The following is a 54,898-nucleotide window of genomic DNA, read 5'->3' as shown; positions in this document are numbered from 1 at the left end:
ATCACTTATGCAACGCTTCAACTTTTCAAACATTTCGGAGTGAATTTTACTACGCACACCCAGGATGAGCGCTTCGACAACGAAATCATTATAATTGGCGGCGGGGGAAACCTCGTAGAGGGAAAATACGAAGACGTTGCTACGTTGATTTGGGAGCATCGAAAAACGAACAATGTATATTTATTTCCACATACCATCGTGGGGTATAATGACATTCTGAAGGAAACCTTTTCTAATTTAACTGTTTTTTGTAGAGACCCCATTTCTTATGATCACTGTATAAAATCTGGAGCTAACCCAGACCGAGTTTCACTGGTTCACGACGTCACTTTTTACCTAAGCGACGATCATTTCAATCAGTCAGGCCGGAAGGGCGCAGGGACATTGAACGCTTTTAGACAGGATGGAGAGTCCGTCGGCAACAGTCCACCGATCGGTAATATTGATGTTTCATTGGCTTGGAATGGCGACATCTGGCAAGCTGTCCCGTTCGTTGAATCCGCAACTGCTTCGCTGGCCGACTTTTTGGCACAATATGACGAAATCAATACTGATCGACTGCATATTACTATCTTATCCGCCTTTTTAGGCCGAAAAGTTAATATGTTCCCAAACAATTACTTTAAAAATGAAGCCATTTTTCAACACTCGATCGCAAAGCGTTTCCCGAATGTGTCGTTCGCATCGCAAATTGACACTGAGCGACATGAAAAATTTTATCCAGTAGCAGTGCCGCTTACTGGCGATGCACTCATATGGAAACGTCGCTTTGAGCGCGAACAAGACTTACACAGGGAAGCTAAACGAGAACTCAGACTAGTTGCCGACATGGAGGCGAGTCGAGTTTCAGAGAATTCACGGATGACGCAGTCGCTTGCAAACGCTGAAAGTACCATAGAAGCATTGCTGAACTCTACCAGTTGGAAGGTAACGAGCCCACTTCGTAAGATTAGAACCGCGCTCAAACGCAAATCGGGGCGGAATCGAAATGCTTGACAATGCGATCGCCCGGTTAAAGCAACTCACTTTCTTCGATCCTGATTGGTATAAACATGTAAACTCAGATATTGGTTTGCATAATCCCTACGCGCACGCGATTAATTTTGGGGCAAGGGAAGGTCGCATCATATTTAACAGTCAAGAGATATCTCGACTGCTCAGCTGTATACCTGTGATTGCACCCTGCGATATCGAACTCACTCCTTCTCCTGCTTCTGTGGATATTTATGTATCGTCCATGGGTAACGTATTCATGGATCAAATAGCCGATGATATATTGCGCACCTTCAATGAACATGGAATAATGGCGAGCAAAAAGACGGACGCCGATCCAAATAAAGAGAATTCTGTAACTAAGATCGTTGTTGCGCCGCACGAATTTTTCTTGCTCGGAGACGGGCCTCAATTCTTTAATTCGTCGTTTATGAAAAATTGTTTCGTTTACAATACCGAACAATTACAGACGCGATGGTTCGCCTCTGCTTTACCTCATATACTTTCAAGCGCGGGAATTATCGATATTTGCTATCAAAGCGCGCGATTGCTCAGCCAATCTGGTATCCCCACAATACACTGGGAGCCATCTCCCAGACAAAGTTTGAGTTATTCAGAAACAATCAAAGATCACCCCCTATCTAAGTCTATCCCTCAACCCCTTCGGGGGACCAGATGGGAAGAACGGACCTTCGACTTGTCGTTTTTTGGCTCAGATAGCCCTCGACGGGAGAAGTTATTTTCTAGGCTGTCTCCACAAATGGCCGAATGGGAAACGTTCATTTATTACCGCAAAAGACCTACCCCGCTCTCTGAAAATGCCGACCGAACCCTTGCCGATCTCGCATCATACGTAGCTGGAATGTCAAAAATTTATCTCAATGTGCACAGAGATGTCCTTCCGTACTTCGAGTGGCACAGAATTGTAAGGCAAGGTATCCAGTCAGGCGCGGTCGTGGTTACAGACAACTGCCTGTCTCATCCTTTGTACAAGCCAGGCGTACATTTCATCGAGACAAACACGAGGTATATCGCTTCTACTATAGAGTGGGCGCTTAACGATCCCCAAGGCATTCAGTGCTGTAACGCAATACTGAACACTAACAATCTGCTCATGAATAACGTGATCCATCATAGGAATAATGCCAATGTTTTATTCAATTTCCTTGGCAGGACCACAAGATGATTAGTCGAATTTTTCGCGCTCCTTATGAAATATATTACGACGACGTGGCAGGCAGTCGAGATGATGCAACTATTACGGTCGCGGTGAGTCTTTTCAACTATGAGCACTTCATAATCGAATGCTTGGATTCTATTGCTGCTCAGACCTATCAAAATTTGGATCTGATTATTGTAGATGATTGTTCATCTCGCGATAATTCTGCCTCTGTTGCTAAGGAATGGGCAGTAAAAAACACAACTCGTTTCCGGCGAATAACTGTACTGAAGCACATCAATAATCAGGGCCTTGCTCAAGCGAGAAATACTGCTTTTTCGTTCAGCCTAAATAAGGCAGTCTTTGTAATTGATGCTGATAACTCTATCTATCCTACGGCAATCGAGAAGCTTGCTCCTTTCGTTTTAGAACAAGATTACGGCGCCGCATATACGCAATTAGAATTCTTTGGTGAGCAGTCCGGACTTGGGTACGCCGACTATTGGTCAAAGAGCTTTTTTGTTCACGGCAACTACGTTGATGCGATGGCATTAATCTCTAAGAAAGCTTGGGAGGATGTACGTGGATATACTCATCTTGAAGGTGGCTTAGAGGACTATGATTTCTGGTGTAAATTCATCGATCACGGTATAGACGCCGTGTTTGTTCCGCAAGTTTTGTGTAGGTATCGTGTCCATGGCACATCGATGCTACGAACGGATACTGTAGCAAACACACCAGATTTGTTTACAACCTTGACTATGCGTCATCCGTGGCTTCGATTAGGCTAGTGTTAACGTGAAATATTGGTGCCTTTCAGGTATTCTTATCCCCATCGGAAGGGCGACGTATTGGAAGTGGATTGATCTCAAGACTAGGGCCATTCCATTGTCGGCAACTCAGCTAAAAAGCCCTCAATAGTCGGCTGCGAGCGCGCACCAGATTGCACCTTATCCAGCTCAGTCAGTGCATGCAGCCAGACAGCATCACGCCAAGCGACGAACGCTTGGGCCTCAGCGGCCCATTGCGGAATTGTTGAGCTTACATAACTGGCAAGCGTTGCGCCGCTATCGTAGTCTTTCTCTTGTGCTTTGGTGTCGATGAGGTTTTGGATTTCACGGCGATAATCATCGGCGGTGGGCATCGGAAGCGGCGGAGTGTATTCAACAACCTTCTCGCCATCCCAGCGTCGCATACCTGAGTTGTTAATAAACTCAAGCCAGTCATTATGTGAGATTTCTACAGCTCCAGTTGGTATGTTCTCACCGTGAATATCCCCGGAGTAGAATGCAACGGGGAGGCCATTTGAGTCAAAACTTGCAAATTTCGCCATATCACCACCCTACCGCAATATAATGGACGGCAGTCAGACCGGCTGCGAACCCTGTGAATCCATTCTTATCTGCGGGAGCACCCCACCCGACATTTGCTAAGGCTCCTCCATTAGCGCAGCCCACTATGGTTCTAAATGCGGCATTAGGAAACCCTACGGGATAGGGGACCCATACACCTGCGGCATTTAGCGTTCCCGCCCCCCATTGAACGATCAGACCATTGGGTAATTTGAAATACCCATTAAGCGCAACGCCCTGAGTGCCGCCCAGAGTACCCCACATAGCTGCGCCATTCGCATCATCCAAAATAGAGCGCGCAAAAGCCGTCAGCGGTGTTAGACCCGCCTCATTAGCCCCGGTAAAGTACGGCAACTGATCAGCAGAGGCCCCACCAGCAAGCTTAAGCAGCACACGCGCTGCAGCGGTAATGTCGGACTGCGTTAATTTACCGTTATCGTTTGTTGTCAGTACTTTATTCGCATCTAGAATCTGTTCAGCCAGCTCGGACAAGTTTTCTACGCTGTCCAGATCAGCCAACTCACCGAGCGTCCCATTCGGGTCATCGATATAGTCCCTTAACTCATACTGACCAGCAGCATTGCCGACCGGTGTTTTGCCCTCTTCTACGCCGAGTTTGGCAAGGCCGGACAATATACCATTCCCCAGCAGCTCAATAAGCGTCGTAGACTGTGCCGTAACCCGAGCGCCATCGGGCAGATAACGAGCCCGGTATGGAGCATCTGTCAGGGTGGTTCCTGTCCATGGCTCCGTGAGCGTCAATTGAGTATTACTATCAACTCTCGCAATAACGGCCGTCAGGTTCTGGATTTGAAGCGTGTCGCCTTCACGAAACTTTGCCACGTCAAACAGCGTGCCTGTGCCGGTCACGGTGGTTGAGCCATTGGCAAGCGATATCGTGCCGGAAGTGTAATCCGACAATGTAGCCATAATAATCTCCGGTATGTAGGTTAAATCGTTGCAGCGCCGAGAATGTAGTAGCGGACACCTAGAGGATCTGGGAGCGACGCGCCTGGACCCGAATAATTACCGGGACTGAGATGGATAACGATGTGATCGCTACGAACCACGGTCGCCATTGAAAAACGCGCCACCTCTTGCCCTCCGCCTAAATGAACTCTCAGTTCATGCTGACCTTGGCGGATCGCGGTCTGGAAATGTCCTGCCACTTTGGGGAAGATGAACAAGCCGCTTGGGTTAAAGTTGACCCTCGCTGCGACTTTGCCATATCGCCAGCTAACGATATTAGCAGACGAAAACGAACTCAGCGGAATCCAGCCTTCATCAATCACTGTCAGAGCAGGAAAGCGCGTATCCAGTAAAATGTCATTATAGCCAGGAGCTGTATCGCTCGACCCCGGCCTTTTGATTTGGATGTGACCATTATCTAGCTTGCGCATAGTCTGACTACCGCCGGTGGTGCGACCTGCGATCCCGGTAGCGTAAAGCATAAAGCGCACCTTGACCGGATACTTGCCTTCCACCCAAAATCGAATGCCTCCAGCCTCGACGCGGTAGCGGGCAATATCGTGTGTCGTACGATATGAAGGGTCAAGATCAACAACTGGAATGGAATAGTCCCAGCCATTCATACTGCAAATCGTGTCGCACACCATTGTGGTTTCGAGATCGAAGTCGACAGTCTTTGGGTGGAAGTATGAAGTGCCCGGGCTTATAAGCGGCGTTTCTCCCATCATGACACATTTGACGGGCGATCTATCACTATCCAGGATGCGCTGCCGGCCGCTTGATCCATCAACCGAAAAACCTGGGCGCGCCATAACAACGCGTGAAGGCTCGATTGCGAGAGCCAGTTGGCCAGCTATTGGAGTGCCGGTTGGTTTTGGGATGGCAGTATTATCTGCGGGCAAGTCCCAGATCATAGATGTGAGAAAAGCTTGATCACCCACAATATCAGCCGAATATCCCGAGGCACCATTGTTAGCCTTTACACACCACCCTTCATGCCCAAACGCAGGATCCAGTCGTTGAAAATCAAACCCCGTTGACGTGGTCGGGTACACATAACAAGCAATCGCATTGTTGGAGATTGATGTGACCCAGCTATTATCTGTCCACGTTGGATAATTATGCATTATTTCGACTCTGCCGTCGGCACCCCCTACTCTGGTCTCCACGAGCGGCATCATGTTCAAGCCGGGGTCGCGAGTATGGAAGTAGACAAGGTCTCGCCGAATTGAGCTGGAAGTCCCTCTCATATATGTACTCAGACCCCACTTCGTCGTCGAAAGACCACCGCCCGATAATGCGTAGTTCCCAATCGGATATGTGCTATCATTCAGATTGTTCACCTGAAAATGATCCCACGCATATGACAAATGGGACGTTTCTGAATTGAAGTAGAAGCGATCATATGCCGTATTTGCCACCGTCATCGGATCGTCGCTATCGTACTTCATAACCTTCATTACGGGTCCGACACCCGGCTTCCAGCCAGCAATCCAATTCACCATCAGACAAACAACCGTATATATGCGTTATTGCCATCGCCACGAATGTCGAGCTTGTTATTGTTCGACTGCAGACGATCGAACTTCAACGTGCCAAGACGCACGCTCTCCATGTAAATTGATCCGCCCTGGGATACAAAAGGATAGGTAGTATTGTCAGGATCAGATGTGTCGGCAATCGCCACTTGGTCCGCCATTAAAACCAATTGGCTGTGCGTCGGACTGACATTGACGAACCAACCCGCTTGTTTCCAGGCATCCCCGTTTCCGACGCGGGCAAAAGCGGAGATGCGGCTGGTATATCCGCCGCTCCCCGCGCTCGCCGTCATGCGCCATGCAGCATTTGCTACGGTGCCATCGACCGAGGCGTTGACTTCGGTCAAAGCGTTAGAAACCGCATTGATTTCTTCTTCGAAGCCATCCACACGGCTTTGTAAAAGCGTGACCGTATTTGCATCAGCCTTATTCCCAAGGCTGGCATCAAGCTGGACCAGTTGCTGTGCTATTGCGCTATCAGGGCCTGTAGCAACATAGATATCTTCACGCCATGTCGCGCGGGCTGTGCCGAATGTGCTGGAAAGTTCACGTCGGATTGCCTGTCTGTCGGCATAAGCCCCAAGCGCCGCATCGGCGGTAAGCGTCGCCTGCTCCTGAGCTTGCCGAATGAGTTCGCGCCGATCATCTGTAATCCAGTTGACCAATTCCGCTAAATCATTATCGAGCTGCCCATAATCGACAGGGCTTTCTTCGCTACGTGCGTCAAGCGTGACGACCGATACCGCATCAGACCAAGCAACAGGCCGCGTACCAGAAGCCACCCTGAGCCTTGTTCTAACCCACCATTCTGAAAGGCTGGTCAAGCCATTGACGATCTGCTTGACCGTTACATCTTTTGTGACGAAGTCCGAGAACACCTGTGACGGGTCATTGTCGGGCCAATATTGTATATCTACACCTTCGACAGTTATGTCGTCTATTGCATCCCAAAAAAGTCGAATACCCGGGTGCTCCTGACCACTGTCGTCGCTAATAACGAGGTTAGGAATAGCAGCGAAGCCTTGAACCTCAGCAAGATAATCTGGTTCACCATTCGGTGTTGGGACCGGTGGATTTGTCTCATATGCCGTAGGGTCAAAGATGCCCTCACCCACCTCTTGCCAAGAGATAGAGACATCGCGAACGCCGTCGCTGCCCATTGCGCCGAGCGATTTCGAATGAACCTGAAATTTGATCGTGCGATTATAACGAGCCGACACCCATTGAGCCCATTGGCCAACCTGCAGACCGAGGAACTTTGGATGAACCGTAAAACTGCCGCTCGCCTGATAGCGGGAGGCGCGGATTGCGATATCAGCGAGACGGTCACCGACACGCGGATCCGTGACGGCTGTGTAATCGACCTTTGAAGCCAACCGCTCGCGATCCTGGGCTAATGCTGCAGCATCAACGCGTGTCGTCAGCGAGGTCGTCTCATAAAACAAGTCGGGGCTTACATAGGAAGCTGCGACCGTATTCACGAGCTCACTGCGTGTTCGCGACAATGATAGCTGAAATGATTTTTCCCATGCGATATCGTCGTCAGTGATTGTTGCAACGATTGCCTGATTAGCCCCAGCAATCGGATATTCTCCCGCAACCGCTTCGATCCAAGAGCCGGCACAAGCCTCACGCAACGGCGTCATATTGGTTTCATGCGTTACGCTATCGCCAGAAGACGCAATGAGAGCCGCCCTATAACGCTTACCGCCATCGGGCATGATTTCATCGCAGATGTTCATCGCGGTAAACCATTCCGACAAAGGCAGTCGGCTAGCGGCCACCCCGCGCCCCACGATCTTCTCTGAACCGCTATAAAGACCGCGCTCCAGATTATACATCATCACAGCAGGGTTATCAGAAAACTCCCATGTGTCCTGATCATTCCATCGATGTGAGCCGGATCCGCCAACAGTGCTATCTTTACGCGGGTCATATAATGGAGCACCTTTGACCTCAAACATCAGGCTTGGCGGCGATGTTAGATTATCAGCTTCCATTCGTGACGTGACCACGACATAGCAGATCCCTGCCCCACGGTGATCAGAGGTCCATCGCCCAGCAGGATTGGAGTTTACAATCAGTTGTGTGTCTGCGGCCTGATCCAGCGTACCTTGATAAAACCGAACCCAAACTTCACCGCCCTTGTGTACGCCAAGGAGTTTACGGCCATAGGTTTCTTCAATTGAGTTAAGGTTTTTCCATTCGCCATCCATTTGAACGCGCAAAAGCTCGACACAACGAAAGTCAGAAAGCTTAAACACGTCCTGCACCATCCGGTTGCCTTTACCGAAGGCATTTCGATAGACGTGATGGCCCATCGTGCCAAAGACACCAAGTCCGACCTCGCGGACGAGATTTTCTCCATATTTGGTGTCTGTCGCAGAGGCTGATGATTTCGGTGTTTTCTGGAAGATCGAGGTCAGCGCGTATTTCGCCGCAACCAGAAGCCCGACTGAAACAATGTTCGCCAGAACCGTACCGCCAAACAGCCACGAGCCTATGCCGACAATACCTGTGACAATAGAAACAGGATCCGCCGCTGCAGGCCCTGCCAGCAGCGCGAATAAAACCGCCAGAAAATATTTCATCAGGAAACCCTAAAAGCCCGCTCGGCCATGGTGCGTGGAAGGAAGCGCAAACCGTCCTCGCCCTTCACGGCGAAACCATATTCGCAAAAATAACCAACCGTGTTTTGAAAAATACCCACATCACCACGCTGCGCCATTGCAGTTGGGATTTCCTCAAATCTGTCAGTGAGAACGGCACCCAGATTATCAAAACCGTGCTGCTTGATCAGTCGATACGCGCCGGTCTTGCTTTTATACTTGCCGCGCACTCCTGACGCTGGATCATCACCCAACACCGCCTCAATGGCGTCTGATGCGGTCAAAAGGCAGTCAGACTTTCCCCATACCAAAGGCGTGTTTATATGCGCCTCCGTGACAGCCACGAGGCGTTTTTCCCAATCTGGATGTCGCATGGTAATCCTTACGGTGCTGTGATGTGGAAATTCTCGCGCTTCACTATGGAGGCGTATTCAAAGAACTTGTCACCCGGCGAGATAAGCTGCTGATCTTCATGCGATGCGGTGCGATAACCATCGCGGTGGTTTTCCAGCGCGGATGTTTCGATATTGGCTTTCAGAACCATCTCGCCGCCATCAATCACATGATCGATCGTATCGATATAACCGCGATACATCGGTTCGACGTGCAATAACTCGCGCGTGTCCGGGTCGAAATAGGCGTCATACAAAATGACCGTCCGGCCTTTATAATCAACGCTTTCAATCTGGGCGAGCGTATCAGGCGTTATGCCGTAATCCGCAGCGGTCGGCATTGTAATGGTGATCGGTAACGCTTCGTCGCCCATCTGATACGGAGGCTCTTCAATCTCAATAAGCTGGTTGGGAATGTAGGTGTTGCCGTTCCAGACCAGATTTGATGAGCCGTTCCAAATGTACCAGGTGCCAGTTCCGAACTGGAAATCGCCAAGCGAGCGCACAACAATGCGCCCCTCGGCCAGCAAGGTTTGCAAGCGCGTGGGGAAAGCCATGTGGTCTCCTAATTAATGGGAGTTATCGACTCTTGGTTGAATTTGAGATTTGATGCTCGCGTTAACAAAAACGGGAGGCATGGGATGATTGACACCAGAGCATTAGCCAACGGCGACGTGCGGATACATATCGACGGCAAAACTGAAACGATTGCATCAGCCACAGTTGCAGCATTCATATCGCATATTCTGTGGCAGACGTCCAAACAAGCCCAACAGAGTGGCGATGCAATACCAGAAGGAGGCGCTATTCTTCACCCCACGGGTGTGTCAGTGGAATTTGACCGAGAAAGCAATGAGCCTCGCATTCAACTTATGTTTGGTAAAACGCTATTCTCCATAGCGATGCCTGCTGGTGAAATAAATAGAATTGCCAACACCATCAACGAGATGATTGCGAAACCCTCTTAACAAAGGCGGCGTAATCTTCCTTGCGGGGATCATAAACAGGGATCCTGGATATTACGGCACCATAAACCGTTACAACTGGCGGAGCCATCTCCGCCTTTTCTTTCTTATTCATAACGATGTCTTTATTCATTTCGGCACCTCAATCAATTGAAACGAAGCAACAGGACGCGGCCCTTTACCCATCTGGAAACTGTCTTTGACAAGCCGTGTGTTCATTTCAGGCTGCCTAAGCCGAACAGTCGCGCCAAGCGCAATATAGGAAGCAATCGGCTGATCAACCGTGACAGTCAGAGTGGTGCTGACAGCCGTCGCACCCGTCACGACCTGCAGCATTTGCCGATAGTCCCCGCTTTTGAGCGAGAACAAGTCACCGGCCATCAGTTGCAGACCAGGCACGACGCCCGTTAACTGGACCGTATATCCATTGGTCACCGTTCCGCGTGACGGCGAACCCGACAGATGCGAATTGTTGGCATCGCCCCAATATGCACGCGGGATACAAATATGAGTGGGACAATAGATAATGGTCCCCATACCACCACGCGCCGCGGCGATGAAAGCTTGAAGCTGTACCGCCTCACTGGCCTTCATTGGCAGCGTTTCCATATCCACAGTGCGATAAGGATCTGCGAACTCCACCGTCGAAATTGCGCGGTTGCCATATTTGGTCTGACTGACCGGCACGACAAGCTGCGGATAGGAAGGAACGAAGCGGATATTAGATGGAAGTTCGATCATCGCACCAAACCCCTTCTCGCTGCCTGCTTACTGTCTCGCGCAAATCGCATGGCCCCGGACTTGTCATACTGGCGCAGGCCTTGGTTCACCCCGTCACTCACGACAGCGCGGATATAATCGTCACCGCTTGCGCTCGCGATATTGATGTTGATCTGTGGAGCGGATTCAACCGTTGTCTGTCGCTGAATACCGCTCAATACAGGCATGGTCGGCGCTCGCAGCGCAGCCATTCCGCCACCAGCAAGCGCCATACCGCCCGAATTGATACGATCTAAAAGCGGCTTGAACTGCTTGGTTGCAGCAGCATTGACCACATATTCCCCATTGGAAAGCATGGCAGGAATGCTGTCAGTGCGCGGGCCGCCGGGGCCGCGGATATATCCGCCAGAAGCTGCCTTTACGACACCGCCGTCCCTTAGACCTAAGATTCCGCCAAATAAACTGCCTGACTTGCCGAAAGCCCCGTCAAACAAGTCGGTCAACGCCATATCCAAAAGTTTATCAATGAGTTTCTGGACCGCATCAGTTAGGGCTTCGACCGCGCTCTTGCCCGCTGCCAAATCACTAACCAGACCCTTGAACGCACCCTGCTCGGTATCCCGCCATTCTTCCGCCTTCTGGCGCAATTCATCATGAGCCTCTGCAAGCTGGTTGGCCTCCATCGTTGCCAAAGCCCATTGTTCTGCGGTCCTAGCAACTTCAGCTCGCAACGCTGGATTGATTTCAATGCCTGCTTTTTCAGCCGCGTTCAGTAGCTCTTGCGTGGCTCTCGCCTTCTCAATCGCGTAATCATAATCCTCAATCAAAGGATTGAGCTGTCGCTGCGCTTCAGTCTCTGCGATCATTGCCGCAGTTCGGTCGGCAATGGATCGGGTTAAGCGCTCGTATTCATCAACTCGTTCGCGCTTCGGTTTTGCCGGGGCCCTGCCCTCAGCAGAACGGGCGGCATCACCTGCAAGCTCTGCTTGGGCTATTTCCTTAATCTGCGCGTCAGTAAGTTTGCGTCCATCCTTTTCAGATCGTGATCGAACCTGAGCTATCTTATTCTCTAGATCATATTGCGCCTTACTAAGAGCTGCTCGCTGTTTAGCGTTGGCAACATATTCTGCGTCTTTACGCTGCCGTTCCAGTCGCTCTTGGCGGGCTACGGTACTGCCACCGCGGCTAAATGAAGACGAACCCAGCCGGCTAGTCTGGCCCAAGGCCTTAGCTGCCAAATCCGCCTGAGTAAACAAAGTGGATACTCGTCCGATAAGACTATCAAGGCCAACAAGAGTTGTGCTGAAACTTATACCGTCAATCGACGCTAACGCCTTACGGGCCTCGTCGGCACCTTCACCTGTGTCACGCAGCTTTACGAGTGCGCTTTCGAGATTTTTACGTTGCTCAGAGGTGATTATTTCTCTTTTTTCAAGACGATCTAAATCATTGATGACCGCGTTAATATCGTCTTGCGCCTGCTGCATCCCCGGCATGACACCGAGCTGATATGACTGAGTCTGGAGCGCTTCAATTTTTCGCGTCGTATAATCCAGCGTGTCAGCCATTTCTTTAACTGCATCGCTGATAGGTGTTGTTCGGATAAGGTCAAGGCGCCGCCTTACTTCATCCGTAGCGATCTGCATGCTCTGCAGCTCGTTGATCATTTCGATGATGGAAGCGCGAGCCTTACGGTCCGCATCATCATCAAACAGCCGCTTCAGCCCGCCTGAGCGCGCCGAAGATGCGATAGAGGATAATTCATCTCCAGCCCCCCCAAAGCTGTCGCCAGTTTGCAATCTTCGCAATTCATCTGCGATAGAGCGAATCTTCTGCGCCGTATTTGCCTTACCAAGGTTTTCTATTGCATTGGCGGCGTCATCAATTCCTTTTGCTGTCTTCGGGGCCAGAAGACCCAGAGAGATTAGCTCCTTCTCAAACTTCTGTGATTGAGTAGAAGCAGCGGCAGCATTCGAAGAATACAGCGCAAGAGAGCCAGCAACCGCTCCACCGATCAACAGCCCCACTGGGCCAGCCGCGGCGGATAGTCCTGTGAAGGAGGTTGCAAGGCCAGCCATCGTGCGAGCGGCGGCGAGTGCGCTCATAAATCTTTTTAGAGCTGAGCCAGCCAACCCCAAAGTTGAAATCATTTTCAACAATGAGCGCCCGATGAGCGCTCCGGCGATGACACCCGCGAGCTGCAACACCACGTCAGCTGTTTTATCAAAATTATCAGCCAGTATCGTTAGGCCACCGACCAGCTGCTTTGTAACGCCATAACCTGCATCCGCCGTGCCGACATATTCGATCATGGCGTTATTCACCATTGTGAAGCCTTCGGCGATAGTGGAATTTGTCGCCTTGAAAGCGCCCTCTACCCTACCTTGAGCTGCAAGAATGGCTTGGAAAATCTTATCGGAGGTTAGCTGCCCTTCTGAGCCAAGTTCTTTCAAACCTGCAATTGTGGTGCCAAAATAATCTGCAATGGCTTGCGCCAGCAACGGCGCGTTCTCACGAACCGAACGCAGTTCGTCACCTTGCAACATGCCCGAACCAAGACCTTGCGCAAGCTGCAAAATACCAGCCGCCTGCTCACTGGCGGCAGCGCCACCGGCTTTAAAAGCCTTGTTGACAATCTCAGTGGCCTTAGCGACTTCAAGCTCTGACTTTGCAACATCAGCGGTTGAACGTAAAAGCTTCGCATAAAGATCGGCAGTTTCCGAAAGACCAGAACGGGTTGCACGCGCTATTTCATTCAGCTCAGACAACGTGCGAGCCTGCCGCCCAGCAACAACGCTGGCAGCAGCGATCTTATTGCCTGCAACGGTCCACTCGTCGGCAAATTTTGCTATTTCTCGTGTGCCAAGTACCGCACCAATGCCAGCCATGGGCGCGACAAGACTGCGCGCCATGTTCTTACCGATACTATCAAGCCGCTTATTGGCAGCACGCCACGTGCCTTCAACCTGCCTCGCTGCTTTTGCGCTAACGCCGTTCATTTGCTGTAAATCGCGCATAAAAGGCTTCATCTCCATGCGCAACGTAGCACGGAGTTCTTCAACGGTGACGGCCATAGAAAATCCTGATAAGAAAAAAGCCCGCGTTAGCGAGCTTGGAGATGGGGGGATGATGAAAAAAATAGCGATTTTGGCGACGTTCGCGCTACTCTCGACAGGAGCTGTGGCCGCAGATGATAAAAGGCTAGAGCGCGCAATGGATGCAATTCGAGCCGCAGATGAAGCTGCAATCGTTATGATATATGGCTTGACTGACTGTGAGAAAGCACAATCGCCAATGAGCAGCGATCTTTGGTCGATCTATCGCGATCAGACTATTTCAGCGATTCAGAAAATATATAAAGATAAAAGTAAGGCCATTGTTCGTTTCGATGACATATATCAAAATGCCAGTAAGTCACCGAATGACGCATCAAATGGCGAAGCGTGCATATATATGCTCGATAAGTTCAAATACGAACTTGATGTCGCCATTGCACGGATGCAGGAATCGTTTAAATAGCCACCACAACATCTATGGCCGGGACAATCGGCGTCCGGCCTCAAGCGGTCATATCCAACGAACGCGCCGCCCTGACCATCGCCAAATGCTCCTCATAGGATGGCGCAGCAACCTCTTCTTCTGCTCCATTGGCCTTTGCCCAGCCTCTGGCTGCGACGGACAATTCCCACAGCGTCATGGTATCAACTTCTCGCGGGCTAAATCCCATCGCTGCTCCTAGCCCATAATATGTGGAGAAAACTAAACGTCCGTCTCCTTCGTCGTCTCCACTTTCTGCTCCCCCGGCGTGTCACCTTCATCTGAAGAGAGTGACTTTAAGATTATCGCTGCGGCAAGTCCGATATTTTCAGGCAAAGGCCGACTGTCGACGTGCGCCAGAACGGTCAGGCTGGCATCGGTAGGAGTTGCCCCCCCTCCAATTAGCCCTAAACGAATGGGCTCGCGAATATCATCAACCCGCCAATCGCCACCGAAAGACCTCAATAAGCTATATAGATTGAAATCCGCACGATAATCCGGGTCGTCAGCGCCAAGCTCATAGTCTTGTGCATTGGGCCGCTTCTGGCCAAAAGCTTGCGGCTGAATAGACATTAGTCGGCCCAAAATAGTTGCGGGGCCAGCATCGCATTTTTCTTGCAACTGGCGAAGCTCGCCAATGCCGAGGCGGAAACGTCGTTCCACCCCGCCGAGTTCTTCAGTAAGTGTCTGTGTCATTATGTGGCTGGTACCCACTTAATTTCACCGTCGCTCTGCAGCGCGACTGTTGAAGTCACGTATCCCTTACCTTCTTTAGCAAGCCCTAAGCTTGTCATCACATAGCGACCAGCAAAGTGCCCGCCACCGTTGACAGCTGTTAGGCCATCAAGCGTCACGCGAACGTTGAAAGGCTCGCCGGAAAGCATATGGGTTCGCAGCACGCCAAACGAAACAGGATCCATAGTACCGGCACCATTGATATTTGCCGAAAGCGTATCGACCGAGCGCAGTACCCAAGCTGGCAAATCAGGGTTTTCACAGTTAGGTTCGGTTGCGTCTGTGGTTGTTGCCTCGATCGTGAAATCCTGCGAGGTGTTAATGGTGCAGGAATGAACGAACTCTTCGGGTGTTTCAGCATCGCCGAATTGAATCAACAGGCGTTTAGTGGTTGCCATTGCGGCCTCCATTTTTTTACCGCGCAGTGCGGTTTGTACATTCTGGGGAGAGCCGTTTAAGACGGCTGTGTTTCTATGCTAATTGACATGCGGGCACGAAATAGCGGCGGATCGTCGGTATAAACGATGCTTTCGACACGGACACGATCAACAACATGCCCGTTGATCGCTAAATTCTGCTCATGCAATGCATTGCGGATAGCGCCTGAAATTTCTTTTGTCTTGATGTAATTTCCCAGGTCGGCCCACACATCTATTTGCATGGTGCTTTCGGTGCGATCCCAGCATTCCTCATCAATCGGCGTTTCAAATCCCGGCCACACCTGCACATAAGGATAAGTCGGGCTGTCTGGTATATAACTGTAAACGCGCTGACCAGCTGGCGTATTTAGAGCTCGAATAGTGCTCACGAGCGCTGCTTGCAATGGGAGGTTAGGACTAACCATTTTTTACTGCCTCTCGCAACGCCCTGCGGATACCTGCTCTAGCTCGGGTCATGGCTTTTCGCTTACCGAGTTTATAACCGGGCCAGAAGAACGCGTTAGGAGGCATGTCTTTAGTGCCGTATTCTTGCGCCAATGCGTAATCGTAATTCGGAGAATTCCCCTTTTCACTCTTTCGAACTGGCTTAGTTGTCGTGGGCCCACCCGCAGCAATTGAAACCCCAATCGTGCCATCTTGAAGCGGTTCTGTACGAATAGATGCTCGCAAGGTTCCATCATCAATAGGTGCAAAGGCCCGTTGGCGCATATTGATTTCGCGGCCAGCGAGCATCAGGTCTGTCTGCGCTCGCTTTTTCACCGCATCTGGGATGCGGGCTAGTTTACGCTTGAGGCGCTCCATGTTAAGGATTTTCACGTCACAACCTCTTCGCACAACACTTCAAGCCAAGCGTTCTTACCGTCAGGATCTGAAATTGCCTTGATGTCGAACACACGTTTCGGCTCGCCTTGATCGTTGTTACCAGCCCTTGCATCTATAAGGCGCCATGCTGGCGTGATCTGACGCGTAAGGGCGGAGCTACGGATGGCAACCACATAAGGCTGCTTTCCAGCCAGCCGGGAAGCCATAACAGCCTCACTGCCTCGCAGCGGCAGAAAGCTCGCAGCTACCGTAGCTCTTGTTTCCCATCCCATTAGCGTGCCGCCGTAGCCGTCATCGCCTTCGATGTATTGTTGGATGTGGACAAGCCCGCGCATCGCGCCAGCGCTACGGGTTGTCATGACTGGCCTCGCTCTTCGACGGCGTTTTCAGCCGTTCGGCCTTGCCAGCTTTTATAGCGGCTTCACCGCAACGACGCGTGACGCTGCCGGACCAACCCGGCGGGTATGCTATCGTCACACCATATTTCGGAGACCAATCAAAATTAGATGTAAAGGTTACATGCATCTTGCGCCCTCCGACGTGCGCCAAACACGATATGGTGCAAGCAACGACCGCACGACGCGTGGAAGAACCGCGTCACCATGAAGTTTTTGGTCGGGTTCGCGCTGTTCGTATAAATGGGAACATAGCAAAAGGATTGCAGCAATAATGGCTGCGGTAACTTCGATTCCGTCGTCGGTCGTAGGGCTTTGACCGAGCTCAACAACCTCGCGATCAAGATATTCTTTTATTACGACTTCTGCCGCGTCGCGATAAAGTTCGATTTGCGTATCTTCATCAGTATGGAAGACGCGCAGATGTTCCTTGACGCGTTCCAAACTGACTAGCGCCATTATTCTTCATCCGGTTCTGGATCTTGGGTCGGATCAGGCTCTGGTGTTGGATTTGGATTTACCACGCCGGCGCCGATGTAACTCGCTACGCGCCGCTTTCTTGTCTTTGTGCTCGTCATCAACGGCCTCCGTAAACTCTTCGACATAGCCAAGCGCGATCAGCGGCATGGCTTGCCACCGTGGCAAATCGGCGACCTGATCGATCTCAAGCTGCCCATAATTACCAACGAGCCGATATTTGGATTTAATCAGCATGAAAAGAACGGGGCGCCGAAGCGCCCCACTCAATTAAGGCGTAGGAATAAGGCTACCGGTTACAAAAGCCTCCGGACGGTAAACCGCCAGCGCAAGACGCTCTTCGATACGGATAGTCATCATGTTCTTGACGAAATCGTCTTCGTTCTCGGTGGACAGAAGAACTTCGACGCCCATACGGTCGAAGATCTGAGCGCCAAGGTTGAAAGCGCCGGTCAGGAACTCGCCAGCGTCGATCGCCTGCGTCTGGACGACAGGCAATCCCCACAGCGTCGGGCCAATCGGCGACTGAGCGTTACCAACAATGTAGTTACCGCCAAGATCCTTCGTGAGCTCAATACGTGCCCAGTCCGTCGGATGAAGCACAAAGCCCGACGCCGGATATTCAGCAAGAATGACCTGCAGGATTGCCAAACGGAGGCGGTCAATGGCCGTTTCATTGTCAATATCGGTAATTGCCGGAGCAAATGCCGTCGCCTGCGGAAGGATACCGTTCAGGTTCTGGCCAGTTCCGTCCCCATTGAGCAACTGCCGCTCTTCAACGAACTTGAGGCCATATGTGCCGCGAGCGTTGATGTAAGACGCCAGCGCCGGGGCATCGTCCATGATCTGTCGCGACGCTTTGAAGATGTGCGCGATAGTGCGAACCGGCGTGCTGGTGAGGTCAAACGTGATGTCCGACTTCGGCTTCAGGGTCGTTTCAGCGACGGGAGCGGCATTATTGGTAAAGCCAGTTTCCTTCACATACTCAACGCTGTTGCTTGAGGTCTGGCCTCCAGCGATCAGGTCGCGAACCGTCAACTGACGCTGAGGCGGCGCAATGATACCTGGTACACGATGGCCGGGCACAAGCGATGTGCCAGCTGAACGACCGGCACCAACGGTCGTGTTTGCCGAGGTAATGTCAGCTCGCTCAACACCTACACGGATCGATCCACGGAATGCGCCGTCCTTATCCATGGATGCGAATTTTTCCGAATCCACCAGATGGTCGCCAAGGCCTTTAGGACCTTCATCGGATCCAAGCTCTTTCTCACGAGCGGCGCGCTTTTCCAGTTCGCCAATGCGAGTGCTGGTTTCGCCAAGTTCAGATAGGGCCTTATCGACCTTTTCTTTCAGGTCGGAAGAAACCTCACCGTGCTGCTCAAGCTTGCTCGTAAAATCGGTAGCAAGATTGCCAACCTGCTCTTTGATGGAGGCAAGCGAAGTACCAAGCTCGCCGATCTTATCGACAAGTACATTATCAGACATTTAAAAATCCTTAGAAACGGGGGAATGAGTGGGCTACGGAAATCGCAGCGTCCAGTTTTGCAGCCATCGCTGCTTTGGCCGCATCAGCATCAGGATCCCCCTGATCAATCTTGAGGTAGAGCCGAGCGGCCCGCTCTGCCTCAGAATTTGAGAGGCCAAGAAGACCCTTCAGGCCGTTCTCAAATTCACGTTTGGTAATTTGTTCACCGGAGGCCATTTTACCTACCAGAAGTTCAGCATCTTCTCGGCGCGCCTCGTTAGCAGCCTTGATACGTCTAACACTTTCTGGTTCGACATCTGCGCCGTAGCGCGCCAAGGTCTCATCAAGAGTGGCAACACGGTCTGCCATACCTCTGTCGATCAAGGCTTCAGAATAGAACACCCTCCCCTGCCCAAAATTATCTTCGACCTTAGACTTGGTAACGCCGCGCCCGTCTGCCACGCTTTGCACAAACCGGTTGTATGATCGGTTCACGCTTTCCTGAATGTAGGCCAGCGTGTCCTTCCCAAGCGGTTCGGTCTCGTTACCTTCGACCTTATGTTTGCCAGCAGAAATGTAAGTGCGTTTTACACCTGCCTTTTCTAAGGCAGCTGAAATATCGTCGTGCGCCGTATAAACGCCGATCGAGCCGGCGCGCCCAGATGGCGTAACAACAATCTCGTCCGCAGCCGATGCAATCCAATAAGCTGCACTCGCAGCTAATGAATTGACCTGCGCAACTATCGGTTTCTCTCCACCCCGGAGTTTGCGAATTTCTGTTGCGAGTTCATCCGTGCCCGGTACCGAGCCGCCAGGACTATCAATATCAAGAACAACAGCCTTCACATCCTCGTTAGAGAGAGCCTTATGCAACTGGCGCTTGATGCTCGCATAAGATGTGCCCCCGCTCATGGCAGCGAACATATCCATACGCTCAGCCAACACGCCGTAAACGGGGATAATCGCTACTTTGCCATCAGTTTCTGCAATTTCTTTTGCACGCGCATCACTTACAACCGCTGCAAACTCAGGAGAAACTAGTTTTTCACCAGCCACGCGAGCCGCTAAAACGTCAGCCAGAACTGCAAGTTTTTCGCGCTGGATCGCCCACGGCTCGGCCTCAAAGGCCGTTAAAATGTGTTCGAATTTCATTGATTTGGTGCCTTTACAGTCAACTTAAAGGCGCCAACAACACCTTTTTCTTGAAGCATGGACATGACCTTGCTGGTCGCATCAGACGCAGATATTGCCGCGACATGAATGGCGTTACACCCCTCAACTAGGCTACCTCTTGGAAACCCGAAAACATGGAATTCGCTGTACATCGTTGAACTCCGCCTAGTCAATGTTTGTTACGTGCAGGCGCCGACTCTTTGCCAAGTGAATCCAGCGGCGTCATTGCACCCTGAACAATCAGGCGATTACCACCCGGTCGCGGCGCCTTATTTTCGTAAGCCCGCGCTTCATCCGGCTCATAAATCCCCGCATTCACCATCTTGGACAAGAATTCGGCTCTCGCTTGGCTGTCTCCGCGGAGCAGACCTTCCATGTTAAATTTGACGACAGTTGTTTTGCGGGTTTTACTGTCTAATAAGTCTCGGTAGATCGCCGATTCAATCGATCGCAGCATTGGAGTTAAGCAGGTTTTTGTGAATTGCAGGATCAGCTGCTCAATCCCGCTTCCCCAAGTGGTCGTGCCGTTCGCCGCATGACCAATCATAACTGGCGGGACACCGAAAATACGGCATATTTGCTCGACGCTGTATTGTCGCGTCTCTAACATCTGCGCGTCTTTTGGGTTGATGGTGATCTGCGAAGGTTTCAAACCCGCTTCCAGAACCGCAATTCCACCCGCCTTGTCGGCGCCGGCAAAAGCTTGAAGCGACTCCGCAATCTGCTTGCGCTGATCCGCCTTAAGAACCTGATCGGACGACAACACCACAGATGCCATCATGCCGTTTTTGAACATCCGGCCCGAAGTTTTTTCGCCTGCCAGCGCATTACCAATCACATTGCGCTGAGCTGCAATTGGTGAAAGCCCCCTATCAAAGCCGGGCATGACCAGACCGCGGACATGGAGCATGTTCTCTTCGCGAATTTTGCGAACGCCGCCCTTTTTACCGTTTTGATAAGTTTCGGTCAGTTCATAATAGCGATTGTTTTGAGCATCCCGTTTAACTTCAACGGATGATGGGTTGAGAGGGTTAAGGGCAACCAAGCGATTACCGCTTTTCTTTTTCTCTGCGAAAAAGTTTCCATCTAAGCACAGGCATAAAGCTGCCATGCCCCAAAAATCTGACGCGCTATCATCGAGATTTGGCATGTCATGCAGCAATTCATACAGCGCGTTTTCATAATCAACCTCAACGCCATCTCCCTTGTAAACATTACAAGGAAGAGTTTTTACGGCGTTGGAAATGAGGTTCACACAAGCCCATACAGCATCGAGCTGCATCGCGTGCTCATATGTTACTGTCTCGCCGCTCGTCGTAGACATTCCGAAGAATGCGCGCCAGGGGCCAGACAGGAGCCCGAAAGGCTTCCCGACCCAACTGAAAAGGCCCATGGGCACTCCTACCAAGTTATAGTGATCATATTTTCCACGAAGTCATCGATATTGCCGGCATCAACTGGAGTATCGATTGCAGCTCCAATCGCCATTGCTAAAGCAACAGCGGCATCAATCCGTACAGACGCTTTCGTTTTAACGAACCACCGGTTATCCTGCGCATCGCGATCGAAAGTAGCGCCCATCAAAGCCGTCATCAGAACCGGATTTCGTTGCAATCGTATTCGACCGTCGATGATCATATCTTCAAGCGACAACACAGATCCCGGCATCCACAGCCCTTGCGGAGGTGGAAGCCCAGCCAACTTCGCCGCCTCTACTTTAGCCGGCTCAGGTCTTGCTCTTATTTTACCACCCTGAGGATGGGCAATGTGCTCCAGCTCCAACCCTAACGCTTCAACTTCCTCACGGAACTTGTCATAAGCATAACGGTCATAGGCCACAGCTTTAATGTCGAATATCTGATCAAGCTGCTGAACGCGCGAAGCTACAAAATCATACCGAATGCGCGCACCAGGTGGTGCATTCAACCAGCCTTGCTTTACCCACAGCGAATAAGGCGCTTTGTCGGCTTGCTCTCGTGCCGCTAAAGTATCTCCGGGCGTCCATGCCTCAATCCATGCATCAAAGGTCGGAAGGCTTACAGATGTGCCGTCCTCTCTGGACATCTCTTTCGATCCAGTTGGAACCACACATGCCAGTACCGTCATATCCTTACTACCAGACAGGTCGACTCCCATGAAAATGGGCTTATCAGCGTGCTCAACCTCGGGGTTGAAATCATCCATCACGCTTTCTACCGTCTCTCGCGGCATCCATGCCCTATCTGCGTCGGTCCACTGGCAAAAATGCAAGCGAAGAATACCGTTGAGTTTGCCTGGCATTTGCTTCGCTTGCGCGACCACACCAGCAAGATATTCTTTGGTTAGGATTACACCCAGAAGAGGATTGGCTTTTTTCCAACAGCTCTCATCGTTTAACGGATCATCGTCTTTATCAAGAGCGCAAACATATGAGAAAGTCGTATCGTCGATAACCTCACCGACATATGTAAAATCATCATCAGGAGTTTGAGTGCCAGCAGCAACCTTGACGGCATGCTCATGCTCTTCCCAGCAAATGCTGTTCCGATCACTGCCGGAGTTCGTGATCATCAGCAACAGCGGTTGCCGTCGAAACTTAAACCCACGCTCCAGCATTTCCATCGTCGACCGATCCGGATGCTCATGCACCTCATCGCACAGCGCGAAATGTGGTCGTGGCCCCGATCCAGACTTGCCGGAATCCTTCGAAATCGGCCTAAAAAAGGACTGCGATTTATGGTGCGCAATATTAAATTCGCGCCCCATACCACCGCTGAACTTCAGACGCTGTTCTAATGCGGGTGCCGCTCGGACCATTTTCACGGCGTCTTGAAAAAGTATTCCCGCCTGCTCTTTCTTCGCGGCAGCTGCATAGATTTGAGCGCCAGCTTCTTTATCGGCGATTAGTCCATATAGCCCAACACCGCCGGCGAACGGGGACTTTCCATTCCCCTTGCCTTCCTCGATGTAAGCCCTTCGAAAACGCCTTGAACCATCGGCACGCTTCCAACCAAATAGCGATCCAAGCTTGAATGCTTGTGATGGGTGAAGTTTAAAAGGTTTGCCTTCGAACTGACCTTCCGACAACTTCAAGCGGTCTTCGAAAAAACGAAAAACCCTTATTGCGGAGTCATCGTCCCAATATAGCCCGCGCTCATGTCCGCGCTCCAAATCATCGAAATGTCGTCGGCAAGCATTGCGAACATGGGGCCCAGCCACTTCAATGCCGTCAATGACAGCTTGTGCATAAGCGCTCACGCGCTCAAGCGCAGGCATATCAGTCAAGCAAATCATCCTTTTCACTATCGTCTTCCTGCGTCGCAACTTTAGAAGCGTCTGCAGGAGTAGCACCCATTTGACCCAAACATTGGCGAAGAAGGTTCAACGCCTGAACACCGACATCCTCACCAAGCGTCAATCTGGTTCTAATCGTAGTAGCAATTTCGACTAAGCCGCGATGGGATTCGGTCAGCCATGGTATTTCGCTTTGAAATGTCTTCCAAACCTGTCGCTGCTCGCCACCCATCCATTCAGGCGGGTCGCCAAGAGGGCCATTTGACTTTGGCTCAGTTCTATTTTTGAAGCGTTGAGGGTCTTTTTTATCTCTTCCCTCGAGCTTAGCCTTACCGAGGGGATTCCGCGGCTTAGCCATATATGAAATCCTTGCTTTTTGTGCGCAAAATGCGCGATATAAATGGTTCAAAACATTGCGTTGAGCTGAAAAAATGACGCTCAAACCGCCGTCAAATCTTGAAAAATGGGTCAACTTTTGAATTGCGGATGCGCACGCGTGGGCCCACGTCCGGTCCGGGCCCAGACGACCTTGAGACTTCGAAGGTACCCCCCCCTAGGAGATCGGCCACCCGTCCGGCCCAAATCGCACCACGTCCTGCCCCAACTCTTCACGCTGCTTGAGACTGCTGTGGCACGATGCACATAAAGCCTGCAGCTCGCCGTGCCAAAATAGGTCATAGTCGCCTCGATGCGGGATGACGTGGTCTGCGGTGTCTGCGACAGTCACAATCTCTGACTGGAGGCACATGACGCATAGCGGGTGCTCTGCAAACAAAGCCTCTCGCTTGCGCTGCCATCTCGCAGTCTTGTACCAATTGCGCCAAGGTTTAGCTTGCGAGGTCATCCATGACCTTTGCGACGTCATGCCCAATCCGCTTTAGCTTAGTTGCTATATATGCCTCATCACGATCATTGAGCACCCCTCCAACTGTAACCACATCAGCGGCTACGGATACCGGGAGAGTTGCCGTGTCATATGCTGCGCGCAGTAATTTACCGAGCATGACTTTCTCCAATAAGAAAGCCCCGCGTGAGCGGGGTTTCATGAACCTTATTAAGCTTTGATTTTCTGAAAGCCGTTCATTATACAAATCTTCATGAAAAAATTGATCAGTCCAGTTATCATTATACTAGGAATTGCTGCACTGATGTACACCTGCTGTATGGTAATCTGCGGCATTCAGCTTTAATCCGCAGCATTCCAGAACCGCGTTACTACCATACTGATAAGATCAGAAACGGGCCGGGCAACGCCGGGCTCCTACTTGAAAGTTATCTTCAGCCTGTATGCGACCGCAGGGCACCATCCGGACAGTGCGCGTGCTTCCTACGTCCACAACCTCGCAAGTCAAGTGAATGTCGTGCCCTGCTAAATCTTCGCTCTCAACGATGAGACGAACGACACCAATGGCTGGGTTCATTTCTGACCCAACCACGCGATAGGTCGAAGGGAACATGACCAGTACCCGGTGCAAGATGTCAGCCGCTACATCAATGATAGCTCTACCAGTTGCCATCTCTTCCTCCTACTCGATTGGCTGCCGTGTCACTGCTCCCTTCGTTTCACGGTCATTACCGGTTGCACGGCCAATTATTAATCTCATGGCTCGCGCTACCCTTATAGGTGGGGCGGTACTGCATGAGGGATGATGTTGAGGCCGATCCCATCCGGTTTCAGTTTTCTGCACCCAAGGCCGTCTTTCAGGCTTGTGCGCCTCAATAACAACCCACCGGGTGCGCTTGCATCAGAGGCGCAGCGGGTATTGTTAATCGGTTGCGGGCGCGGAATTGAACCGCTGTAACTGGCTTATGAGGCCAGCTGGCGCACCAGCGCTACCCGCCAAAATGGTCAGGGATGATGGATTTGAACCACCGTCTCGCGGGTCCAAGCCGCGAACTTTAACCAGACTAAGCTAATCCCTGTGAATAGACTGCTCCACGTAGAAGGCTTGGGCGCCACCCTTCTACGCAACCGCGTAATCGCGCGTTGGCGTGCGTCAGAGGCCGGAGCAAAGACGCGGATGACATGAGCAGAGCCGCAGACACAAAAACAAACCCGGCGGGGAACCTACATCAGTAGGCTCAACCCGCCGCTATCCCGTCAGCTGGAGGAGAAGACAGCGCCGGGGAATGAAAGCCGACCCGTACACATTGTGCAGAGGGGTCGGACACGCCACAGAAACAGCCCAGCTTCTATGACTGATGTCCCGCTGTGGACTAGCAAATGAAAAGCAAACGAACGACCGTGCACGGCCTTTACAGTATCCGGGTTCCCATGGTTGCCCGACCACGATGTGGCGGTCGCCGCTCCTGCGCATGATGCAGACGGGTTGCGCTCATCCGTATAACGATACTGCGTTTGCTATTGGCTTAGCGGCCACCGCAATGGTGATGTCGCGGGTTAGACCCTGTAACCGCTAATAGTTACCCGATGCTCACACGTGGCACCGGGTCTGTCGCTGGCATCTGCCTGTGCGCACAGAACTTTGAAACTGGTGGGAAGATTGCCTTCCCACTAATACCAACGTTCTGGCGGATTGAGTTTAAACTGGACGTCAGAAATCTTCTCGCTCAAGTCTGCCGAAGATATCACGCAGAGTGACAAGAGCCGTATGCACAAGTGCGCGACCTGCACCGGTAGCTATTGCAACGCTGCCACCAATTATTGCTACCCCAACCTCGGCATATGTCCGCCCATCTATGCACGCCAATTCAAATGGCTCGCAAAGATAACCCAGCGCTGATTGCAGCCGTCCGAGCTTGTGTCGGGCATCAATCATTTCGTTTACTGGAACATCACCGCGCCATTGCTTGGGTACGTTGGTGTAACCGCTTTCGTTTTTGCCGGACGTAATTTGCGTTTCTGAATCAGTAACGGTGGCATGCTTTGCTGGAATATCAACACTCGCAGCCGTTGATTGCCTGACATGCTTATACGCAATGCTGCCATTTGATCGCACATGGATATGGCGATCCAACGCCATCCCGTCTCCCATTGTAACGCTTGATCCGCCCAGAACTGCATTGCTTGTCGCAGCGGTATGGATGCGCCGGTACATCATCGCATATTTCAGTAGTTCGGTATTACCTTCGCGGATAAGCGCAGTCGCAAGTGGCCATGCAATATTGTCATTCGCTGCGCGGCCATCCCAATCTTTCCCGATCGATTGCCTCCGGCTAATACGTCGCTTTTGCTTGGCAATGGCTTTCACCTCACGGGCACGCTCAATGCGCAACCGCTCTCTCGTTGCTTCTCGCTGTTCTGGCGTGCGCTCTGGCAGTGGTACGCCGTGAATAGCGCTGGTCGCCAGCCTTGTAACGATCTTTGTCATGTATACTCCTCGCGTGTGGTTTTGGTTATGCAGCTTGGTGGGCCGCATCTGCGTCGTGCTGTGGACCATCCAACCAGTCCAGAACCGCAGTTACGGCCATCCCCGCAGCTTCCTCGGTCGTGGTCGCTCGAATTACCAGAACGGTAAAGCCAAGGCGTTGCAGGGCCTCATGCCGGTCCTTTTGCGCCGGTGACAGCCTGCTGTTCCCAACCTTATTCTCAATCAGCAGGAGGCGACCATTTTCACCGTAGATGCGCAGATCCGGTTCACCGCTGGTCATGCCTGTAGCAACTGCCTGAGCCTGGGCTTTGGGACCACGCTTGGCGCTGTTCATATCGCCTGCCAGCAAGAAACGTTTCTGGAATGACGGCAGCCGACGTAACGCTGCATCCTGCGCTGCTTGTAACTCCCATTCTAATGGCGGCGCTGGCTTGGTGGTAACTTTGCCGTTGCGAGTTGTGATGCGAACACGCGCACCGTTCACGCGAACGATTTGTGTGGTGGTAGAAGAAGGCGCACGAGTGCGGCTACGTGCCATAGAAATATCCTCGTGTGTGTTATGGTCGTCTTGGTGGTGCGAAGACAGGCTTGGTGGGTCCGTCCGAAATCCTGTTGGCAGCAGGATGATTACTATCATGCTGTAGTTGCACGCTTGGTCAAGTGTATAGTGAAAACTACAGCGCTAAGAGCGATAGGAAACCATATATAGTACCCCTCGTTTTTGAGGCTTAATTCAATAGTTTTGTCATTTTTATTTCCTATCGATATATAGAGAGAGATAAGTTATTGTATTTATTAATCTTTTCATCATTATCGATAGGAAAAACGTAATTTCCTACCGCTCCAAACCACTGATTTAATTGATCTTTTTTTCGAGCGATAGGAAATCGAAATTTCCTATCGACCCATTTTTGAGAGCGGTAGGAAATTTTTCGGCCTGTTTTTTTCCTATCGTTTTCCTATCGCTCTGGTCGTTTATGCGGCTCTCTGGTCTGACTGAGGCGCATATTTAAACAGGTAAAGCACACTAGATCTCTTCCCGCCATTGGGAGGTGTGACGATCACATCAACAACTTCCTCGGCATCAATAAGCATGTTTACGATGTCATCCAAGCGTCGCCTATCGATGACGCCATTCACTCGTTTGGTTAGGTAGCTTCTTCTCATCCCAGAGCGCTTGCCTTCACCAATAATGGCCCTGACGCGTTTGTACTCCGCCTGCCGATCGTTGTCCGCCACATAACGCTCGGCCTGCTCTAGGAGCATCTGACACGACCGTCTGGCCACTTCAACAGCCCATCGCATGATTTCCGCAGTTAATTCTGGCCGCTCCGGATCGACACCGACCGCCACGATCGTTGCAATACGCATGGCGTTTTCAGCCACACGAGCATATACAGGCTCATGATCGCTGACGGCATTATCCATGACATTAAACATTTCCGTCACAAAGTCATCGAAGACGCGCTTCGACCCGCGACCCCAAGTAACCTGGATTGGCGTTATTGATGTGCTGCCATCAGCGGTCATTCCATTGAGGTTGCCGCCGTTTTTATGCACGACGAGCGATTGTATTCTGTCCTGCAAATCCTTGGGCGGGGCACTTATCTTCTTTTTAGGATCACGAGGCTTAGGCCGCTCACTGCCCGCGTCGAACACGATAAATCGAGGCAAGAAACCATCCATAATAGATCCACTGCCCAACGCCTTCCAGAATGCATCCGGCGTTGATGTACCGAAAATACAGACATTTGGGTTATAAATCGGCTCTGCGAGGTTTTGGGCGTAGTCGGCCCCCATAAATACAGAACTCGCGGTGCCGGTCATTTCAAGCAAATCTTCGGCGATTTCCTTCTCATGGTTCCCTGACTTGGCGGACGTCACCTTGCGCATAAACCCGCCGAACTCGTCTATCATATAAACAAGTGACGGGTTCAACTTCACGCGATTTCGTAGTCCTGATGAAGACGCGATCTTGTTACCACCAAAGAATTTGCCAAGCGTCTGGGTGGCACCAGCCAATGCCTTGATACCAGCGCGCGGATGTTCTTTACCGAAGCCAGACGGTGCCAGCCCGATAACATATACATTAGTTCGCAAGCCGGTCGGCCCTTCATAGCGACGCCCTGCCAGCGCCCCGACATAAGTTAACGCTGCACCAAGGTTTAATATCGGAGATGGGTTCCGCGCCGTTTCAGTCAGCCAGTTTGCGATATCGCCAACCAAGCCTGGGACATTATTAAGGGCATCAGGCGTCTTGAATATTGCAACGTTAGAATCATCCTCCGGTGTAGCTGCGTGAGCTAGAACAACGTCCTCTGACAATTCTGTTGGCTCGATTGCTGGCGCACTCGCACCATTTGCCTTTTGTAGTGCCGATGCAATCAACTTGGTGGTGTCGATATATGGCGTATTGTCATTATACTCAAAGGGGCGATGGCGACGAGAGATCTCTGATAAATTTGCGCCCCCCTGCTTGGCGAGCTCAGCAAGCGACCCAAGGCCCACGCCGCCATTGCGGGTAAACCCCTTCCACTTCTTACCAACTTCTCCCGCCCGATACTTTTTACCGCGCGCGCTCCACGCGTCAGCCACAGCCAATCCATCCGGACCAAGCGCCGAATGCACAGCCATGAGCACTGAGACCCATTCAGGGTATGAGCAGTCCGGGCTTATGTAAGATAAAAGCTCCTCGACCTCATCCGCGTCCACGTCTTCAAGTTCGCGCTCTACAGATTGCATCGGGCTATGCTTAGGCTTCACAAGCGCATCCAACAGCCACTGCGGAGCCGGCTTAATAGGCGCGTCGTTTATCCATTTATACGACCGACCGTCTTCCATAACGCTGCCGGGAGCGATGAAGTACCCGCCGTCACCGCGCGTTTCAACACCTATCGCAACGTCTGAATTTCGGATGCCACGCTCGTGCGAAAACAGGAAGTGTATTCCTCCACTGCCTGTTTGGGCTTGCCTAGTTTCCAATGGGCCGTGCTTGGCAATCTGCGCTTCCAGCCACGGCCTACCATCCTCATGCTTGGGCGGCACATCAACATCCAGAACCCAAAAACCGGATCGCTCACCTGTTGGTATGCCGATCAGAGCGCCGGGGTTTCGCTTCCATAATTCGCGGATGATGCGTTCATTTAATGTTGCGCCTTTAAACCCGTTTGAGATCAAAGGACCCTTTTCTGGGAACACCTCTCCGGTATCGGGATCGTAATGGTCACTTGGACGGCAAGGGAATACAGGCCAACCCCTTGCGGCATACGACAATGCGAGATCAAGCATAGGATCCAGCGTCTCGGTAGATTCGGCCATTTTGTGGGTCATTTTGTTGCCTTATGTGAATTCATATTCGGCGTGACTTTCGCGTGCCAATCCTGGTGGCACGACATGCATAAGAAGCTGGTCGGCCAATTGTGAGCGTCATCAAACAAATGCCACGGCGCCCAATGATGCTCTTCCACTCCATTTGTGCTGCCACATCGTTCGCATGGCACAGATGGGTGATCGATAATGACGGGGATTCTTGTGTCGTCGAGATGGGCCATTTCTTGATGCGAAAATGGCGCCCCCCTTCCCCCGCACTCGGCGCAAAATGCTTTATATTGGATGGTGCCGTTGGCACATTTCACTTTCCCAAGAGTGGCGGTATCGCCCCTACGAGGGCAACTGTATGCATGCCTTGGACGTCTGTTATATGGTAAGTCAGTTATTCGTGCAGTATAGGAAAGAGCGACGTCAAGCATGGGGTCGGTTGTGATGGCGGCATTAGGCTGCATGTTTGGAATCCTGTAAAACAGTAGATGCTAGATGCGGCGCATTGGCTAGAAAATTGGCGACTGAAAAGCCGCGCGGGAATGCGCTACGGATGTTCGCCCGTTGCGGGCCAGGAGGCGCCGTCCATATGCGCGTGTCTGGTTTTCCTAGCGATTGGTCACGTTGCGGAGCCGGCATTCGATAGTCATTGAACGCCCATAAGCATGTGCGTTTGACATAATTGTCCGAGGCACAGTATCCGGTGTAGTCGTGCGGGTGAAAGGTGTGCGTCGCCGGCCCGAATATCCTGCTAAACGCCGAAACAGGGTTTTCGAAGAATCCCGGTGCGCCAGACAGAAGGCAAGTCATGCGGCATTGCTCCGCCACGATCGCAGCCTTTGCTTGGAAATATGGGTCCTTGGCGCGCTTGTCTTCCCACCATCGAGCGCCACTCACCGCAACATCTGTGCAGGGCGGGAAGCCAGCGACAAACACGATATTGCTGTGTCGGATATGATGCGCCAGTAACGGCGCCGCCTCCAGCACCGTTCCAGCAAACCGGGTTATGCGTCCATCCTTATGTGTCATTCCGTGCTGCGGATCGACCATTAGCACGTCATAGCCAGCCTCGACCCACGGCTCTGCCATGGCATTGGTCAAGTTGCACAAGAGGATGACAAGGCCGCGAGCGTTATCATTATCGTGCTTCATAATTTCCCCCATTAAAACGGCGCCTCGCTTAGGGCTTCCCGCACACCCCGCCCGCACCCTTCCCACGCGGCTTTCACCAACATGCGCGCCTCTAGCTCATCACATTCGGCCAGGTCGGTTTTTCCTATTTGCTGCAAGTATTCCCCAACCGCCTCGACGCCATAATCCAGTGCGCGCAGTTCGTACGGGTCCAATCGCCGCCGATGACGAATATGTTCGGCAATGTCGGCGCATTCCTTGCACAGCCAGCGGATAGGCTCATATTTCTGTTGTACGCCAAGGCCAACAGCGCGGCGGGCACAGACGTGGCATTGATCAGGATTGCTCATGCTGCCCTCCTAACATTGTCGTTGGTGGGGGTCCGTATGCGAAGCATCCCCGTAGGTACATTGGTCCCTGCCTCTGCAAATGATGCTACAGGAAGATCGCGCCACTCACCCTCAAGCTCCTTGTGGTCGTAGTGCGCCGTTGCAGGAAGGATGGACACGAGCGTGCCGCCAGGTTTTAAGAACTGCAACGCATGTCGGACGTGCTTGACGTAGTGTCGACCGTAAAACGGTGGGTTCATCACCACAAAGTCAAACTCAGCGCGTGCCGGCTCTTCTAAGAAGTTCGCAGTTACAACGCTATGTCCTTTCGCGCGTGCCTCTGCCGCTCGCCCCGCATGATATTCTATCCCGAACACAGAGTGGCCACGCCGACGCACCGCATCCATGATGCGACCATCACCACAAGATGGCTCCAAAACCCGAAAAGGTTTTGGCGGGTTATTGTGCCACTCGTTCAAATTGAAAACTCCTGCGAACTCAAGCGCCCGGTCAATAACTGCGTCTGGTGTCCAGTAAAATTGCAGATCCTTAGAAACTGCCGTGCTTTGGCGTGGCTTGGCGTCTTCCTCCTCAGCATCCGGCAAAACTTCGCCGTAGAACTCTGCAAGAGCCCGATTGATGTCGCGAAGCGTTTCTGGCGCAAAGAAGACATGCGCATTGCCATTGCCGAACTTGCGAATGGTCAAGCCGCGATTGAAGGTCTGGTACTCGCCTTCCCGGTAACGCTCCTTCCATGCGACCTTGCGACCATCGAGGATAGCGTCTTCGCCTGCCTTATGGGCCGCGCTGATAGCCTGAAATTCTTCATGCTCCATGAGCGGTTGGCCGCGATAAGCCGCCAGGGCATTGACGATGTCGCGGAGCTTGTCTTTGCCGTAGGTGCCGGAATATTCGCCCCAGCTCGGAAGGATCACCCGTTTGGGCAGTCCCTTCACGCCGATCTTGACCTTGGAATGAGACTTGTAGGCCGGGTCCAGATCGGCAAAGACTTCGGCCAGCCCTCGCAGAATGTGTGAGCGCGGGTTCTCCAGATACGGGCCAAACGTCGCCTTGGCGTTGTCGAAAGTCAGTTCCGGTGGATCGGCCAAGGTGCGCTCGAACAGCTTCTTGTCCTTAGCACTTGCAATACGATCGATCTGGCAGCGATTATAGAGAGCCTTCCAACCAGATGCGCGCAGGTTTTTGCGCATCTCATTGGCAGACACGTGCGCGCGCCCGCGCAAGACGGGATTGACGTATGTGCCCATGATCGTGCCCGCCATTTCCACGGCTGTGCAGGCGTCTTCGTAGGCTTTGATCGCAGCCTCGACGTTATCGATCTTGCGCTCGTACTCGTCAATGATGTCGAGAACAGTGCTTTGGCGAGCCGGTGTTTGGTACGTCACGCTACCCTCCCGAAAAGATCGTTATCATTGGCGGCTGTTGAAATATCCGCAGCATACTTCCCCGTCTCATTCCCCCACGCAGTCCAACCCGGCCATGCCTGACGCGCAAACAGCTCTAGGTATGGTCCATCGACCAGCGCTTCTATGCGCTCGTATTGCTCATCGGGTTTGCGGCTGTGTTCGCGTCGGGGTGCATCAATAATCTCGCGCACACCCTTGTCTTTTCTGCGAGGCTTCCCGCGCGTAAACAGAAAACAAAGTTCAGTTTGCTTGCGAGTCCAATAACCCATGCCGATGCGGGCTTGCCCGTTGGCGGCCAGTTTGCGCCAGGTAAATGCTCGGGTTTTCATTTCGAAGCCCCATGCGCGGCCAAGTTCGAGGGCGTCTGGAATGTGGCTATCGACTACCCACATGAACAGTGCACAATCCGGGGCGGCCACCTCTGCGACTGGAATATCGATAAGCCGGCTAGTGGCCGTCGTTACATAGTGATCGTTCGCGGACCGATGCGGGGTGCCGGTCTTGCCGGACCATGTTTTGAACGACCATGGCGGGTCTGCAAGTATGCATCCGAATTGGCCGTGCGGAAGCGATGAGTGCATCTTATGACTCCTCGTGTTGTTGGGTGTAACCCGCCAGTTGGTGGCTGGCGGGTGTTGTGGTATGCTTAAATCCCTTTCCTAGTTAAAGAGCGACCATGCCCAGAGAAACAAAGTCAGTAGAATACCTATGTCAAATCATTCATGAAAAATTCCCTGAAACCAAGAACACGAAATTGACATTTGTTCCGGCCAACCTGCCATCTGGCAGGAGATGGTTCCTTCAAATTGGCTATCTTCCTTCCGATATTCATTCAAAGGTGATGTCCCTGTCGGAAGAATTGGCATGGGAATTCGACCTAGAAGATAGTTCTGGAAACCAAACGCCGTAATTCATGACAGCGCTCCCAATTGTTCCTCACAATACGCTATTCGCTCTTGCGCTTTCTGTAGTTGCTCCTGCCAGTGTTCATGTTCCTCAGCTTTCCGAGCTGCGGTCTCGTCAGGTTTTTCAGGCCGTGAGAAGGCAACGATAAATCGCGGGTAACAATCGTCATAGGGGCATTCCGCATCCACCTCGATAAATGCTTCCGCCCAATGCTCTTGCGGGATTTCAAGGCGCGCCTGCATGAGCTCGTTGATAAACTCGTCAAGTCTATGCGGTATATGGCCGTTCTTCGCATCATCCGAACCCCAGTGCCGGACAACAACTTCCCTTGTGGTAATACCCATCACGCCGCCCTCACGGTAATCGTCTCATTACCAACCTTCAGTACCGCGCCGGGAACTTCCTGACCGGCATCCAGCGCCGCTTTGATCGCTGTCCTATCTGGCTCACGCTTTAACTTAACGACGCTATCTGGCAGCAGGGTTTCATCAATAATCTCAACCCCGGCGCGTCCTTTGCCAACCGACACAGTTGCCTCGGGAAGGCTAACTTTTGAAAGGTCAGCGGCCTTCAACAAGCGCAGCAGTAGCGCCCGCATTGCATCCTTGCGTCGGGTATATCGTTCTTTACGCGCTGACAGCTCTTTAGCGCGCTCATTTATTGCTGTGATCATGCTGTTAGCATCGCGTTCGATCGCCACAATCTTGCCAAGCACGCGATAGGCGTCTGTTTCACCTTCAATTGTATCGGCGCGCAAATCCTCGTCTTCCGCCAGCTCTGGAAACGCAGCGATCAAGTCGGCAAATTCGCGCTCAAGCACTGTGACGTCATAAGCTAGGTATTGTTGGTTTTTGGTCATTTTAATCCTCGTGTGGTTAGCCCCGGCTGGTTAGGCCGGTCTTGATTGTTAGCCGGTGAAGGTTAGTCTTTGTAAGGATCGAACTCGTTGGCTCCGGCCATGATTACTCCGAGCGGTCGCAAAGTATGTTCGATGGAAATTGTGCCCGCGTGTTCGGCTAGTACGTCTGGTAAGCGACGGTAAGCCTGCGGCGCTTCGTCGAGATCGCCACCGTGGAGCGTCACGCCACGGTCAGCGATCCAAGCTTGCATTTCATCACGTCGCACCTTGCCCGGCATGCGTTCCTTTTTGCCGGTGGCAGGATTTCGCGCAAAACGTCCACGGGCTTCTGTGCGCGACATCACTCTGCCCGCGCCATGCACCGTGGAATAAAGGCTCTGGCGGCTTTCATCACTATCGACGCCACGCAATATGACTGCATCGTCACCCATCGATCCACCTACGAAGCCGTACTGACCTGGAAAGGCTGGCGTTGCGCCCTTGCGGACAACCCACATGTCTTGACCGTTATGGGTTTCGCGCCACGCATAATTATGATGATTGTGAACGCTGAAAGTGACATTACCGCCGATAATCTGACGAACCTTTTCCACCACCCATTCACGACCAGCGTATGCGTACAACCCGCCAAGTTCGATGCCAGCTAGGTATCCGCGACCTTGGTCACTGTCTGCCTCAAGTAGTGCGGGCGGCACTTCCATCCCGTCTTTCGCGCCAGCTAGGGCTAGGTATTTCGTGGTAATCTTGTGGCCCAAACCACGCGATCCGAAATGCACTCCGATCCACGTAAAGCCCTGCTCATCCTCGAAAAGATCAACGTAATGATTGCCACTGCCGACCGTGCCAAGTTGTGCACGGGCCATGGGTTTGAGGTCTTCAACGTCAGCTGCTTGCCACAACTCACTATCAAAGAGATCGTGATCAACGCGCTCCTCATTCTTACGCCCAACACCGAAAGAAACTACAGACGCAATATCTTTCAAGATCTGGCCGACGTGAGGCTTCACCTCTGATGCCGGGGTATCGAGCCGCACTGCCATATTGCCACAAGCAATGTCAAAGCCGACACCACTAATGCTGATATGTTCAGTGTAACCCACAACGCCGCCGATTGGATGGGCGTAACCAAGATGACCATCTGCGCAAAGTACGCCCGCGGCAGCACTACCAGTCGACATGCAGGTTTTCATCTGCCGAATTGTGCGATCATCATGCTTACCGAATATTTTCAATGACATAGTGTCTCCTCGTGTTTTTCAGTGCTAAGTGGTCTGCCATCTCTAAAACGGCACATCTTCTAAATCCGCTATCTCAGCCATCCAGGATGGTTCATTGTCATTCGCCGCGGCAGGCTGCTCCGACACAGACATGTTGTCGTTCGCGGCTCCCGGTATTGCATCGACGACTTCCCAATATTTACCGTTCGGTTTCACTTTAATTTCAGCGGTCGGCAGCAATTCGTTTTGACGCTCCAAGAACTCAAGCACGGTTTTAGGAAACGGTGCCTGCCCACCATGCTTGCGCCACCACCGGTCGGACTTAGACTTGAAAAATCCCGTATGCGCTGGACCAAGCCACTCGTTAATCGGTGACACGCCTACCCAGTATGAAACTTTCACACTGTCTTGTTTCCCGCCTTTACCTTCGTGGTATGCAAAAGTGCGGCGTTCAACCTGACGGGTGCTTGCCTCATCTTTAGAAAGCATCGGAACGTCTTCTGCCTGCGCCGAAATCTTTGGCGTTTCATCGATCGGGAATTCGTAACCGCAATCAGGACATACTTGGACTGAGGCATGGATCAGTGAACCGCAACCGCCACCATCTGGCGGACATTGTTTTACTGGCGCTTCTCCATCACCTGACTTCATACCCGGAGGAGTAACCGCATCGATCGGGCCGTGCTTACGAACAACCCCAGCAAAATCCAAAAAGAGACAGTTATCCTTGCCGGGATATAGCCGTAATCCCCGGCCCGCCATTTGCACATATAGACCGGCAGACAAAGTCGGACGACAAAACGCAACCAGATCGACGATCGGTAGGTTCGTGCCAGTTGTTAGCACAGAGTTGTTAGTCAGTGCGCGGATCTTACCCGCTTTAAAATCAGCAAGTATGCGGTCTCGCTCAGCAACGGGTGTGTTCCCGGTGATCGTCTCACATGTGAACCCGCGACTGCGAATTTCATCACGCATGTGCCGCGCGTGGTCCACTCCCGAGCAAAAAGCTAACCATGCCCTCCGTTCTGCGTTTGGGACAGTGCCATACGCGACAATCTCGTCTACAACCGCAGACGTTATGTCATCTCTATCAATCGCAGCTTGCAGCGCGTTCTGCTTGTAGTCTCCGCCCTGCTTACCGACACCAGATAGGTCAAAGCCCGTGGCCATTCCTTTTGAAATAGGGCGACAAAGATAACCTCCTTCGATCATCTCTCCGATAGGTTTCTCGTAGCAAATATCGTCAAAAAGCGCACCATCACCTTCTGTCAGAAGCCCCTCACCCAGTCGATAAGGCGTGGCTGTGAGCCCGACTAGTTTCAGGTCAGGGTTGATAACCCGCAACCCGTCAATCAGCTTGCCATATTGAGTTTCAGAATTGCGCGGCATGAGGTGGGCCTCATCGACCAATACAACGTCTATGTGACCGATCTGCTCCGTTTTATTAGCGATGGTTTGCACGCCGCCGAACACAATCTGTGCCTTCGCGTCGCGTCGTCCTACGCCAGCCGAGAAGATACCTGCGGGCGCAAATGGCCAGATGTTCATCAACTCCTGATAATTGGACAAAATCAACTCGCGAACGTGCGTCACGACGAGCACTCGCATGTCGGGCCAGCCTTCTATCAATTCTTTGCAGATCGTCCCCAGCACAAGGCTCTTGCCGCCGCCCGTAGGAAGCACGATAAGAGGTGAGCCGGGTCGCTGGCGCCAATATTCATAAAGCGCATCCACTGCGGCACGTTGGTAGTCTCTAAGCTGCAACATAATTTAAGCAGCCCTCCTTTCAGTGGCAGCAATACTTTGGCAGATTGTCTTGCGTTGCCTCGCGACAATTTGACGAACACGCTCACGGCTGATGCCGTATTCGTCAGCTAAGACCTGCCCGCTTTCGCCATCAATAACGCGCAGAAATACATCCCGGTCCCTGCCGGGATTAAGCATCCCGATCACCTGTGATAACTCGACAACGTCATCCTGGTTGGGTTGAGCAGTCGAATTCCATTCCGGGTTAACACGTGCGATCCAACGTACATCGGCATGTTGCTTTCTCATTCGCGCAGACACGCAACTCCGCATCTGAAAAGATAGCCAACCGGGAAAACTCGCATCCGTCCTATAATTACCCCATCTATGCAGTGCGACGGTGATAGTCTCATTCACAAGGTCTTCTCTGTCTTGCGCATCGTGCTCAAAGTTCAGCGAGAGCTTGTGTAAAAACGGCGTCCACTGCAGTAAGAGGGCATCGAACGATGCGGGGCGGCGATGGTTGTCATTGGCGGGGATGTTCATTGCTTGAAACCCAAAGAACCCGGAGGAACAGTTTTTAAGCAAACATCTTCAGGTATCGTGACTGCATCGGAAAACTCAAAATACCAGCCGCCAGCCAAAGTGTTGCGCCTTCTGGCCCAGCAGCATTCCAGCCAGACCCAGTTTCCATTTCTCATTTGCCGAGGGAAAAGACAGAAGTGCCGATGCCAATCGGACGTTCTCTCTTCCCATTGAAGCTGCGTTTCACCCCGCCATTTCATTTTGCTGCCCCCTTTGTTCCTGATTGCCCTTAGCAGCACCATCCCTCCATAATTCGCCGTTGCGCAGCCGATACTCGACCCACTCCTCTTCCTCTGAGGAGTCCACTTGCTCACCCGGCACCAATGCCGGCAGAAACAAGTGCGCGGGACATCCTTCGCCTTGCTCTGTGAGTGAAAGAGGCTTGTTAAAGCGAGCGCACGACCAAACGCCGCCCGGCTCGGGTGTGCTAAAGATGCAAGTGCGGCAGTTCGTTCGAGGCCATGCAGCCTCGTGGCACACACTATGATGCTTGCACCACTTACATGCGAAGAATTCGGGATTGTCGCTTATACGCGGCGGCAGATCGTTTGCGTGGATGATATGCTGAGCCTTGGCTAGCAACCTTCCTACATATGCCGCGTCATACTTGATGCGCTCGGCGTATAATTCGTCATTGTCCTTGCAAACGGCCAGATAAACGGCCCGGTCTCTACCTCTTGCATGCATATAAATTTGCATCTGGCCGTAGTGCAGCGGTTTACTTTTCTCGACCCCATCCTTTTTAAGTGCAGTGAAACTCTTCAAATTGTGGCTTTTCATTTCGCCAACGTGCCAAGTCTTCGGCGCCTCCGGCAGTCCAAGTATTTCGGAGTCCAAATAACCGCCAACGTGTCCATCACACAGCTCGACGCGGATTTGCCGCCCACTGTCTTCATGCGATACGACCTCGCAGCCGATCATGCGGAGATTTTCAATCCAACGATCCTCCTCGATGACGCCCGTTTCAAAAATGCGCAGAGTGCGCCCTGGAATATGTTCGTGCGGCGTGGTCCAGCGAAAATCAAAGAACAGTTTTCGCGAGCATTCCTCCGCTATCTGCGAGGCGGGAATTGTCTTCCCGTCTCGTGGTTTGTTTGCGGCTTCGTACGCTGCATAGATGGCACGGACCGTGCTGGACTGAGCTTTAGGAAGCGGTGCCATTTATACGGCCCCAAAGAGCGGCGTTTCAGCCAAAGCCGATCCATGACCGCGAACATCGCTGTCTCGAACGTATGTCGTCCAGATTTCTCGACCTCCGCGTGTGACCGGATGCAGCTCAGTGACGTCAAAGTCGACACCATCAATCTCGTCAGCGTCGAGTTCGAAGTCATCGGCTCCAACCTTGGCGTAAATCAGCGCCTTGGCCTCCTCAAGTGAGGAAGCCTCAATGGTCTCATAGGCACGTGCGTGGAAACTGTAATTGACTGAAAATCTGGCCATATTACTCACACCCGCATCGGCATAAGTACGCCGGTCCAGTCGCCATCGCCAGTAACAACGGCAGGCGAACTAGCATCATTCAGAGCAATGCGCACGTTCGGCTCGTCGAGCGCGCCAAGCATTTCACTCACGTACCGGGCATTAAAACCAATCTCTAAAGGCTTGCCTTCAAAGCTTCCTTCAACTTCGTCGCTGGCTTTGTCCGCCAGAGCTAGACCCACAACGTCGCCAATTGTGAACTTTACTGCTCGCGATTTGTCATCAGCGACGGCAGCGACACGCTCGACTGCCTTCATAAAGGCCAGACGATCGACAGTAAGTAAGTTTGGATTGGCCTGCGGGATCACCCGCACGTAATCCGGGAATGTCCCGTCGACCAGCTTGCTCGTTATGGTAGTTGCGCCAGATGTTACCCGTACCATAGTCTCAGACAGATCGAGCGTGACCTCACCTTTTGGCAATAAACCAATAAGCTTGCGCGGAAGAATAACGCCATAAGCAAGGTCGGATTCACCCCCCTTATTGCGCATCAAGCGGTGACCATCGGTGGCGACAGCAACCAACCGCCCATCCGCCGTGTGCAAATAAACACCGGTGAGATAGTAGCGCGTTTGTTCCGTCGCGATGCAATGCACACATGGTGCAACCAACGCCGCAAGATCCAGCTGCAGAGTCGTGTCGAACGCCCCCGACGCAAAAAACGGAAAGTCTTCGGCTGGGAGAGTATCAAGCTTATAACGGCTGCGTCCAAAAGCGACGTTAAGCCGACCATCCAGATCAAGAGTGATGTCACCGGTGGCACGCTTCGCGATATCCGCAAGCATCTTGCCGGGAACCGTCGCAGCGCCATCGGCCGCGTCTATCACTGGCACACTGGTAGTGATTTCAATGTCCATATCTGTGCCGGTCAGGCGCAGACTACCGTCCTCGACTGCTAGCAGCACATTACCCAAGATCGGAACGGGATTTCTACTTTCGATAGCCCTTGTCACAGTCGCCAGCGCGTGCGCGAGCTGTGAGCGGTCAATAGTGACGCGCATGGTTGTTTCCTCGTGTTTAGTGGTAGGCGCGGTTGGTGGCCGCGCCTGTTAGGTTTAGCTGACGGTAAACTGATCCCGTATTGGTTGCGGTCCACTTAGCCACGGCTCGCCGATTGGCGGCAGTTTCGGTAACGTTGTTGGCAGTGGAGCTGTGTAATAGGAAACGCTTGCAAGCTTCTTTTGGATCAGATCCCACTGCGCATCATCCGGGGTTCCGTTACTGAATGAAGCACTGAAGCCTTCCAGCCATGCCTTAAATTCTGAAAGAGTCATGCCGTCTCCTTTCTGACTTTCAACGCTTCACCTGCCAGCAGGCACAACGCCATTGCCATATCCGTGTCCATTTGGACTTTCGACTGCTCCATTTGGCGCGCTAAATCGGTCAGGCCGATGACTTCACCTAACCCGCCAGTTTCTAAATAAGTCGTGGCCTCTGCCACATCATATTCGTTCGCCATCAATCCCTCCTATGCCGCCACCGGCGCTTCGCGCCAGCAGCAGCAGTATTACGATCAACCCCAAGGGCGCTTCTTGTCGGCAGCTGCTGCTGCAGCAGGCTTGTTGTCATTCGCAGCTGCAGCACGGTTATCATTAGCCGCAACACGAGGCTGGTTAGCGTCGATAGAGGGCTGAGGAACATTGCCCTCGTCCGGGAAGTAATACTTCTTAATCTCAGCGCGTGCTGGGTATTGGCCATCCTTGGAAGGCTTGCCGAGGCCCACGCGGGCCGTGAACACCTTGAAGTGAAGCTCCTCGGAATCCTCGACCTCAGACACTCCGATCGCGCGGCACAAGCTGGCGAACTGGCGTTGGCCAATGTCTTGAGCCTGTGCATTTTTATGCTCAAGATTGTAGTAATTGAAAAGCTTGCGGCCCTTATAATCCTCCGGGCGCACCACGTTCATGGTCGTTTTAAGACCGGTTCCATTCGCGCCTTCGTGAAGTTCCGACGCTTCAATTTCGAGCTCGTAATCACCATTCGGCAATTCCTCAAAATCGCGTTGCTCTGTATCGTGAGCGGTTGCATCAAATCTGGTTGCTAGTTTAGCCATTTTGGCTCCTCGTGTTTACGGTGGTGGTATTTAGTGGGTGGTGAAAAAGCCGCCTGCGATAAGCAGCCAGACAGTTATAGCGGAACTGATTAACGCGACACCGATGCTATAAGGCGGTCGCGGATCGCCGTGTTTTGCAGCAGATACGCCAATCCCAAGCGCCAGCAGCACTATCATCGTGATTTGTGGCCACCCCATCATGCTGCCTCCTTAACGGCTGTGAATAGGCTAGGAACGGCGAGCTTTTCGCGTGCGTACTCGCGCGCCTTGTTCTGAGCTGCGGTACGCTCGTTAAAGTCTTGCTGTATTTCTTCGCATAGCTGCGCGACACCCGCGGCCAGGTTTGGAGTTGCTCGATGCCAAGTCCGATCTTTGCCGCGATACACAACGCCGTGATCACCAACAAAGTGATACCTAGCTGTCGTCAGGATGCTTTCATTATCAACCTTAATCGCACCATACAGAAAGGCTCTTGCAACCATCTGATGGACAGGCTCGCCATAAACTAACTTCATTGCCTTTGGACTGAACCACCCCATCATGCTGCCTCCCGCTGTTGCTGGACATTGTCGTTTGCGACAGGCCAAAACTTGGAAATGTCAGTGAAGCCCTGCCCTTTGCGGTAAACGACGCTGTCGGGCATCGAGTAGCGGTTTTTGGCATTGAAACCGGCAGCTTCATTGAAGTGCATTTGTCGCTCTTTACCACCCTCGGCGTGTGCAACTTTAGTCTGCCGCGCCACCTCTTTTTCCTTGATGGAAATGCGATAGTTCATGAAAGCGACAATGTCGGACTTCTCACGTACTAGGGCATTTGCACGTTTATGAAGCTTGGGCTGGTAGCGTGAATATGGATCAGTGGTGGGACTATCAAACCGCACTATCTCCGGGTGGGCTAACATGACAACATACATGCCTGCACGGGATAATGCCGATACCGCTGCCATGAGCTCATTCCATTCAGTATCGGCTTCAACATAACCTTTACCGAATCCAGCATCTTCAATACCATTAATGCCGAGGCGGGATGCGGTCGTGCGCCAAACAAGCGGCTCCAATCCATCAAGGCTATCTATGATAACCGACTGACGATCATGCTCTTCCGTGAGCAATTCACCGATCACATTCAGCAGATCGTCAAAGCTCTCGATCGTGCCGGGTGTTACCATTTCGATATCAGACGGCGGACGCTCACCTTCGGTTGCAAGATAAATTGGATTAGGAAACTCCGCTGCAAGCGAAGTTTTGCCGATGCCGTCAACCCCATAGAGAAGCATCACAGGTGGATCGTTTCTCTTGGTCGTTTTCAGGCTAGATAAAGATAAAGCCATAGGACTCCTCGTGTCAGTAGGTGTGGTGGGTGATGGTGATTGCGGCAACGACGGTTAGCAGGATGAGCCAGCCGACGAGCCATGGTGGTGGCGACGTGACGGAGGTCACGCAGCTATCTCGTAGCGGTCTGTCCGGCATCAACTGGCGCCCCACAAATAGAGCAACCCATAAAAAGGCAGCAGGACATTCCAGAACAGCGCAGCGACAATGGCTGAACATAAAAGCAGCACTGCTCCGGCAAGCACTATTGATTGCCCAATCTTGCCCTTGCCCGGTATTCTCCCGGGGTTAATGCTTCTCGCGATCATATTAGCACCCAAGAATAGAGTGTTACGGCAATTGCGATCATCGCGACGACCATCAAGCCATAAGCAAACTTGTCGCCTAAGCTGGACGTACTTTCAGGATTGCCCCAAGGATCAAATTCGAGAATGCGATCTTCTTCGACCACATAATCTTTTGGTGGTGTTGCTTTGGTCATGCATTCCCCCTCGTCTTGGTGTTTTTCGTAAGCTTCACCTTCTTGGTGAAATCAACCGGGATTACATTGTCGTCGGCTTCTGGTTCGTCGATCGCATCACCGCAGTCGCAGTCAAGGTTTTCGGGCTCCACTTCGAAACGGGATACTTCTAATACGACCAATCCAGAGCCCGGGATCATGAAGCGAACTTTTAGCCAGCGGAAACTGTCCCGCTCTTCAACGATGATCCCCTTCCACTTCCAAAGACGATGGACGACGATCTCGCCGGGTAAATCCCAACATTCGGTGCAACCGCAGGTCATGCCGCACCTCTTCTCGGTGCACGGTGGTAACTAACGGGCGCATTGCTAACGTATCGACCGTCAACGAGACGCGCCGTGCGTCGCGCTTCGACTTTTTGCGCAGCCGTTCGGTAAGGCTTGCGGTTTGTCATGTCCCGCTCGCCAGTTCGTGTGAATTTAGTTTTCAAGAAAGCCTCCTGAATGGAGGTTGATCGTTGGCCCCGTTCTCCTTGGCGGTCGGCCTGCCTGTAAAGGCTACGCTGCTACAGCAGCGCTTTCGAAATTGTCGTTAGCCGCTTCCAGAAATCGCACTCGCGGAAGCGAAATATAACTCACCGAAACCGGTGATGTTGACCACCCGCCATTCATAACGGATCTAACAACAATGGAATTGTCTGTGGGCTTTGGGATTTGTCGGCGTAAATTCCACATCACTGTTGATCTAGCGATGTTTAGCGTTCTGCTAATTTCAGAAATTGTTGCCCCGGCGTCTCGCATTCGATGCAATTCGATCAGCGTATCGTAATCAAGCATATGCTCCTCGTGTGGTGTGGTGGTAGTTGACAAATGCCATGCACAACGGCATTTGTCTGATCGGCTGGGGTGGTACCCAGCAAGGAAAGTAGCGTTTGGAAGTGGCTTTGCCCTCCTCGTGTGGCGCTACGATTACGGAGGACGGCTGCTACGGGTGGTGCCGGGCATAAAGCCGTCCTTTAAAATCGACTGGCTAAAGTCGCCACGCCGAAAGCGCCGCATGGCTCTTAACCATGCAGCGTCCCTCTTTCTACGGTCCTTGTGACATCGAAGCGTTGCTGCTTCTGTCGGCTTTATTCATCATTACGCTTCTCCTCTAGTAATTCGCTTGACTATTCTATCTTTCGATCGCCGCCACCCTTGGGAGGATGCTGTCTTTCATCATGAGGTTGGGCCTCCTTTTTTAACTTCCGGTGTCTTATTGCATCGGTTGATGGCTCATATATATGACATTTTCGCACCCTTGTCAACACATGATGACAAATTCGCACGTTACTTTCTCGCAACAATATGCGAAAAGCACATCATGGATCAGGAATTTGGCCAGCGGCTCCGTAAAGCCCGTGAGAAAAAAGGATTAAGTCAAGCTGAAGTCGCCGACCTCGTTGGTCGCGATAAATCGGCCATTAGCCTGCTTGAGAGCGGCAAACGCGGCACGAGCGTTGAGTTTGTAGCGCGACTCGCTCGCGCACTCGATCTGAACGAAGACTGGCTAGCCTTCGGTAAAGGCGAGATGAACATATCTCAGCAACCTACATCTAATCCCGATGATGTTTTCACGCCCAACCCTATTCCTGGCAGCGATCTCGTCGGAGCGAATCGCGACCTTCCTGTTTATGCGGCAGCTCGTGGCGGTGACGGACATGTCATTATTACCTTTGACCCAATCAGTTACATGAAAATGCCTGCCATGCTTCAAGGCGTGAAAGGCGGCTACGGATTGCTACTTACCGGCGACTCTATGATTCCAGCCTATCGCCCGGGCGAAACAGCACTTGTTAACCCCAATTTACCGCCTGCAAGGGATGAGGACGTGGTGCTGTATCACACCAGCGAAACCGATGAGCACGAAGCCATCATTAAACGACTCATCGGCTTCAATGATCGCGAATGGATGCTTGAACAGTACAACCCGCAGAAAGAATTTAAAGAGTTCCGTGCGGATTGGCCCATTTGTCATCGCGTCGTGGGTAAGTACAACACCCGCTAACAACCGGTATTCGCAGCCTCCTCGAAAACGCTTTCGGGCACGCGCCCGATGGCTGCGATTATTTCTACTCCTCCCATCCACTTCTCCACTGCAATTACTGCGGGCTTAGTTCTTGCAAGCCTGCATACAAGGCGCTCTGCCTGCTCGTAATCCTGCACCTCAATAGGTGTGTCAGGAATTACCCCCCACCGACCTTCAGTAAACGACTGAACAACATACAAAGCAGTCATCCCATTTTCCTTTCTGACCTATCGATTCCATTATTGTCAGAACATTTCAAGAACATTTTCTTGTAAATTAACTGAATGAATTTCTTCGTTGCGCTTTTGTCAATTTTCTTTGTTGACATCAGGTGACAATAGCGCATATAACGATGACACGACAGCACGAAGACGGTTTCACCAACCTGATCTGCTGAAAACCAAACACGAGGAGTAATTGATATGGCAAACAGCGTTAAAAGAAGAAGATCTCCAAAGCCTCGCATTAACGAAACAATTGGCGGCGGTTTCTTTGTATTCCGCCGCGGAAAGAAAACAGGACGCGTTGGCGTTAGAGGTGTCCTGCCTTTTGAACACGGCTCCATTGAACAAGCCGCTGCCGAGGCAACCCGTCTCGCAAAGTTATTCCCTGGCGAAACGTTTGAAGTTTTCCAGACGAGTGGCGTTGTCGCGCTCTGTGCGCCAGCCACAGAAGCGGAAGCTCTTGAAGAAAGGGCAGCAGCATGACCCGCTCACTTTCTCATCACCATTTCGAAACTGAAGTTTACATTGACGACCAGCCGTACGTGAGGCCAAGCGCCGCCCGCGCAAGCAATGTCGAACCAATGCGCCGCCCTGACTACAAGGCGCGCAAACATGCAAAACCGCAGCCGTGGCTTCGATATGCAGCGCGTGAAGCACTCGAAATGGCAGTTATCGTGGCGTTCTGCGTCGCCGTGTGCGCCGTTGCTGTCGGGGTGGCCGCATGAAGCTGTTGAAAGGAAGATAGCGCTACGGCGCGGGGTGTGGCCATCAATGATGCGTAAACCATGGCGCCGTCGCCGCCCCAAAACTTAGCAGGAAGGCCATTGGTCATGTGAAACCCAGCAGTCGGTCGCCTTCCTGCTACCTACAAATTCGGCGCAAGCCGAGGACGGGCCAGGTGACTGGCGTAAACCTTTTTCCCTCCGCCCGTCCACCAATCACCGCGGCGCTGAATAGCGACGCAAAACGAAATGCAGGGTGGGGCCACGCGAGATTCGTAACCCATGGATGCCTCGCCCTACCCTGCATACCAATCCCCAAACGGGGACCGCTGACCGGCCACCATGGGATCGTAACCCACCCCCCTTGCGCCGGTCAGCACACCAGTTTCGCCGCAACAGCGGCACGAGGACGGGCCACGCATCGGACGGACCCCAGTAAGCTTCCGCCCGTCCTCAACGAAATAGGCAAGCGCGGCCACAGCATCTGCGCACCCCACTGGCCGCCCGCCGCGCTTGCCGGCCCTTAAACCGCAAACCACATGAGGAAAATAAAATGAACATTCACACCAACATTACAACAGCGACTAAAGGCAAAAGAAAAACCGGCGGCAAAAGCATGGCCCCACGCGATTTGATCGCATTCACTTTCGACAGGGCCGGCAAAAGAAAAGACGAAGCTGTGCGCGCTGTTATTGATGCTGCCGAGCACAATGCTGCGCTAGCGGAGTTTCTAATCAGCGAGGGTGCACGCTCCGCCGTTGGGCAGCTTATTCGCAGCGACAATGCTAAGATATTCAATGACGACCCGAATGCAGATATTTCCAAACCGCGCGCTCTAATAAATCCACCACCACTTATTTCGCCTGCACAAAAGCGCCGCTTAGAGCGCGCCGCAAATTCTGTTCTGCGCTTGCTTGAAGCCGTCCTTCCAAACGGTACGCTCATGGCTGATGCCAAGCGCCCTGACATTGAGCACGCGATTGGTGTGTATGAGCCGCAAGCACGCGATATGTGGCAGAAAGCTAATTTTTATAAAACTGTTTTGCGTGAACTGCCGGCTGGCAAGTGCGTGGCAGATACGTTCGACAATGAAAAGCTAACAGCGCTCTATAACGCGGCGCGAGCTGCGTAAAGCGCAGGGCGGCCAATGTCCGCGTGTAACCCACAATTCCTTCGCCGCCCCAACCTTTTTCTACCCGCAGATGGGCCACTTCTGGTCCGTAACCCATATAAGGCGCGCCCATCTGCACCCCTTTCACCCACGGGCCAGTAGCTCAGCGCAGCCCATCTATCACGCGCCCGTCACACGAGGAGCACTACCATGAACATACACGTAAACGCAGACCTCAACCCCGCCAGCATCGCAGCTGCCGCTGCCGTAATCGGGCATAATTCGCAAGCAGAATGGTCGTCCGGCCATATACCACTCGCGCCATATGAACCCACAGACGAAATTGAAGCTGTGGTGGATGAATTGGTTGCATTACATCGTGAGCGCCAGTTTGTCTTAAAAAACAAAACAAAGCTTATACTCGCACAAAAGGCCGCGGCTCGAAGCATGTTATGCACTGACGCGGATTTTGAAGAAGATACTAACACCGACAAAGTTACGGCGTTCGGACGCAAAAAGGTTAAGCTATCCAAGGCCGCTGAAAAGCGCGTTGATACAGCTATCGCCGCAGCACTGGAAGAGATCAAATCCGGGCAGATAGTATCTCGCCTAGCTGCCACCATTCGTCATTTCCCTGCATCTATCGAGAATTTCGAGAAGCAAGACGAAGAGATTAAAAAAGTAATGACCAAGCTGGTCAAGCATCTCCCTGTTTATCCATGGGTAAAAAGCGTCAAAGGCTTCGGCGATATTTCCTTCGCCACCATTGTCGGTGAATGTGGTGACATTGGAAGTTATAAGTCGGTTGCAGCCGTCTGGAAGCGGTTAGGCCTTGCTGTCATGAACGGCAAAAGGCAGGGCGCACCTGGTGAAGGCGCAACCGCTCAAGATTGGATTGCCCACGGGTATAATCGACAGCGTCGCGCGGTCAGCTGGAATGCCCGACAGCAAGTCATCGGCGGCATGGGTAAATGGCGACCGGCCTATGGCTGCGACCTGCTCCATGCGAGCTATTATCAACGTGTTTATGCAGAGCGCGCCCGCTACGAATCCGAAAAGCTTGGGCTGCCTGTCGAGCGCAATGAAAAGACCGGCAATGAATCTTACAAGATGCATGCAGCCAATCGTGCGCATCGATACGTAGAAAAGCGATTGATCAAGCACCTCTATCTAGAATGGCGTCGCGCTGCATAAGCGCCGCCACCACCACCCCAACCAACCACACGAGGAAAAAATGTCCAGACCTAACAAGCGTCGCAGTATCGCGACCCCAATCCTGACCGCCGCCGAATTCCAAGCACAAGGAACTTCCGCTGCCGCTGTGCTGTCTATCGCTAATCTGCACACCGGAGAAGTCGCAGCAATATTGCGCAAAACGGCGGTGCAACTTGCTCGATCGACCGGCGAGCATCTCGGTCGGCGCTACCGTCCTTCCAACGACAACTGCCGTCGTGCTGCGCGGAGGGCTGTGTGATGGATGAAGCCACCCGCCGCATTGACGCGGCATTCTTGAACGCGCTGCGGCTTGGCCCGCAGCGTATCGGATATCCTAGAATTCCTGAGCCTGTAGCCAGCCGACTGGCAGCAAGCGGTAAGGTCATAATCTCTGGTGAGGAGGTGCGTCATGCAGGTTAATGAACAGGCCGTGGAGGCGGCGGCACGAGCTCTAGCCGATGCTGGCGTACCTCACGATGTACAGTCAGCATTAATCCATGGCACAAGATGGGGAATAGGTGTTGCTCCCGGTGCGATGATAAAAGCCCTCACCGCGGCAGCCCCGCATATGTCCGGATCAGCGCGTGAACAGGCGCTGGAGGAAGCGGCGCAGATAGCGGAACTTCACGAAGGCGAACCATGCCGCCCTGCTATTGCTTGGACAGACGAAGAGCGCCAATTCTACGCATCGGGTCAACAAGACGCATCGTCTTCAATCGCTACAGCCATCCGCGCCCTCAAATCGCAGCCAGCACATTAGGGGAGAAGAGCGAATGAAGCTGACGTTTAACACGGGCATTGCCGCATATTTGATTATAGCGATGCTAACCTTCGGGTACGCTGCTTCAAGCACAGAGTGCAGCAATAAGGTGCTTGAACCGCGTGATTGTCAGGCATTTCGTGGATTTGTGAGCGGTGCTGCGTGGCCCTTGTACTGGACATGGGAAGGTTTTGTGCTTGGGCGCCAAGCCCGGAAAGGGAGTGAAGGATGAGAGCCGATAACGACAACAATCTTTTTACACCAGCCACGTTGGCTAAGGCGTGGGGATGCAGCGAGCAGCATGTTCGTAATCTACTACGCCGTGGTGAATTAGCATATTTTAAAATCGGCCCCAAACTTATTAGGATCAGGGGCGAGGATGTCGAGGAATATCAATGTCGGATGACAAAAAATACTCCATTGGCCGGCACCGAGGACAGTTCTGCCTCGTCTACTATGACCACGAAGGAAAACGCCGCCGAATTACTCTCAACACTAACGACGCGCGCGAAGCTGAACTCATTGCGCCGAGCTACTTCGCGCAGTTAACGCGACCGCGAGGAGACACTGTTGCTGATTTATGGGCGGCATATTGCGCAGATAAATCTGGGCGCGCAGTTGTCGGAACTATGAAATACACGTGGCGAGCTCTTGAGCGACGGTTCGGCCACTTAGATCCATCTGAGATAACTATTGCTGACTGTCGCGCCCACATCGCCGAGCGCAGGGAACCCAGTGAGCTGCGACCGCACGGCATACATGATGGCACGATTCACACCGAGCTAGGGCATTTGAGGATGGTTCTGTTGTGGGCTGAGAAAAACAACCTCATCCACAAAGCGCCATATATTGAGCGTCCATCGAAGCCGCGCCCCAAAGAAAGTCATCTGACCCGCGAGCAAGCCAAGTTGCTAATTGATAGCGCAACCACGCCGCATGTTCGTTTATTTATTGTACTGGCCTTGGGGACGGGCGCCCGCACACGAGCATTACTAGACCTAACATGGGACCGCTGCGATTTCGTACGCGAACAAATTGATCTGCGTAACCCCAATATCTCCAACCCGCACAAAGGGCGTGCCATTGTGCCTATGAATCGCATGGTGAAGGAAGCTCTGCTGACGGCACAGCCTCAAGCCCTTTCAAAGTGGGTTATTGAGTGGGCAGGCGGTCCAGTTCAATCTATAAAAAGGGGATTTGCAGCCACGGTAAAGCGGGCGAATGTTGGACATGTCACTCCACACCTTCTTCGTCACTCGGCAGCAATACATATGGCTGAGGCCCGAGTCAGCATGGAAGAAATTGCTCAGTATTTGGGTCACAACGATGCGAATGTTACGCGGAAAGTGTATGCGCGATATTCCCCTGACTTCTTAAAAGACGCTGCATCGGTGCTGGATTATGGCGGTTGAAATTAATCCAGATTCGACAAACTTTAGAGGGGTAACGTAGGGGTCACTGGTACACTGTACCAGAAACAGTGAACGAAATAAGTACAAACAGCACTTTTTCGACCATAGCCCAAATATTAAGTTATTGTTTTACAACAGTTTTTGCTAGGTGATCTTCGTTGACATCGTAGGGGTCACAGGTTCAATCCCTGTCACGCCCACCATTCGATCCTCAAACTATCGTGATAAAGACTAAACATATCAATAGCTTGATATAGATGGGCGATTGTAATTCCCCTCACCTACCCTCCTAAAACACCCATTGATTTTATTGGGAAACCTGAAACGCTCCCCTCACCTTTTCCACAGTTTTACCGTGGCAAAAGAATCATTTGACTCATCAAACGCAATAGAACATTTATAGAACATCGTAACTAAAGACATGCTTGGCGGCGGAGATGTCTGCTTTAATGGAGCACGACGAATGAATGCGCTTGCGCAAAATTATGATGATGAGATCGATCTGGTATTGGCTTATTACAAAGGGGACGTTCGCGCGGCGATTGAAGGCTTACTCAAAGACCGAGATTTTTTGGTGAAAGAAATTGAGTATGCCAGCATCGCTATGTCGTTTGGCTTTGCACGCGGTTGGAAGCCGACTGTAATTAAGTGATATTAACATGGCTCGACCTCCATCATATGAGAAGCTGGATCCCTCTTCCCGGATCGCCGATATTGAACCTTGGACGATCTTATGCGGTTTCTGTACGCGTTGCGGCCATCTGAGCGATCTCAATACTGATGCTGTTGCGCGGATAATTGGACATTATGAGCCGCTGAATGCCCATAAATCAAAACTGCGCTGCAAAGCCTGCTCTGCAAAAGGTCATGGAGAATTCGTGGCCTATCGCTTGCCGAGATGATTCTTCCGGAAGTCAACGCAAACTGGACGCAACTGATTGTTGCGCTATTCTGCAAGCTAGGAGGACTGGTATGTGCAATCTTTACAACATCACCACATCGCACGAAGCTATGCGCCGGTTGTTTCCAAAATTTGGAGATATGACCAACCGTGTAGATCCACAACTGGATATCTATCCAGATTACCCAGCCCCAGTTTTGCGCAATGTGAAGGATGGTGAACCAGAACTTGCAATGCTTCGCTGGGGAATGCCTACCCCTCCAATTTATGTGAAGGGGGAAGCCGATAGCGGCGTAACTAATATCCGCAATCTCAACTCCCCGCACTGGCGGCGATGGCAAGGCGTGGAAAGCCGATGTGTAGTGCCTGCCACATCGTTTTCTGAATATGGACAAACACCTGATCCCGTCACGAGACGAAAGCCACTACACTGGTTTGCTTTAAACGAGGATAAGCCGCTATTTGTATTTGCTGGCATCTGGACCAGGTGGCAAGGGACGCGAAAGAAAAAAGAAGGTCCGGTTGAGGCCGAAATATTTGCTTTCCTGACAACCGAGCCAAACGCTGTCGTCAAGCCCGTTCACCCTAAAGCGATGCCGGTCATTCTACGAACACAAGAAGAAATAGATACCTGGCTACGTGCACCGTGGGACGAAGCCAAGGAAATGCAGAAGCCATTGCCCGATAATGACCTAGTAGACCTGACGGGATCGACACTGTGACCAGATTCCCATAATCGGTCGGCCAATTTAGGTGGCCGACCACGCTTGGCAAATTATCGGTAGGGCGAATTGCAGAACCGCCTAGGACCGTTAAAAGGCTGAAATGTATTAGTTCGTATATCATACGAACGATATTTACTGAGGCACCATTCCACATGGGGATTTCTAGGGGGTGCCGAATGAGCGTGACTGTTTGCTATGCTGCCAATGATAGCACCGGCCGCTAAACCGCCAATGATACCTGCAGCAACGTCGCCCCGGTGATGTCGCCTATGATGGCGATGATGCCGGTGGCGGTGATGATGGGGCGGACGATGATAATGATTTCGATGTCTACGGTATTGAACATCGATGACCGGAGCGGCATGGCCCACTATTGGAGCCGTTAAATTAACTGGAGCCGAAATGGCAGGTGATACTGTCATCATCGGAAGCGCCATTGCCACAGCACAGATCATTGATGCAACTTTTGCCAAGTTACCCTCCCTCTTTTAATACTTGCAGTAAAATATAAGCCATAATCTATCTTATGCCAATCGCCTCATTTTTTACAGCATTTAAACCAGAGGATCGTGACGTTTATTTGTAGAAAATCAGTAATACATTAGTCGAACAGGACGAATAATTTCATTTCACAGTACCCATACACGCAAAAAATCTTGCTTTCCGTACCACGCCAACGCGGCCAGCACCTGATCCAGCCGCTTGTTTCTTTCTTTCGCTCCTCTTTCTGATTGCGAGCCAGCGAGCAACGGAAGCCCCCTCGCCTCATATACATCCTGCAACGCAAAAAGGGCGGTCGAATGACCGCCCTTTTATTAACCCTGCAATTCAGGCTTAGAACTTGTAGGCAACGCCGAGACGGATGTCATGCGTTTTGAACTTGTCTTCGAATGGCTCCCAACCGAAGCCAAAATCCTTTTTACCGTAATCAGTGTAACGATATTCGAAGCGCAAGATAAGGTTATCCGTCGCGGCATAGTCAACGCCGCCACCGATAGTCCAACCTGTCATTGTTTTTCTATCAGAGAAGTGACCATTATCACCCCATCCTGAATTTTTCACCTGACCGAATGCTACACCACCGGCAACATAAGGCATGAAGCGGTCGACTGCGACGCCAGCACGAGCACGAATTGCTCCAGACCAACGCAGGCGGCTTTCCATCGAAAATTCATCGTCATCTTCGGTATAGAAGCGCCTCTCTTTAAGGCCGTTGTAGGTGATATCGCCGTCAACGCCGAGGACAAAGCTATTACCCAGATCGAAGTTATAGCCGGCATAAACACCGCCAAGGAACCCGTCCGGCTTAATATTTCCCAGATCTTCTATTGTGGATTTGCCCCAGCCGTAACCGATCTGGCCACCAACATATGCGCCACTCCACGAGAATGCCGGAGCAGCTTCAACATAAGGAGCAGGCTCTTGATATTCGACTACGTCAGCGGCTTGCGCGCCACCTGCGGCTACAACGGCAAAGGCAGATGCAAGAAGAAGAGACTTGATGTTCATGGGAACCCCCTAACATGCTCAATAAATTCATTGATGTTGATCATAGAATATGCGTTCGAAATGTATGTAACTTTCATGCAACACCGGGATATAGAGCAACAAATGCTCCCCAATCGAAAGAATATGGTTAAGTTGTCATTAATTTATCCGGCAACGATCATCCAGACTTTCTATCCCGCGCCAACGCGGCCAGCACCTGATCCAGCCGCTTGTTTGTTTCTTTCGTCCCTTCACGGGTTTCGTCCCGAAGTTCCTTCACGCTCTCGCGCAATTGCTTGATGCTGTCGTCATAGTCAACGCGGCGGACATACTCATCCCGAACCCGGTTGATGCGCTCGTGAAGCTGATCGTCTCCTGCCTTTACCGACTCCGCCAATCGCTCATCGCCATCCTTTATGGACGACGACAAGGATCGAAAGGCCGTGAGCAAGGCACCGCCGAAGAATGTGGATAGGCCAAGCGCCGTACCGATCAGCCATTTCAAATCTTCCGACATCACCAGCAACCCCGTCGCTTTCCGTTTTCGTCATTGCCTTCGACACGCTCAGCCCCTGCCCGATCCGCTTTGGTGAGAGCAACGAGACCGGCCGGTGTGAGATTATTCTTGCGAAACCCCGCGCAACTCGTCGCATTGTTCGACTGGCAACCCGCGACGCTTAAGAGCAAGCCTGCAAAAATCATAATCCGGTAGATCGCGTAGCTTCGCATCGTCCGCCACCCTTTCCCGCTCTGCTTTGATTGTTGATTGAAGTTGATCAGACATGGCATCGCGATAGCCATCACGCTTGCCAAACTGATAAAGGGCGACTGCGGCCAGACATGCGCCTATGACCGCCAGAACACGCCAGTGAGTGAACAGAAAGCTCATAGCGCATCAACCAGCTGTTCAAGCTTGGCCTTGGCCTGCGGCATGGTGAAGATGGCATAGGCGGCCAACAGCAAAACAAAGACCACAAGCACCATCTGGACGCGCCAATCGACAAACGGGATTGCGGCACCTGCCCCGCCACTACCGATCCACGACCAGAACCGCGATGATTTGGAAATAGGCTTTTCAACGAC

At 52.1% G+C, this 54,898-nt stretch carries 70 protein-coding genes, 2 tRNA genes and 2 pseudogenes (1 of these 74 cut by a window edge); 17 read left to right on the top strand and 57 right to left on the bottom strand.

Annotation, left to right across the window (positions count from 1 at the left end; all coding sequences use genetic code 11):
* The 3 genes in view from C7374_RS13265 to C7374_RS13255 are tightly spaced (each overlapping or abutting the next) and all read left to right on the top strand, a layout consistent with a single transcriptional unit that may run on beyond the window.
* Positions 1-996 carry the 3' portion of a polysaccharide pyruvyl transferase family protein gene (locus tag C7374_RS13265; RefSeq protein ID WP_111576107.1) on the top strand. The gene continues 114 nt to the left of window position 1, outside the view, so 996 of the gene's 1,110 nt are visible here — the last part of the coding sequence; the start codon falls outside the window, past its left edge; the stop codon is at positions 994-996.
* Positions 989-2,179 (top strand): CgeB family protein, encoded by a 1,191-nt coding sequence (locus tag C7374_RS13260; RefSeq protein WP_111576106.1) that lies wholly within the window; start codon positions 989-991, stop codon positions 2,177-2,179. The genes C7374_RS13265 and C7374_RS13260 overlap by 8 nt, the downstream gene beginning before the upstream one ends.
* Positions 2,176-2,943 carry a glycosyltransferase family 2 protein gene (locus C7374_RS13255; protein ID WP_111576105.1) on the top strand — a complete coding sequence of 256 codons (768 nt, stop codon included), beginning with the start codon at positions 2,176-2,178 and terminating at the stop codon, positions 2,941-2,943. The genes C7374_RS13260 and C7374_RS13255 overlap by 4 nt, the downstream gene beginning before the upstream one ends.
* 83 nt (positions 2,944-3,026) lie before the next feature.
* On the opposite strand, the gene C7374_RS13250 is transcribed toward C7374_RS13255, so the two are convergent.
* Genes C7374_RS13250 through C7374_RS13225 form a run of 6 tightly spaced genes read right to left on the bottom strand, consistent with a single transcriptional unit; the run spans position 3,027 to position 9,569 of the window.
* On the bottom strand, positions 3,027-3,485 hold the full coding sequence (locus C7374_RS13250) for a hypothetical protein (RefSeq protein WP_111576104.1): 459 nt from the start codon (positions 3,483-3,485) through the stop codon (positions 3,027-3,029).
* Position 3,486: 1 nt separating this feature from the next.
* Complete coding sequence (locus tag C7374_RS13245; RefSeq protein WP_111576103.1) at positions 3,487-4,434, bottom strand: gp53-like domain-containing protein; 948 nt, start codon at positions 4,432-4,434, stop codon at positions 3,487-3,489.
* A 20-nt stretch (positions 4,435-4,454) separates the two neighbouring features.
* Complete coding sequence (locus tag C7374_RS13240) at positions 4,455-5,978, bottom strand: hypothetical protein (protein WP_111576102.1); 1,524 nt, start codon at positions 5,976-5,978, stop codon at positions 4,455-4,457.
* Positions 5,978-8,602 carry a phage tail protein gene (locus C7374_RS13235; RefSeq protein WP_111576101.1) on the bottom strand — a complete coding sequence of 875 codons (2,625 nt, stop codon included), beginning with the start codon at positions 8,600-8,602 and terminating at the stop codon, positions 5,978-5,980. Before C7374_RS13235 ends, C7374_RS13240 begins: the two co-directional genes overlap by 1 nt.
* Positions 8,602-8,994 (bottom strand): DUF6950 family protein, encoded by a 393-nt coding sequence (locus C7374_RS13230; RefSeq protein WP_111576100.1) that lies wholly within the window; start codon positions 8,992-8,994, stop codon positions 8,602-8,604. The genes C7374_RS13235 and C7374_RS13230 overlap by 1 nt, the downstream gene beginning before the upstream one ends.
* An 8-nt stretch (positions 8,995-9,002) precedes the next feature.
* Entirely contained in the window at positions 9,003-9,569 is a 567-nt protein-coding gene (locus tag C7374_RS13225; RefSeq protein ID WP_111576099.1) for a hypothetical protein, read from the bottom strand.
* Positions 9,570-9,653: 84 nt separating this feature from the next.
* Between C7374_RS13225 and C7374_RS13220 the strand changes: the two genes are divergently transcribed.
* On the top strand, positions 9,654-9,980 hold the full coding sequence (locus C7374_RS13220) for a hypothetical protein (RefSeq protein ID WP_111576098.1): 327 nt from the start codon (positions 9,654-9,656) through the stop codon (positions 9,978-9,980).
* A gap of 126 nt (positions 9,981-10,106) precedes the next feature.
* Here C7374_RS13220 and C7374_RS13215 read toward each other — a convergent pair whose 3' ends face one another.
* Together C7374_RS13215 and C7374_RS13210 are read right to left on the bottom strand one after the other, a co-directional pair.
* On the bottom strand, positions 10,107-10,718 hold the full coding sequence (locus tag C7374_RS13215) for a hypothetical protein (RefSeq protein WP_111576097.1): 612 nt from the start codon (positions 10,716-10,718) through the stop codon (positions 10,107-10,109).
* A complete protein-coding gene (locus tag C7374_RS13210) occupies positions 10,715-13,771 on the bottom strand; it encodes a tape measure protein (protein ID WP_111576096.1) in 3,057 nt (1,018 codons plus the stop codon). The genes C7374_RS13215 and C7374_RS13210 overlap by 4 nt, the downstream gene beginning before the upstream one ends.
* Between C7374_RS13210 and C7374_RS13205 the strand changes: the two genes are divergently transcribed.
* Positions 13,761-14,216 carry a hypothetical protein gene (locus C7374_RS13205; RefSeq protein WP_111576095.1) on the top strand — a complete coding sequence of 152 codons (456 nt, stop codon included), beginning with the start codon at positions 13,761-13,763 and terminating at the stop codon, positions 14,214-14,216. The genes C7374_RS13210 and C7374_RS13205 overlap by 11 nt on opposite strands.
* Before the next feature lie 40 nt (positions 14,217-14,256).
* Here C7374_RS13205 and C7374_RS16065 read toward each other — a convergent pair whose 3' ends face one another.
* The 42 genes from C7374_RS16065 to C7374_RS16035 form a co-directional block, all read right to left on the bottom strand.
* Complete coding sequence (locus C7374_RS16065) at positions 14,257-14,424, bottom strand: hypothetical protein (protein WP_158527851.1); 168 nt, start codon at positions 14,422-14,424, stop codon at positions 14,257-14,259.
* A 32-nt stretch (positions 14,425-14,456) separates the two neighbouring features.
* On the bottom strand, positions 14,457-14,930 hold the full coding sequence (locus tag C7374_RS16060) for a gene transfer agent family protein (RefSeq protein WP_158527850.1): 474 nt from the start codon (positions 14,928-14,930) through the stop codon (positions 14,457-14,459).
* Positions 14,930-15,367 (bottom strand): phage tail tube protein, encoded by a 438-nt coding sequence (locus tag C7374_RS13195; RefSeq protein WP_158527849.1) that lies wholly within the window; start codon positions 15,365-15,367, stop codon positions 14,930-14,932. Before C7374_RS13195 ends, C7374_RS16060 begins: the two co-directional genes overlap by 1 nt.
* Positions 15,368-15,423: 56 nt before the next feature.
* Positions 15,424-15,813, bottom strand: a complete 390-nt coding sequence (locus C7374_RS13190; protein WP_111576093.1) for a DUF3168 domain-containing protein — start codon at positions 15,811-15,813, stop codon at positions 15,424-15,426.
* Entirely contained in the window at positions 15,806-16,225 is a 420-nt protein-coding gene (locus tag C7374_RS13185) for an HK97-gp10 family putative phage morphogenesis protein (protein ID WP_146612740.1), read from the bottom strand. The genes C7374_RS13190 and C7374_RS13185 overlap by 8 nt, the downstream gene beginning before the upstream one ends.
* On the bottom strand, positions 16,222-16,590 hold the full coding sequence (locus C7374_RS13180; protein WP_245412669.1) for a head-tail adaptor protein: 369 nt from the start codon (positions 16,588-16,590) through the stop codon (positions 16,222-16,224). The genes C7374_RS13185 and C7374_RS13180 overlap by 4 nt, the downstream gene beginning before the upstream one ends.
* 156 nt (positions 16,591-16,746) lie before the next feature.
* Positions 16,747-17,085: a head-tail connector protein gene (locus C7374_RS13170; RefSeq protein ID WP_111576090.1), complete on the bottom strand. Its 339-nt coding sequence runs from the start codon at positions 17,083-17,085 to the stop codon at positions 16,747-16,749.
* 33 nt (positions 17,086-17,118) lie between these two features.
* Complete coding sequence (locus C7374_RS13165) at positions 17,119-17,340, bottom strand: hypothetical protein (protein WP_146612739.1); 222 nt, start codon at positions 17,338-17,340, stop codon at positions 17,119-17,121.
* Between the two features lie 33 nt (positions 17,341-17,373).
* On the bottom strand, positions 17,374-18,591 hold the full coding sequence (locus C7374_RS13160; RefSeq protein ID WP_111576088.1) for a phage major capsid protein: 1,218 nt from the start codon (positions 18,589-18,591) through the stop codon (positions 17,374-17,376).
* 10 nt (positions 18,592-18,601) lie between these two features.
* Positions 18,602-19,723, bottom strand: coding sequence for a S49 family peptidase (locus tag C7374_RS13155; RefSeq protein WP_111576087.1), 1,122 nt, complete (start codon positions 19,721-19,723; stop codon positions 18,602-18,604).
* A gap of 190 nt (positions 19,724-19,913) precedes the next feature.
* Entirely contained in the window at positions 19,914-21,137 is a 1,224-nt protein-coding gene (locus C7374_RS13150; RefSeq protein WP_111576086.1) for a phage portal protein, read from the bottom strand.
* A gap of 8 nt (positions 21,138-21,145) precedes the next feature.
* The gene (locus C7374_RS13145; protein ID WP_111576085.1) at positions 21,146-22,999 is read right to left on the bottom strand and encodes a terminase large subunit; all 1,854 of its coding nucleotides are present in this window, start codon (positions 22,997-22,999) and stop codon (positions 21,146-21,148) included.
* A 1-nt stretch (position 23,000) separates the two neighbouring features.
* Positions 23,001-23,489 (bottom strand): hypothetical protein, encoded by a 489-nt coding sequence (locus C7374_RS13140; protein ID WP_245412668.1) that lies wholly within the window; start codon positions 23,487-23,489, stop codon positions 23,001-23,003.
* Between the two features lie 81 nt (positions 23,490-23,570).
* Entirely contained in the window at positions 23,571-23,765 is a 195-nt protein-coding gene (locus C7374_RS16395; RefSeq protein WP_245412671.1) for an HNH endonuclease, read from the bottom strand.
* Positions 23,766-23,844: 79 nt separating this feature from the next.
* Positions 23,845-24,021, bottom strand: a complete 177-nt coding sequence (locus C7374_RS16055) for a hypothetical protein (RefSeq protein ID WP_158527847.1) — start codon at positions 24,019-24,021, stop codon at positions 23,845-23,847.
* 228 nt (positions 24,022-24,249) lie between these two features.
* On the bottom strand, positions 24,250-24,534 hold the full coding sequence (locus C7374_RS13130; protein ID WP_111576083.1) for a hypothetical protein: 285 nt from the start codon (positions 24,532-24,534) through the stop codon (positions 24,250-24,252).
* 257 nt (positions 24,535-24,791) lie between these two features.
* A tRNA-Leu gene (locus C7374_RS16050) sits at positions 24,792-24,860 on the bottom strand.
* Between the two features lie 3 nt (positions 24,861-24,863).
* Positions 24,864-24,940, bottom strand: a tRNA-Pro gene (locus tag C7374_RS13125).
* 632 nt (positions 24,941-25,572) lie between these two features.
* Entirely contained in the window at positions 25,573-26,349 is a 777-nt protein-coding gene (locus tag C7374_RS13120; protein WP_111576082.1) for a hypothetical protein, read from the bottom strand.
* Positions 26,350-26,374: 25 nt separating this feature from the next.
* Complete coding sequence (locus C7374_RS13115) at positions 26,375-26,887, bottom strand: VRR-NUC domain-containing protein (RefSeq protein WP_111576081.1); 513 nt, start codon at positions 26,885-26,887, stop codon at positions 26,375-26,377.
* Between the two features lie 437 nt (positions 26,888-27,324).
* Positions 27,325-29,679, bottom strand: coding sequence for a bifunctional DNA primase/polymerase (locus C7374_RS13110; protein ID WP_111576080.1), 2,355 nt, complete (start codon positions 29,677-29,679; stop codon positions 27,325-27,327).
* 441 nt (positions 29,680-30,120) lie between these two features.
* On the bottom strand, positions 30,121-30,819 hold the full coding sequence (locus C7374_RS13105) for a dcm methylase (protein ID WP_111576123.1): 699 nt from the start codon (positions 30,817-30,819) through the stop codon (positions 30,121-30,123).
* An 11-nt stretch (positions 30,820-30,830) separates the two neighbouring features.
* Positions 30,831-31,148 carry a DUF6511 domain-containing protein gene (locus C7374_RS13100; RefSeq protein ID WP_111576079.1) on the bottom strand — a complete coding sequence of 106 codons (318 nt, stop codon included), beginning with the start codon at positions 31,146-31,148 and terminating at the stop codon, positions 30,831-30,833.
* A complete protein-coding gene (locus C7374_RS13095) occupies positions 31,145-32,533 on the bottom strand; it encodes a DUF4942 domain-containing protein (protein ID WP_111576078.1) in 1,389 nt (462 codons plus the stop codon). Before C7374_RS13095 ends, C7374_RS13100 begins: the two co-directional genes overlap by 4 nt.
* Entirely contained in the window at positions 32,530-33,135 is a 606-nt protein-coding gene (locus C7374_RS13090; protein ID WP_111576077.1) for an MT-A70 family methyltransferase, read from the bottom strand. The genes C7374_RS13095 and C7374_RS13090 overlap by 4 nt, the downstream gene beginning before the upstream one ends.
* A gap of 330 nt (positions 33,136-33,465) precedes the next feature.
* Positions 33,466-33,804 carry a hypothetical protein gene (locus C7374_RS13085; protein ID WP_111576076.1) on the bottom strand — a complete coding sequence of 113 codons (339 nt, stop codon included), beginning with the start codon at positions 33,802-33,804 and terminating at the stop codon, positions 33,466-33,468.
* The gene (locus C7374_RS13080; protein WP_111576075.1) at positions 33,804-34,319 is read right to left on the bottom strand and encodes a siphovirus Gp157 family protein; all 516 of its coding nucleotides are present in this window, start codon (positions 34,317-34,319) and stop codon (positions 33,804-33,806) included. Before C7374_RS13080 ends, C7374_RS13085 begins: the two co-directional genes overlap by 1 nt.
* Before the next feature lie 62 nt (positions 34,320-34,381).
* The gene (locus C7374_RS13075; protein ID WP_111576074.1) at positions 34,382-35,557 is read right to left on the bottom strand and encodes an RtcB family protein; all 1,176 of its coding nucleotides are present in this window, start codon (positions 35,555-35,557) and stop codon (positions 34,382-34,384) included.
* Positions 35,558-35,599: 42 nt separating this feature from the next.
* Positions 35,600-37,303, bottom strand: coding sequence for a DEAD/DEAH box helicase (locus C7374_RS13070; protein WP_245412667.1), 1,704 nt, complete (start codon positions 37,301-37,303; stop codon positions 35,600-35,602).
* A 3-nt stretch (positions 37,304-37,306) separates the two neighbouring features.
* Positions 37,307-37,828: a sigma-70 family RNA polymerase sigma factor gene (locus C7374_RS13065; protein ID WP_146612738.1), complete on the bottom strand. Its 522-nt coding sequence runs from the start codon at positions 37,826-37,828 to the stop codon at positions 37,307-37,309.
* Positions 37,829-38,050: 222 nt separating this feature from the next.
* Positions 38,051-39,028, bottom strand: coding sequence for a PDDEXK family nuclease (locus C7374_RS13060; protein WP_111576071.1), 978 nt, complete (start codon positions 39,026-39,028; stop codon positions 38,051-38,053).
* A complete protein-coding gene (locus tag C7374_RS13055) occupies positions 39,029-39,307 on the bottom strand; it encodes a hypothetical protein (RefSeq protein ID WP_111576070.1) in 279 nt (92 codons plus the stop codon).
* Between the two features lie 5 nt (positions 39,308-39,312).
* Positions 39,313-40,347, bottom strand: a complete 1,035-nt coding sequence (gene dnaN, locus C7374_RS13050; protein ID WP_111576069.1) for a DNA polymerase III subunit beta — start codon at positions 40,345-40,347, stop codon at positions 39,313-39,315.
* A 54-nt stretch (positions 40,348-40,401) separates the two neighbouring features.
* Positions 40,402-40,620 (bottom strand): hypothetical protein, encoded by a 219-nt coding sequence (locus C7374_RS13045; RefSeq protein ID WP_111576068.1) that lies wholly within the window; start codon positions 40,618-40,620, stop codon positions 40,402-40,404.
* Complete coding sequence (locus C7374_RS13040; RefSeq protein ID WP_111576067.1) at positions 40,617-40,805, bottom strand: hypothetical protein; 189 nt, start codon at positions 40,803-40,805, stop codon at positions 40,617-40,619. The genes C7374_RS13045 and C7374_RS13040 overlap by 4 nt, the downstream gene beginning before the upstream one ends.
* 54 nt (positions 40,806-40,859) lie before the next feature.
* Positions 40,860-41,399 carry a DUF669 domain-containing protein gene (locus tag C7374_RS13035; RefSeq protein ID WP_111576066.1) on the bottom strand — a complete coding sequence of 180 codons (540 nt, stop codon included), beginning with the start codon at positions 41,397-41,399 and terminating at the stop codon, positions 40,860-40,862.
* A 30-nt stretch (positions 41,400-41,429) separates the two neighbouring features.
* Positions 41,430-41,600, bottom strand: coding sequence for a hypothetical protein (locus C7374_RS16045; RefSeq protein ID WP_158527846.1), 171 nt, complete (start codon positions 41,598-41,600; stop codon positions 41,430-41,432).
* On the bottom strand, positions 41,597-41,941 hold the full coding sequence (locus C7374_RS13030; protein WP_111576065.1) for a hypothetical protein: 345 nt from the start codon (positions 41,939-41,941) through the stop codon (positions 41,597-41,599). The genes C7374_RS16045 and C7374_RS13030 overlap by 4 nt, the downstream gene beginning before the upstream one ends.
* On the bottom strand, positions 41,938-42,729 hold the full coding sequence (locus C7374_RS13025; RefSeq protein ID WP_111576064.1) for an ATP-binding protein: 792 nt from the start codon (positions 42,727-42,729) through the stop codon (positions 41,938-41,940). Before C7374_RS13025 ends, C7374_RS13030 begins: the two co-directional genes overlap by 4 nt.
* Before the next feature lie 305 nt (positions 42,730-43,034).
* The gene (locus tag C7374_RS16040; RefSeq protein ID WP_158527845.1) at positions 43,035-43,211 is read right to left on the bottom strand and encodes a hypothetical protein; all 177 of its coding nucleotides are present in this window, start codon (positions 43,209-43,211) and stop codon (positions 43,035-43,037) included.
* Positions 43,208-43,513, bottom strand: a complete 306-nt coding sequence (locus tag C7374_RS13020) for a hypothetical protein (protein ID WP_111576063.1) — start codon at positions 43,511-43,513, stop codon at positions 43,208-43,210. Before C7374_RS13020 ends, C7374_RS16040 begins: the two co-directional genes overlap by 4 nt.
* The gene (locus C7374_RS16035) at positions 43,510-43,680 is read right to left on the bottom strand and encodes a hypothetical protein (RefSeq protein ID WP_158527844.1); all 171 of its coding nucleotides are present in this window, start codon (positions 43,678-43,680) and stop codon (positions 43,510-43,512) included. The genes C7374_RS13020 and C7374_RS16035 overlap by 4 nt, the downstream gene beginning before the upstream one ends.
* Before the next feature lie 674 nt (positions 43,681-44,354).
* Here C7374_RS16035 and C7374_RS13010 point away from each other — a divergent pair.
* The gene (locus tag C7374_RS13010) at positions 44,355-45,236 is read left to right on the top strand and encodes an XRE family transcriptional regulator (RefSeq protein WP_245412666.1); all 882 of its coding nucleotides are present in this window, start codon (positions 44,355-44,357) and stop codon (positions 45,234-45,236) included.
* Here the strand turns inward: C7374_RS13010 and C7374_RS13005 are convergent.
* A complete protein-coding gene (locus C7374_RS13005) occupies positions 45,233-45,466 on the bottom strand; it encodes a hypothetical protein (protein WP_111576061.1) in 234 nt (77 codons plus the stop codon). The two genes, C7374_RS13010 and C7374_RS13005, sit on opposite strands and share 4 nt — an antisense overlap.
* Positions 45,467-45,679: 213 nt before the next feature.
* Here C7374_RS13005 and C7374_RS13000 point away from each other — a divergent pair, with 213 nt between their 5' ends.
* The 11 genes and pseudogenes from C7374_RS13000 (at position 45,680) to C7374_RS12945 (ending at position 52,324) form a co-directional block, all read left to right on the top strand.
* The gene (locus C7374_RS13000) at positions 45,680-45,964 is read left to right on the top strand and encodes a hypothetical protein (RefSeq protein WP_111576060.1); all 285 of its coding nucleotides are present in this window, start codon (positions 45,680-45,682) and stop codon (positions 45,962-45,964) included.
* Complete coding sequence (locus C7374_RS12995) at positions 45,961-46,206, top strand: hypothetical protein (protein ID WP_111576059.1); 246 nt, start codon at positions 45,961-45,963, stop codon at positions 46,204-46,206. The genes C7374_RS13000 and C7374_RS12995 overlap by 4 nt, the downstream gene beginning before the upstream one ends.
* Positions 46,207-46,756: 550 nt before the next feature.
* Positions 46,757-47,335 (top strand): hypothetical protein, encoded by a 579-nt coding sequence (locus C7374_RS12990; RefSeq protein WP_111576058.1) that lies wholly within the window; start codon positions 46,757-46,759, stop codon positions 47,333-47,335.
* 189 nt (positions 47,336-47,524) lie between these two features.
* A complete protein-coding gene (locus C7374_RS12985; protein ID WP_111576057.1) occupies positions 47,525-48,508 on the top strand; it encodes a hypothetical protein in 984 nt (327 codons plus the stop codon).
* 40 nt (positions 48,509-48,548) lie between these two features.
* Entirely contained in the window at positions 48,549-48,788 is a 240-nt protein-coding gene (locus C7374_RS12980; RefSeq protein WP_111576056.1) for a hypothetical protein, read from the top strand.
* On the top strand, positions 48,785-48,949 hold the full coding sequence (locus C7374_RS16030; protein ID WP_210205131.1) for a hypothetical protein: 165 nt from the start codon (positions 48,785-48,787) through the stop codon (positions 48,947-48,949). Before C7374_RS12980 ends, C7374_RS16030 begins: the two co-directional genes overlap by 4 nt.
* Positions 48,939-49,289: a hypothetical protein gene (locus C7374_RS12975; RefSeq protein WP_111576055.1), complete on the top strand. Its 351-nt coding sequence runs from the start codon at positions 48,939-48,941 to the stop codon at positions 49,287-49,289. Before C7374_RS16030 ends, C7374_RS12975 begins: the two co-directional genes overlap by 11 nt.
* Before the next feature lie 228 nt (positions 49,290-49,517).
* A pseudogene (locus C7374_RS16595) lies at positions 49,518-49,670 on the top strand (helix-turn-helix domain-containing protein); the annotation flags it as partial.
* Positions 49,671-49,684: 14 nt separating this feature from the next.
* The gene (locus C7374_RS12960) at positions 49,685-50,701 is read left to right on the top strand and encodes a tyrosine-type recombinase/integrase (RefSeq protein ID WP_111576052.1); all 1,017 of its coding nucleotides are present in this window, start codon (positions 49,685-49,687) and stop codon (positions 50,699-50,701) included.
* Between the two features lie 463 nt (positions 50,702-51,164).
* Positions 51,165-51,353 carry a hypothetical protein gene (locus tag C7374_RS12955; protein WP_111576051.1) on the top strand — a complete coding sequence of 63 codons (189 nt, stop codon included), beginning with the start codon at positions 51,165-51,167 and terminating at the stop codon, positions 51,351-51,353.
* A gap of 320 nt (positions 51,354-51,673) precedes the next feature.
* A complete protein-coding gene (locus C7374_RS12945) occupies positions 51,674-52,324 on the top strand; it encodes an SOS response-associated peptidase (RefSeq protein ID WP_111576049.1) in 651 nt (216 codons plus the stop codon).
* A gap of 53 nt (positions 52,325-52,377) precedes the next feature.
* On the opposite strand, the gene C7374_RS16590 is transcribed toward C7374_RS12945, so the two are convergent.
* The 6 genes and pseudogenes from C7374_RS16590 to C7374_RS12920 all read right to left on the bottom strand — a co-directional run.
* Positions 52,378-52,479, bottom strand: a complete 102-nt coding sequence (locus C7374_RS16590) for a BA14K family protein (RefSeq protein WP_374850733.1) — start codon at positions 52,477-52,479, stop codon at positions 52,378-52,380.
* A gap of 68 nt (positions 52,480-52,547) precedes the next feature.
* Entirely contained in the window at positions 52,548-52,673 is a 126-nt protein-coding gene (locus C7374_RS16495; protein ID WP_280970057.1) for a hypothetical protein, read from the bottom strand.
* A 488-nt stretch (positions 52,674-53,161) separates the two neighbouring features.
* A complete protein-coding gene (locus tag C7374_RS12935; RefSeq protein WP_111576047.1) occupies positions 53,162-53,836 on the bottom strand; it encodes an outer membrane protein in 675 nt (224 codons plus the stop codon).
* 157 nt (positions 53,837-53,993) lie between these two features.
* Positions 53,994-54,332 carry a hypothetical protein gene (locus tag C7374_RS12930; RefSeq protein WP_111576046.1) on the bottom strand — a complete coding sequence of 113 codons (339 nt, stop codon included), beginning with the start codon at positions 54,330-54,332 and terminating at the stop codon, positions 53,994-53,996.
* A 102-nt stretch (positions 54,333-54,434) separates the two neighbouring features.
* Complete coding sequence (locus C7374_RS12925; RefSeq protein WP_111576045.1) at positions 54,435-54,704, bottom strand: hypothetical protein; 270 nt, start codon at positions 54,702-54,704, stop codon at positions 54,435-54,437.
* Positions 54,701-54,898: pseudogene (locus C7374_RS12920) on the bottom strand (glycoside hydrolase family 19 protein); the annotation flags it as partial. The pseudogene C7374_RS12920 and the gene C7374_RS12925, both read right to left, overlap by 4 nt.

Origin of the sequence: Falsochrobactrum ovis (genome assembly GCF_003259955.1) — a bacterium.
Lineage (GTDB): Bacteria > Pseudomonadota > Alphaproteobacteria > Rhizobiales > Rhizobiaceae > Brucella > Brucella ovis_A.
This window is presented reverse-complemented; position numbering and strand designations above follow the sequence as displayed.

Coding starts and splice junctions, on each gene's coding strand:
- C7374_RS13120 (WP_111576082.1), bottom strand. CDS start 26,349: ATGACAAAGATCGTTACAAGGCTGGCGACCAGCGCTATTCACGGCGTA.
- C7374_RS13115 (WP_111576081.1), bottom strand. CDS start 26,887: ATGGCACGTAGCCGCACTCGTGCGCCTTCTTCTACCACCACACAAATC.
- C7374_RS13030 (WP_111576065.1), bottom strand. CDS start 41,941: ATGATGGGGTGGTTCAGTCCAAAGGCAATGAAGTTAGTTTATGGCGAG.
- C7374_RS13210 (WP_111576096.1), bottom strand. CDS start 13,771: ATGGCCGTCACCGTTGAAGAACTCCGTGCTACGTTGCGCATGGAGATG.
- C7374_RS12930 (WP_111576046.1), bottom strand. CDS start 54,332: ATGTCGGAAGATTTGAAATGGCTGATCGGTACGGCGCTTGGCCTATCC.
- C7374_RS13110 (WP_111576080.1), bottom strand. CDS start 29,679: ATGACCCACAAAATGGCCGAATCTACCGAGACGCTGGATCCTATGCTT.
- C7374_RS13000 (WP_111576060.1), top strand. CDS start 45,680: ATGGCAAACAGCGTTAAAAGAAGAAGATCTCCAAAGCCTCGCATTAAC.
- C7374_RS13105 (WP_111576123.1), bottom strand. CDS start 30,819: ATGAAGCACGATAATGATAACGCTCGCGGCCTTGTCATCCTCTTGTGC.
- C7374_RS13145 (WP_111576085.1), bottom strand. CDS start 22,999: ATGCCTGCGCTTGAGCGCGTGAGCGCTTATGCACAAGCTGTCATTGAC.
- dnaN (WP_111576069.1), bottom strand. CDS start 40,347: ATGCGCGTCACTATTGACCGCTCACAGCTCGCGCACGCGCTGGCGACT.
- C7374_RS12990 (WP_111576058.1), top strand. CDS start 46,757: ATGAACATTCACACCAACATTACAACAGCGACTAAAGGCAAAAGAAAA.
- C7374_RS12995 (WP_111576059.1), top strand. CDS start 45,961: ATGACCCGCTCACTTTCTCATCACCATTTCGAAACTGAAGTTTACATT.
- C7374_RS13235 (WP_111576101.1), bottom strand. CDS start 8,602: ATGAAATATTTTCTGGCGGTTTTATTCGCGCTGCTGGCAGGGCCTGCA.
- C7374_RS13260 (WP_111576106.1), top strand. CDS start 989: ATGCTTGACAATGCGATCGCCCGGTTAAAGCAACTCACTTTCTTCGAT.
- C7374_RS13230 (WP_111576100.1), bottom strand. CDS start 8,994: ATGCGACATCCAGATTGGGAAAAACGCCTCGTGGCTGTCACGGAGGCG.
- C7374_RS13215 (WP_111576097.1), bottom strand. CDS start 10,718: ATGATCGAACTTCCATCTAATATCCGCTTCGTTCCTTCCTATCCGCAG.
- C7374_RS16040 (WP_158527845.1), bottom strand. CDS start 43,211: ATGACCAAAGCAACACCACCAAAAGATTATGTGGTCGAAGAAGATCGC.
- C7374_RS12960 (WP_111576052.1), top strand. CDS start 49,685: ATGTCGGATGACAAAAAATACTCCATTGGCCGGCACCGAGGACAGTTC.
- C7374_RS16055 (WP_158527847.1), bottom strand. CDS start 24,021: ATGCTCGGTAAATTACTGCGCGCAGCATATGACACGGCAACTCTCCCG.
- C7374_RS13130 (WP_111576083.1), bottom strand. CDS start 24,534: ATGGCAACTGGTAGAGCTATCATTGATGTAGCGGCTGACATCTTGCAC.
- C7374_RS16060 (WP_158527850.1), bottom strand. CDS start 14,930: ATGACACAGACACTTACTGAAGAACTCGGCGGGGTGGAACGACGTTTC.
- C7374_RS12945 (WP_111576049.1), top strand. CDS start 51,674: ATGTGCAATCTTTACAACATCACCACATCGCACGAAGCTATGCGCCGG.
- C7374_RS12955 (WP_111576051.1), top strand. CDS start 51,165: ATGAATGCGCTTGCGCAAAATTATGATGATGAGATCGATCTGGTATTG.
- C7374_RS13065 (WP_146612738.1), bottom strand. CDS start 37,828: ATGAACATCCCCGCCAATGACAACCATCGCCGCCCCGCATCGTTCGAT.
- C7374_RS13190 (WP_111576093.1), bottom strand. CDS start 15,813: ATGGTTAGTCCTAACCTCCCATTGCAAGCAGCGCTCGTGAGCACTATT.
- C7374_RS13075 (WP_111576074.1), bottom strand. CDS start 35,557: ATGTCATTGAAAATATTCGGTAAGCATGATGATCGCACAATTCGGCAG.
- C7374_RS13025 (WP_111576064.1), bottom strand. CDS start 42,729: ATGGCTTTATCTTTATCTAGCCTGAAAACGACCAAGAGAAACGATCCA.
- C7374_RS16495 (WP_280970057.1), bottom strand. CDS start 52,673: ATGTTCAATACCGTAGACATCGAAATCATTATCATCGTCCGCCCCATC.
- C7374_RS13250 (WP_111576104.1), bottom strand. CDS start 3,485: ATGGCGAAATTTGCAAGTTTTGACTCAAATGGCCTCCCCGTTGCATTC.
- C7374_RS12985 (WP_111576057.1), top strand. CDS start 47,525: ATGAACATACACGTAAACGCAGACCTCAACCCCGCCAGCATCGCAGCT.
- C7374_RS13155 (WP_111576087.1), bottom strand. CDS start 19,723: ATGAAATTCGAACACATTTTAACGGCCTTTGAGGCCGAGCCGTGGGCG.
- C7374_RS13085 (WP_111576076.1), bottom strand. CDS start 33,804: ATGGGTATTACCACAAGGGAAGTTGTTGTCCGGCACTGGGGTTCGGAT.
- C7374_RS13055 (WP_111576070.1), bottom strand. CDS start 39,307: ATGGCCAGATTTTCAGTCAATTACAGTTTCCACGCACGTGCCTATGAG.
- C7374_RS12925 (WP_111576045.1), bottom strand. CDS start 54,704: ATGAGCTTTCTGTTCACTCACTGGCGTGTTCTGGCGGTCATAGGCGCA.
- C7374_RS13060 (WP_111576071.1), bottom strand. CDS start 39,028: ATGGCACCGCTTCCTAAAGCTCAGTCCAGCACGGTCCGTGCCATCTAT.
- C7374_RS12980 (WP_111576056.1), top strand. CDS start 48,549: ATGTCCAGACCTAACAAGCGTCGCAGTATCGCGACCCCAATCCTGACC.
- C7374_RS16045 (WP_158527846.1), bottom strand. CDS start 41,600: ATGATGGGGTGGCCACAAATCACGATGATAGTGCTGCTGGCGCTTGGG.
- C7374_RS13080 (WP_111576075.1), bottom strand. CDS start 34,319: ATGACCAAAAACCAACAATACCTAGCTTATGACGTCACAGTGCTTGAG.
- C7374_RS13035 (WP_111576066.1), bottom strand. CDS start 41,399: ATGGCTAAACTAGCAACCAGATTTGATGCAACCGCTCACGATACAGAG.
- C7374_RS16395 (WP_245412671.1), bottom strand. CDS start 23,765: ATGTGCCTCCAGTCAGAGATTGTGACTGTCGCAGACACCGCAGACCAC.
- C7374_RS16065 (WP_158527851.1), bottom strand. CDS start 14,424: ATGGGATTTAGCCCGCGAGAAGTTGATACCATGACGCTGTGGGAATTG.
- C7374_RS13180 (WP_245412669.1), bottom strand. CDS start 16,590: ATGACAACCCGTAGCGCTGGCGCGATGCGCGGGCTTGTCCACATCCAA.
- C7374_RS13090 (WP_111576077.1), bottom strand. CDS start 33,135: ATGCACTCATCGCTTCCGCACGGCCAATTCGGATGCATACTTGCAGAC.
- C7374_RS13005 (WP_111576061.1), bottom strand. CDS start 45,466: ATGACTGCTTTGTATGTTGTTCAGTCGTTTACTGAAGGTCGGTGGGGG.
- C7374_RS13160 (WP_111576088.1), bottom strand. CDS start 18,591: ATGTCTGATAATGTACTTGTCGATAAGATCGGCGAGCTTGGTACTTCG.
- C7374_RS13020 (WP_111576063.1), bottom strand. CDS start 43,513: ATGACCTGCGGTTGCACCGAATGTTGGGATTTACCCGGCGAGATCGTC.
- C7374_RS13195 (WP_158527849.1), bottom strand. CDS start 15,367: ATGGCAACCACTAAACGCCTGTTGATTCAATTCGGCGATGCTGAAACA.
- C7374_RS13255 (WP_111576105.1), top strand. CDS start 2,176: ATGATTAGTCGAATTTTTCGCGCTCCTTATGAAATATATTACGACGAC.
- C7374_RS13040 (WP_111576067.1), bottom strand. CDS start 40,805: ATGGCGAACGAATATGATGTGGCAGAGGCCACGACTTATTTAGAAACT.
- C7374_RS12935 (WP_111576047.1), bottom strand. CDS start 53,836: ATGAACATCAAGTCTCTTCTTCTTGCATCTGCCTTTGCCGTTGTAGCC.
- C7374_RS13170 (WP_111576090.1), bottom strand. CDS start 17,085: ATGGCGCTAGTCAGTTTGGAACGCGTCAAGGAACATCTGCGCGTCTTC.
- C7374_RS13100 (WP_111576079.1), bottom strand. CDS start 31,148: ATGAGCAATCCTGATCAATGCCACGTCTGTGCCCGCCGCGCTGTTGGC.
- C7374_RS13150 (WP_111576086.1), bottom strand. CDS start 21,137: ATGGGCCTTTTCAGTTGGGTCGGGAAGCCTTTCGGGCTCCTGTCTGGC.
- C7374_RS13240 (WP_111576102.1), bottom strand. CDS start 5,978: ATGGTGAATTGGATTGCTGGCTGGAAGCCGGGTGTCGGACCCGTAATG.
- C7374_RS13070 (WP_245412667.1), bottom strand. CDS start 37,303: ATGTTGCAGCTTAGAGACTACCAACGTGCCGCAGTGGATGCGCTTTAT.
- C7374_RS13165 (WP_146612739.1), bottom strand. CDS start 17,340: ATGCTGATTAAATCCAAATATCGGCTCGTTGGTAATTATGGGCAGCTT.
- C7374_RS12975 (WP_111576055.1), top strand. CDS start 48,939: ATGCAGGTTAATGAACAGGCCGTGGAGGCGGCGGCACGAGCTCTAGCC.
- C7374_RS13220 (WP_111576098.1), top strand. CDS start 9,654: ATGATTGACACCAGAGCATTAGCCAACGGCGACGTGCGGATACATATC.
- C7374_RS13045 (WP_111576068.1), bottom strand. CDS start 40,620: ATGACTCTTTCAGAATTTAAGGCATGGCTGGAAGGCTTCAGTGCTTCA.
- C7374_RS13245 (WP_111576103.1), bottom strand. CDS start 4,434: ATGGCTACATTGTCGGATTACACTTCCGGCACGATATCGCTTGCCAAT.
- C7374_RS13225 (WP_111576099.1), bottom strand. CDS start 9,569: ATGGCTTTCCCCACGCGCTTGCAAACCTTGCTGGCCGAGGGGCGCATT.